Genomic DNA, 57267 nt, shown 5'->3' with positions numbered 1-57267 from the left:
ACCATAAACCGGCTGCTGAAAGCAGGACAACACATAGGAACAGCGGGATATGCGGTTCTGTATGAAGAAAAAATAAGCAGGAGATAATGACCCCTAACATGAATATAAATAAACCGACGGCTAACGGAAACGTCAGCTTTTTTTGAGAATCCAAAACAACACCCCATCATTTTCTTTAATGCTTTTGTGCTTTTGGGCACGAAAGCATTATATCAGAAAAAAACGAAAATCCGTGTTTTTTCACAATTATGAATATAAAAAAGCGAGCACGTGGCGTGCTCACTTTACGATCAGAACCGGTATATCTGATTTCGCCGAAAGCTTTTCACTTACACTTCCAAACAAAAGTTTCTTCAGTCTGTTTTGGTCTCTGCTTCCGGTTACAATCAGATCGGCTGAAACCCGGTTGGCATGCTCGATAATTGATTCAGCCGGGTCACCTTCCAATATATCGATATCTCCCTCTGTCTGCTGATCATTCAGCATCATTCTGGCTTCGGCGATGACTTCTTCCGTACGGTCTTCATAAATCATTGGCTCCGGTGGCGCAACATCTGATATCAGCGGGTCAGGAACACTTGTCATGCCTCCGCCAATATAGCTTGCCCCTGCTGCGGGCCTCGGCGGGTCGATGATGGTCTGGTTGTCTTTCATATCATGTGAATGGGCGACTGTAATGGCTGCATTTACCGTTTTCGCAAGATTAATGGCTGTCTGAAGCGCTTTCTTACTGTTTTCACTTCCGTCAAACGCAACAATAATACGGTCAGCATGAAACATCATTCTCACCCTTTCAAAAAACGTCGTACAATACAATACCCGACATCATATCTATTTAATCTTTTCTCTGTTCAAGTAATGATTGACAAAAAAAGGTTTTGTTTATATTATGAAAAAAGAGTGAAAAATCAGAATGAATGGAGGGTTTGCTATGCCAAGGAATGATATGTCTTACAGAACAGTTTCATATTGGCGCGGCAAACCCTTATTCTGTTTTTTTGATTTGGGTTAATCCGCGCGCCAAAAAGCGCTCTGTACATCATAATCGATAACAAAAGGCATGGAGCTGACGCTTCGTGCCTTTTTTATATACAAAATCTTAAGAAAGACAGGTGTATCGGATGTGAAGACAAATACAGAGGCAAGGATTGGTTATGACAACCTGAACGAAAAGAGCTGCAAGGAAAAAATAGAAGGCGGCTGACGAGATAAAGGAGATGGGGATGGATGTTTTCAGTATTGAAAAAGCTGGGCTGGTTTTTTAAAGCCTACTGGCTGCGCTATACCATTGCGATTGTGCTTTTATTATGTGTAAATGTACTTGAGATGTTTCCGCCTAAACTGTTGGGGAACGCCATCGATGATATGAAATCGGGGGAGTTTACCTCAGGCGGGCTGCTGTTTTATGTCAGCGTATTTTTAGGTTTGACGGCGGTGGTGTATATCATGTCTTATTTTTGGATGCACCAGCTGTTCGGCGGAGCGAATGTGATGGAAAAAATTCTCCGCTCAAAGCTGATGGGGCATTTGCTGAAAATGGCGCCGCCGTTTTATGAAAAATACAGAACAGGAGATTTAATGGCGCGGGGGACAAATGATCTCCAGGCTGTCAGTTTAACGACAGGTTTTGGCATTTTGACATTAGTCGATTCTACAATGTTTATGATGACGATCTTTTTGACGATGGGGTTTTTGATCAGCTGGAAGCTGACGCTTGCAGCCATAATACCTCTTCCCATTATGGCTGTTGCGATTAGCATATACGGAGGTAAAATTCATGAAAGGTTTACAGAGGCACAAAATTCTTTCGGAGCGCTGAATGACAGGGTGCTCGAATCGGTCTCGGGTGTGAGAGTGATTCGCGCTTATGTGCAGGAAACGAATGATGAACGCCGTTTTAATGAAATGACGGCCGATGTGTACCGGAAGAATATGAAGGTAGCCTTTATCGATTCTCTGTTTGAGCCGACTGTTAAGCTGCTTGTCGGCGCTAGCTATCTGATTGGGCTGGGGTATGGAGCGTTTCTTGTTTTCCGTAATGAGCTGACGCTTGGCGAGCTTGTTTCCTTTAATGTCTATTTGGGCATGATGATTTGGCCAATGTTTGCGATCGGTGAATTAATTAATGTGATGCAGCGCGGCAACGCGTCCTTAGATCGGGTAAATGAAACCCTTTCTTATGAACCGGACGTGACAGATCCGAAGCGGCCGTCTGATTTAAAAGAGCCTGGAGATATCGTTTTCAGCCATGTCAGCTTTACATATCCAAGCTCAACAAATGTGAATATACAAGATATTTCTTTTGCCGTGCGAAAAGGGCAGACTGTCGGGATTGCCGGTAAAACTGGGAGCGGAAAAACGACGATCATTAAGCAGCTTTTGCGCCAGTATCCAGCCGGTGAAGGGAGCATCACATGTTCAGGTGTGCCGATTGAGCAGATTCCTCTTGACCGGCTCCGCGGATGGATTGGATATGTGCCGCAGGATCATTTGCTGTTTTCCCGGTCTGTAAAAGAAAACATCTTGTACGGAAAGCTTGACGCAAGTGATGCTGAGGTAAAGAAGGCTGTTTCAGAAGCTCATTTTGAAAAAGACTTGCAAATGCTTCCGGCCGGTCTGGAGACAATGGTGGGTGAAAAAGGCGTCGCACTCTCTGGAGGGCAAAAACAAAGAATTTCAATCGCGAGGGCGCTGATGGCGAATCCGGAGATTTTAATCCTGGATGATTCTCTTTCCGCTGTAGATGCGAAAACGGAGGCAGCCATTATCAGCAATATCAGGAAAAACCGCCAAGAGAAAACGACATTTATTCTGACGCATCGTTTATCAGCTGTTGAGCATGCCGATCTCATCCTTGTGATGGACGGCGGCGTGATTTCTGAGAGAGGCACACATCAAGAGCTGATGGCCAATAACGGATGGTATCGGGAACAATACGAAAGGCAGCAGCTGTTCACTGCAGAAGAAGGGGGAGCAGGGGCATGAACACGGGAAAAACATTATGGAGATACGCACTCCTATATAAAAAATTGCTGATCACTGCCGTCCTGTTGCTTGCGATTGCAGTCGGGGCAGAGCTGACCGGACCGTTTATCGGCAAAAAAATGATTGACGATCACATTCTCGGCATTGAAAAAACATGGTATGAGGTCTCGAAAAAAGATAAAAATGCAGTTGAATTTGACGGCACCTCCTATGTCAGGGAGGACCGGATACAGGGAGCGGCTGCTAAAGAGAAAGAAGCGCATATTTATCAAGTGGGAATGGCGTTTTATTTCGTTGATCAGGCTGTCAGCTTTGACGGGAACAGAACGGTTTCTGACGGAAAGCTGACGATCACTAATGGGAACGAAAGCCGGACGTATCCTGCTGAAAAGCTGACAAAGCAGGAGATTTTTCAGTTCTATAAGCCGGAAATGAAGGGGATGACGTTTCTTATTTTTCTGTATGCCGGTTTGCTTGTCTTCTCGGTATTTTTCCAATATGGGCAGCATTATTTATTACAGATGAGTGCCAACCGCATTATTCAAAAGATGAGACAGGATGTGTTTTCCCGCATTCAGAAACTGCCGATCCGCTATTTTGATAATCTTCCCGCGGGCAAAGTAGTCGCAAGAATTACAAATGATACCGAGGCAATCAGAGATTTATATGTGACAGTGCTGTCAACGTTTGTGACAAGCGGCATATATATGATCGGGATATTTACGGCGTTGTTCCTGCTGGATGTAAAGCTCGCGTTTTTATGCTTGGCGATTGTGCCGATCATCTGGCTGTGGTCGATCATCTACCGGAAATACGCTTCCTATTACAATCATCAAATCCGTTCGATCAATAGTGACATTAATGCAAAAATGAATGAGTCCATTCAAGGCATGCCGATCATCCAAGCTTTTCGCCATCAAAAAGAAACAATGAGAGAGTTTGAGGAATTAAATGAATCTCATTATTACTATCAGAACAGGATGCTGAATTTAAACTCCTTAATGTCACACAACCTTGTGAATGTGATCCGTAACCTTGCGTTTGTCTGTCTGATCTGGCATTTTGGCGGCGCAAGCCTAAACGCGGCAGGAATTGTTTCCATCGGTGTGCTGTACGCGTTTGTGGATTACTTAAACCGCTTATTCCAGCCGATTACAGGTATCGTCAATCAGTTTTCTAAACTGGAACTGGCGCGGGTGTCCGCCGGGCGTGTTTTTGAACTGCTTGAAGAAAAGGAAACGGAAGAAACGGGTGAACCGGCGAAGGAGCGCGCGCTGGGGCGGGTTGAATTTAGAGACGTATCATTTGCTTATCAAGAAGGAGAAAATGTTTTGAAACACATTTCCTTTACAGCACAAAAAGGCGAAACTGTAGCGCTTGTCGGCCATACCGGATCAGGCAAGAGCTCGATTTTGAATATCCTCTTCCGCTTTTATGATGCGCAAAAAGGGGATGTGCTCATCGATGGGAGAAGCATTTACAGCATGTCAAGGCAGGAACTTAGATCCCATATGGGGATTGTGCTGCAGGACCCGTACTTATTTTCAGGAACAATCGGTTCTAACGTCAGTCTGGAGGATGAAAAAATTTCAGAAGAAGACATCATAGAAGCACTGCGGCAAGTCGGGGCTGAGTCACTTCTTGAAAAGCTTCCGAAAGGCATCAGCGAACCTGTCATTGAAAAAGGCAGCACGCTATCCTCGGGAGAGCGGCAGCTCATTTCCTTTGCGAGAGCTCTGGCGTACGATCCCGCCATTTTGATTTTGGATGAAGCAACGGCGCATATTGATACGGAGACAGAGGCTTTGATCCAGAAGGCACTGGATGTAGTGAAACAAGGGCGCACGACATTTGTCATTGCCCATCGGCTTTCAACCATCAGAAACGCGGATCAAATTTTAGTGCTTGAAAAAGGAGAAATTGTTGAGAAAGGGAATCATGAGGAACTAATGGCGTCAAAAGGGCAATATTATCAAATGTATGAGCTGCAAAAAGGACAGAAGCACTCCATTGCATAGTTTTCAAAAACCCAAGACATTCAATGTTTTGGGTTTTTTACGCATTAATAAGCCAGTCCTACCCGGCAGCCGATATAGTCTCCTGTAAGAAGCTCGTGATACAGAAAAGCCGCAGTGTCGCCGACAGTGATCTTTTTGCCTTCCGCCGGCAAGACGTTGCGCTCTGCACGGTATTCACCTGCTGCTTCTCCGTCGGGGAGATATGTGGGGCAGATCATGGTCCAATCTAAGGACGAATCTCTAAGCATGTCATATACCTTTGCATGCTCCTTGGCAGCGCGGGTCAGCTTTCGTTTTGATTCATTTGTTTCAAATCGGTATTTTCCTGGTTCACATCGTGAATTAAGAATGCCCGCGGTGCCGATCGTTATGAGCCGTTTGATATGCTGTTCCTGCATAATGGCAAGAATATGTGTCATGGCAGCTGACAACGTATCGTCGCCATCTGTACCGAGACAGCTGATGACGATCTCAGCATCCTTCATGACTTCTTTCACATCTTCCCGGCAGCGGGCATTCCCGATAACGATTCGTTCTTTCGGCAGGCCAAGTTTATCATTCGATGACCTGATCAGAGCGTAAATATCAAGTTGTTCATTGATGCCTGCCAATCTTAAAAAGGCTTGTCCGACACGGCCGGTTGCGCCAAATAAGGCAATTTTCATGAAAAAACCTCCTCGCCCCTCATTATAAAAGGAGGTACTCAGTTTGAACAGCGCGGGAAAGAATACCTGTACAAAAAGACAGAACGATGGGAAACATATTCATTAATCATGGATATACTTACGAACTGCACCAGCTCCCAATTCACAATAGCGATGAAAGGCACCTTGATTCCCTCCCTTTTCTCCTAGGATATGTGGTGCAGGAAAAAAGGGTGACAAATATAAAGAAGGCGCGGAAACCGCGCCTTCTGTCAGCCATTTATTGAATTGTTATTGTACGCGGCCGCCCATGTTCTGCTGAGCGAAAGATACTAAACGTTTTGTGATTTCTCCTCCGACAGAACCGTTAGCGCGGGAAGTCGTATCCGCTCCAAGGTTAACGCCGAATTCAGAAGCGATTTCAAGTTTCATTTGGTCGATAGCCTGAGCTGCGCCAGGTACTAGTAATTGATTTGAAGAGTTTTGGTTTGCCATGTGTAAAATCTCCTTTTTTATTTGATATGGTTGGGTTAACTGGAGTTGCACCAGTCTGTGGACCCGCCTCGGGTGTCACTGCCGTCTCGGCGTAACCCAATGCTTTGCCGGCTTGTTACTACGTATTATGTTAGATTTGACTGAAACTCATGCGGGGATTTTAGTGGTAAATCTTGAGAAGGCATAAAAAAACTTAGCCGCTCAGGCTAAGCTAATCGTAAATATGAAAAAGCATCAATTCATGTATCTCGTTTTTGAGTGCAGGCTCATCAGCACGGGCGGGAAACAAATCTCCCCATTCAATCTCGCCGCTTTTATGATAGATGCCCTCGTAATGCATGCCTTTATAGTAAAACGAAATTGTCCATCCGGGCAGTTTTTGTTTTTGAAACAAAGGTTTCCAGCTGAAATGAGAAATCATCAGGGGCCACGCTCCTTGAAATTGATATCAATTGACATGGATACGGACGAATTACATTCATTGTATCATTGTTGCAAAACATCATTGAAGGGGCTTTATGATGAACTTGTCCCAGCGTTGAATAAACTTCAAGCCCGCTTTTACATAAAGCGGGCAAATTAGGATGGCCACAGCGATTCATGGGAGGTAATGGCCATCTTCGAAAGATATGAAGCATATTCAAAGCTTCTTCGTTTTGTCAAAGAATCGACAGATTGCAGACTCGGATGAGAAAAAATACTGCGGCCCGGACGTGAATTCGCTTCAAACATCCATACCTTACCATTTTGGTCAATGCCAAAATCAAAACCGATCTCGCCGATGAACCCTTCGATATGGTCATGGAGCACTTGGCTGGCAGTCAATGCCGCCGCAGAAAGCTTTTTAATGACATGTATTCGTTCCGCCGGATCATCGTATACTTCGGCCAGCGTTTTCACTTTTCCGCCATTTGATAGGTGTGTTGTAATGCTGTTTTCTCCTGAAATTTTTACTGCGATGGCGGTCACAGTCCATTTGCCTTTACTGTTTTTATTCGTATGAACGCGGAAATCGGCTGGTTTTCCCTGAAATTCAATCAAATTTACCCCTTGCTGAACGAGAAAGACAGCGGGATCATGCTGTTTTTGAAATTCATCCAGAAATGCGGAAGCATCGGGATAGTCGATTGAAGAAAAAGATTTGGCATCATTCGTATGTTTCACAGTCAAACCGGATTCCGTTTTGGCGAGCTGATAAATCCCGGTGCCGAGTGCTCCGTCCGCCGGTTTTATATAAACCTTGCCGAATGAATCACTCAGCTCTTCAATCCGCTCAACAGTAGGATGAAGGATTGATTTCGGTAAGTAAGGAGCCGTTCTCGGGTCTTTTTCCAGCAATTGATGAACATCCCATTTGTTGAAAAATGTTTTATTGAACCATGGGATTTGATATTCATTGATCAGCCGGTTTTTTGTATTCTGCAAGACAATTGAGTTCTCGATTTTTCTGTTCGGCAAACGGTCATACACGACGTTCGGCAGCGGGACAATGTGTTTCTCCCAGCCATTTTCCCTGTATAGAAGCGCTTCAATCGTCCCTTCCTGCCAATTGATTTGGTGCGCGCCGAACACGAAGCAATAGCTTCCTGTTTGTTCATGCAAAGTGAGCAGTTTAGAAAAAAAGAGAGAACGGTCCTTAAAAGGGCGCTCAAGTGATGCGGTAAACCCCGCGGTGAAGATGCCGATTAACGGACCAATGTGCACCGAATGATCATGAATGAGAATATCAGCCCGGCTGCGATGCGGTATCAGCAGTTCGTGAAACAGATTTTCAGAGAGGAGCACTGTCTGTTCGAGATTTCGTCTGAAAGTAACATGGCATCTGACAACCTTCGTTCCGAATGAGGCAGACAAAAGGCCATCTTGCTTCATTGCGGAGGGCAGAAACAGAGTATTTTCACTGTTTTTGTCTATGCCGATCAAAAACCGTTTACGATTCACGCGGAAGGACTCCTTTCTGGTTTTGCAGCGAAAATAGATATTTGCACCGCTTAAGAGGGCAAGTATATAGATGTTCTTTTTTCTCAGGAGAAACATGAAGTATTGATTTTCTGCCTGGTTTAGAATTGATATCCAGGATCCAGATCCTCCCGTCCTTCGCAAGGCATATATCCAGACCGAGTTCAAATAATGGACCGTATTGCTCATCAAGATAATACGGAACCGATTGGGTAATTGAGAATACGTCATCCAGTAAGACTACCTGCTGTTTTTTCGGGATATTTTCAAACCATGTATCAAATGTAAGTGTATCCGATCCGCCTGATAAGTTGGCCAGCAGCCCGTTTTTGTATCCGCGTCTCACTGCCTTTCCGACGGTATGCCATTCACCGTCCTCATTTTTTTGCATAAACAGCCGGATATCACAAGGGTATTGCTCCTTATCTTGGATATTTAAATAAGGCTGCATCAAATATTGGTGCTGAAGCACTTTTTTGCACCAAGTTTTAAATGAAGCTTGGTTGGAAAAGGATTTTGTCTGTTTATCCTTTCCGATATGGTAGGTGGCGGTTATGTTTTTCTTGCCAAGCTCCAGAAGTATCACGCCTCTGCCGCCAGCACCGAACGCTGGCTTTAAAATACAGGCTTTTTCTTTCGATAAATACGAATGGATTTGTTCAAATCGGCTCACTTTCATGGTTTCCGGAATGTAAGGATTGATCACAGAATGCTCCTGCAAATCTTGAAACACAGTCCATTTATCAGGAAGACCCCGCCCGATAAATTCGGTTTTCGGATATTTTTTGAGCCATTCGACGATCGGCTTTGCTTTTTGTGATTGTGAATCCTTCCCATAAAAACAGCGGTCATAAATATAATCGGGAATCGCAAGTTCTGTTTCGTTCCAATTGCTGCTCGCTGGATGATATACCAGCGCTTTTACACGCAGGGTGTCGGGCAAAATGTCAAACGGTGTAAAACGGATCAAACGTATGCCGAATTCGGGCGCTCGTGTAGCCAATTCTGCGGAATAATCCTGCTCGTGCTGGCGGGTTAAGGACATAAAACCGAGTGTTATCATGGTGAGACTCCCCCTTTTATTAAAAAGCTGCCGGCGGGTGTCAGCAGCTTTACGCTTCAAAAAACATCAGGAACACAGCTGTCGGTAGTCTACTTTACAGATTACGATTCAGCATCTTGCCCTATTCCTGTTAAACAAGCTGATTTTATGGCCATATGTTTTGTCTCCTTGTTTGCTAAGTGATCACACCAACCTCTATAATACAAATAGGTCATTCTATTTATGAAAAAGTAAAAGCACAGATGGAGGCAGATGAGCAGGAATGGGTATTGCAGGAACCTTTATATTTATGATCGTGATCGGCGCAGTTATCGGCGCGGTGACCAATCATTTAGCAATTCAAATGCTATTTAGGCCGTATAAGGCATATTATTTGTTTGGAAAACGAGTCCCTTTTACTCCGGGATTGATTCCAAGAAGACGTGATGAGCTTGCGAAACAAATGGGGCTGATGGTGGTAAACCACTTATTAACGCCTGAGGGTATTAAAAAGCGGCTTGTTTCAGATTCAGCCAAAAAGCAGGCGCTGCAAGTCGGTGAACAGCTGATTCAAAACCTGTCGCTATCTGAAATGACAGTAAAAGAAGCGCTTGAAAAAGCCGGAGTAAAGCATCCGGGTGAAGCGGCAGACGCCTGGATCAGCCGCTGGACGGATGATAAATTGAATGAACTTTTCCGCCGATATGAGCAACAAACGTTAAAAGAAGCACTGCCATTGGAAGTGCAGGAAAAGCTTGAAGAGAAGATACCGATGATTTCAGGCTATATTTTGGCGCGAAGCATTCATTATTTTGAAACTGAAGAAGGAAAAATCCGTCTCGGCAATATGATTGATGATTTCTTAAAAGAACGCGGTATGCTTGGAAGCATGGTGCAAATGTTTCTCGGCAATTCAAGCCTTGCTGATCGCGTGCTGCCGGAGCTTCTGAAGTTTTTGCGGAATGAGGAAACGAATAAGCTGCTTTCTGATCTTCTGAAAAACGAATGGGGCAAGCTGAAGGAGTATACATTTAATGAAGCGGACGAAAAATGGAACGCAAAAGTATTAATCTTTAGCCTGAAACAAAGAGTGCTGCAAGCATTTTCAACTGCTCCGTTTTTTGAAAATACGATTGGCTCGCTTACAGCCCGCTATGAAAATGATCTGAACCATCGTATCCTGCCGGCGCTTTTAGACAAATTGCTTGAGGGGATTTCAACCAATCTTGAAAGTGTATTAAAACGAATGCGCCTTGAGGAAATTGTAAAGGAGCAGGTGGATCAGTTCCCGGTACAGCGTCTTGAAGAAATGGTGCTGTCGATTTCGAAAAAAGAATTTAAAATGATAACCTATTTGGGCGGCCTTCTCGGCGGAATCATAGGTGCAATTCAAGCGTTGTTTGTCATCCTTTTTTAAGAAGAAACGGGTTTCGATTAATGAAAGGAGCTCCATAGTCTGTTATAGTGGAGTGGTATGTCAATCGGCAATAATGAAAGGAGCTATTTACAATGGCTGTTAATTTTTACGATGTAGCGTATGATCTGGAAAATGCATTGCGCGGGAGCGAAGAGTTTACCCGTTTAAAAAACCTGTACGATGAAGTAAACGCAGACGAGTCTGCGAAACGAATGTTCGAAAACTTCCGTGATGTGCAGCTGAGACTTCAGCAAAAACAAATGGCTGGAGAAGAAATTACAGAAGACGAAGTGCAGCAGGCTCAAAAAACCGTTGCGCTTGTGCAGCAGCACGAAAAAATCTCTCAGCTGATGGAAGCGGAGCAGCGTATGAGTATGCTGATCGGCGAATTAAACAAAATCATCATGAAGCCTTTAGAAGAGCTTTACGGCAGTGTCGAAGGCTAATCATTCAAAATCCCTTCTGGATAAGAAGGGATTTTTTTATTCGTTCAGCAAACTAGAAAATCCAGCGATTTTTGGTATATGATTTTGTTTCGTTTTTTCCTATATTCGTTTCTGTTATTTTAAATACTTTTCGATGATGCTGGCCTCTGGCTTTTACGTAATCAATTGCGTACTCAATTCTTACTTTCTGATCTCTGTCTGAATGAATGTGAAAAGTAAACTTGAGGGTTTCACCAATAGAAATACGGCTGGACTCACACGTTAAATCTTGCAGTTGAATCGAATCAGCATCGTGATAGCCAAAAAGCAATAAAGCCTGTTTATCGCCTTTTTTTAGCAAGGTCCGGTAAGCGTGTTTGATGATCCAGTCTGTATGAGGGTGTGTTCCATACCATTGTACTGCGACTTCTCTCAGCAAGTGAGGATGCGTTTTTGATATATCATTAAGGCTGTTGGCCACACTTTTTCTCACATACAAAGACTCGTCCTGCATCAGCTGCTCAAGGATCGGCAGCACGGGGGAGGGGTCCGATTTCAATGCGGGTATCGATTTTCCCCATGGGAGGCGGGGCCTGCTTCCTTCACTCGCAAGTCTTCTCACGTGCTCATTTTCATGCTTAGACCATATCAGGAATTGTGCAATCATTTTTTCCTGATTTAAAAGCAAAAAAGGCCTCACAGCAAATTCTGAAGTGGAATATGCCGTAAAGTATTCTAACGCCTTCATTGAATCATCCCAATGCTCTAAGCCGTACTGCTCCACATAATCAGGAAATATGATTCCGCTGAGTCCCTTAAAATGAGGAGCTGCATCCCATAATACTGCAAGCGCTTCGCCATAATGCTTCGGCAGTGTTTCGTATAAAGCAACGGTAATGCGGCGCATGCGTTCTTTTAAAGCGAGCTCAGGCCATTCTCCCGTCATTAAGAGCTCCTCGAATTTGTCTTTGTTGAACGCTGGATAGGTTTCTTTTACAGTATCTATCAATCGAGAGATCAGTTCTTGATTATAAATTTCTTTTAATACAGTCATTGGACCACCGCTTTTTTCATTTAATGTTTATATTGTATACGAATGTACGTTCCTATTCAAGTGGTGGAATCCAATAATTAACATTACACGCTACCTTAGTTACACAGATATTGGTTACTTTTTTTAGTTAAAAAAACCCTTGTCATCTGCAGAGAAAACTGGGATAATAACATTGAAAGCGCCTACACTTACCTATTTCAAATGGATACGGTCGCATATCATGCCGTTATATAGAGGGGATAAGCAACAGAGAGTAAGTGTTCGGAGCGCATCATTGGTCAAATAAGGGGTTCCTGATACATGATTTTTCGTAAATCGAAATAACGATATTAGGGAGAATGGCTGCTTCGATCGTATCCTATTATGATTGCGTATATAAAGTCTGCTGAGTCAGGCTTTTTTTGCTGTACAGAAAAGGTTGTTCTAAACACAGAGACAGGGTCATATCCTATACACAAGTACAGTCATCAAGGAGGGGGACATCTCTGTGTCTAAACAATTGCTTGCCTTAAACATAGATGGAGCGCTGCTTCGGTCGAACGGGAAAATTCATCAGGCAACGAAAGACGCGATTGAATATGTTAAGAAAAAAGGGATTTACGTCACACTTGTCACCAACCGCCATTTTCGCTCAGCTCAGAAAATAGCAAAATCGCTGAAGCTTGATGCAAAGCTGATCACCCACAGCGGCGCCTATATCGCTGAGAAAATAGACGCGCCCTTTTTTGAAAAAAGAATTTCTGACGATCATACTTTTAATATCGTTCAAGTGCTTGAGAGCTATCAATGCAACATCAGGCTTCTTCACGAGAAATATTCGATAGGAAACAAGAAAAAGGTCAATTCAAATTTGCTTGGGAAAGCGCTGATCCACCCATCAGATCCCATCTTTTACCCGGTTCAGTTTGTTGAATCGTTAAGCGATCTTCTGATGGATGAACCGGTGAGTGCGCCCGTCATCGAAGTATATACAGAACACGATATTCAGCAAGACATTACAGAAACGATTACAAAAGCCTTCCCGGCGGTTGACGTGATTCGCGTAAACGATGAGAAGATGAACATTGTTCCAAAGGGAGTTTCGAAGGAAGCGGGCCTTGCACTTGTCGCTTCGGAACTGGGGCTGGGGATGGAGGATGTAGTCGCTATCGGCCATCAGCAAGACGATCTTCCGATGATTGAGCTTGCCGGACTTGGGGTTGCAATGGGGAACGCTGCACCGGAAATTAAGAGAAAAGCCGATTGGGTCACAAGGTCAAATGACGAGCAAGGCGTCGCATATATGATGAAGGAATATTTCCGTATGCAGCAGCGAAAAGGGTTTCTCGATAAGTTCCACATGAAACGCGTATAAAAAAAGCCGCTCGCGCCCAAGCAGGTGCGGCGGCTTTTTTGCCGGATTGATTTTAGCTGTTTATTTCTGTACACTAAAGAAAGTTTTGAATCTGATAAATTAGGTGATGAAGTTGCAAATTAAAATAGAAGGCATACACGATGACCGCCTTCATCGGCCACTGCAAAATATCGCAAATTTGTTTTATGAGGAATGCGGTCTTGTCTACGGCGGAGAGGAGCCGGCGGATCTTGTCATCTCTTTAGCGTGCACGCAAACAGATGAGCATGTGACGGTTTCAGGAGAAGTGAAAGGAACCGGAATTAAGGAACACCATACTAAATCTTTTTCTCCTGATATGAATGAAAAAGAAGCTTTCAAACAAGTAAAAAACACAATTTCTTATGTTTACTTAAATCTTCTTCAAGCGCATACGGGCATGACGCAAAAGTGGGGAATCCTCACGGGAATCCGCCCGACGAAGCTGCTTCATAAAAAGCTGCAAAGCGGGATGCCGAAGGAACAGGCGCATGCAGAATTGAAAAAAGACTATTTAATTCATGATGAGAAAATCGAATTGATGCAGCAAATTGTCGACAGACAGCTGGCGGCAGTTCCTGATTTGTATCAAGTAAAGGACGAAGTCAGTATTTATATCGGCATTCCTTTCTGCCCGACCAAATGTGCGTATTGCACATTCCCTGCATACGCCATCCAAGGACAAGCAGGCAGAGTCGGCTCATTTTTATGGGGGCTGCATTACGAAATGCAGAAAATCGGCGAATGGCTCAAGGAGCATGGCGTCAAGGTCACAACCATATATTTTGGAGGCGGGACGCCTACAAGCATTACAGCGGAAGAGATGGATCTTCTGTATGAAGAAATGGTCCGCTCCTTCCCGGATGTGAAAAACATTCGTGAAATTACTGTGGAAGCCGGCCGCCCCGACACGATTACTGAAGAAAAACTTGCCGTGTTGAACAAATATGATATTGACCGGATCAGCATTAACCCGCAATCCTATGAAAACGAAACGCTCAAAGCGATCGGCCGTCATCATACGGTGGAAGAGACCATTGAAAAATATCATCTGTCACGCCAGCACGGCATGAATAATATCAATATGGATTTAATTATCGGTTTGCCTGGCGAAGGCGTGAAGGAGTTCAGACACAGCCTTTCAGAAACCGAGAAATTGATGCCGGAATCGCTGACTGTTCACACCCTTTCCTTTAAGCGGGCGTCAGAAATGACAAGAAACAAACATAAATACAAAGTTGCCGGGAGAGAAGAGGTTTCTCAAATGATGGATGATGCGGTAGCTTGGACGCAAGAGCATGGATACGTGCCTTATTATTTATACCGCCAGAAAAATATTCTTGGAAATCTGGAAAACGTCGGGTACTCGATTCCGGGCCAGGAAAGCATCTACAACATTATGATTATGGAAGAAGTGCAGACGATTATCGGCATCGGCTGCGGTGCGGCAAGTAAATTTATTGATCCGGATACAGGGAAAATCACGCACTTTGCCAATCCGAAAGACCCGAAATCATACAATGACCGATTTGAGCACTACACGGACGAAAAGATCAAATATTTAGAGCAGATTTTTGAGAGAACGACAAAGCAGCACTGATCACAGTGCTGCTTTTTTTTATCCCCGCTGTTTTTTCACAGGCTGAACGTCCGGCTTCCATTTAAACACCTTGTTCAGCTGGCGGTAAATCCATTTTGACTCTTTTGTTAATAATGGCCCCAAAATCGCAAGAATGAGGACATATAATGCGGCGAACGGCTTTAATGTGGCTGACAGGCCGCCGGCTATGCCGAGGTTGGCAACGATAATCGAAAACTCTCCCCGTGATACGATCGTAAGACCGATATTGGATGAGGCTTTATGAGAAAGCCCTGCGCGGCGTCCAGCCACCATTCCGGCGATAAAGTTTCCGAATATGGTCAGGATCACAGCTCCCAATGCCAGCCAAACCGCTTCACCAAGTGAAAAAGGGTCTATGCTGAGGCCGAAGCTGAAAAAGAACATCGCGCCGAAAAAGTCGCGAAACGGAACGACAAGGTGCTCAATCCGATCGGAATGCTCTGTTTCCGAAAATACCAAACCGAGCAGCAGCGCGCCGATGGCTTCTGCTACATGAATTGTCTCTGAAAATCCGGCGATGAAAAAGAGCGCTGCAAAAATGACGATAATAAACACTTCGTTCGAGCGAATGTCCAACAGCTTATTCAACAGCGGCGGGAGCTTTCTGGCCGCGATAAAAAACAGCAGCATATAGCCAAATGCGATCAGAATGGACAAAAGCGCACTCCCGACTGATGTCGCGTCTCCAAGCACAAGGCCGGAAACAACAGACAAATACACAGCAAGGAAAATATCCTCAAACATAATAATGCCGAGAATCAGCTCGGTTTCCGGGTTGGCCGTTCTTTTTAAATCGACCAGCACTTTTGCGACGATCGCGCTTGAAGAAATGGTGATGACGCCTGCCAGCACGAGGACTTCCAGAAAAGAAAACCCGGTGATAAAGCCATAAAGCAGTCCGAGACTGAAGTTAATTAAAATATAAATTGATCCGCCAATTGCGATGGATTTTCCAGACTTGATCAGCTTCCCGACAGAGAATTCAAGTCCGAGATAGAAAAGGAGGAAAAGCACGCCCATCCGTCCGAAAAACTCAATGATTTCACTGCTTTCTATAAACGTGAGGTCAATGATCCCGACTTTAGGGGCATGAGGGCCAAGCAGCATCCCTAAAATAATGAGAAACGGGATAATTGAAAACTTAATTTTATTTGCGATGACACTGGCAATTGCCACAAGCACAAGCGCAGTTCCGACTTCAAAAACAAGATGATCCATCCGCTGATCACACGCCCTCTCTAGAAAGAAAATCATGAGTCAGCTTCTTCAGATGCTTTCTTTCACCTGAGAGGACAAGGGTATCATCTTCTTCAATCACTGAGTCAGCGCCTGGATTTAAAAACTTTTGCTGGTTGTGTTTAATGATGGCGATGACAGTGACATCATAGTTTTGACGGACATCAAGTTCGCCAAGGGTGCGCCCGATTGACTTCGCGCCTTTTTCCACCTTAAACCATTCAATAATGAGGTCGCTAAACGCCATCTCGATGGATTCCAGCGCCTGCGGCTTATAGACCATGCCGCCCAAAATGGCTGCAATTTGCCTTGCTTCAGAATCATCCAGTGAAATATTGGAAAGGAGCTCATCCGGATCCCGGTCATCAAACCGATAGATTTCCCTTCTTCCGTCATCATGAATGATAATCGTCATTTTTTCGCGGTTTCTTGTTTCAATTTCGAATTTTTTGCCGATTCCCGGCAGATCGTTTTCTTTTATATTCAATGAAAGATCCCTCCGAATGTAGTGTTGGCTAAAAGATAGGGTACAAACAAAACGGTATACATTCATATTCGGAGGTAATTAGACTGGTATTTGACAGGGACGGCACAAACCCTTTCCAGCCTGTTGATGTGAGGATCATCAAGCGGTTTGACAGATAACGTTCTGATAGACTGCGCCAATGGATTGTACTCTTTCATAAACTCCGCCAGATGCAGACTGCCCGGTGAAGGCGTTTTGGCTGATTGTGATTCTTTCGGATATGAGGCCATTGGCACATAGCTGTCAGTGCTTGCATCAAACTGGGAGGGCAGGGCCACGTCAGAAGGGGGAAAGCACACCATAAATAAGCTTAATAGAAAGCTGATCAGCAATTTATCCATGTTACCTTCCCCCTTTCTCATTCTATATCCCTTCCATTTCACTATATAAAACTTTATGTTCCCATTCAAATGATATGCATTTTTCAGTATCTATTGACCTTGAAAAATAAAAAAGGTTTCTTTAAGGACGGCGGGGAATGTATATGAGAAAGAAAAAAAGAAAGCGTATACATGGAGGTGTTTCATATGGATTATATTCAATATGAACTGAAGGGGCCTGTGGCAGAAATTGTGCTGAATCGTCCTGATGCTCATCACGCCTTGAATGAGCAAATGCTTTTCGAGCTGAAGGAAGCGTGTGAAAAGGTTTCTGAAAGCGAGGCGCTCATCGTCCTCCTGAGAGGTACCGGAAAAGGTTTTTCAGCAGGCGGCGATATACGGATGATGACCTCTGAGCATGATCCTGATCAATTTAGGCAGCTGATGGATACGATCCAAGCCACTACTTTAACGTTATACGAAATGAAAAAAGTGACAATTGCCGCTGTCCATGGTGCTGCCGCGGGGCTGGGCTTGAGTTTAGCACTTTGTGCTGACATTGTGCTTGCGGAGAAAAATGCCGTTCTTGCAATGAACTTTATCGGCATCGGCCTTGTTCCTGATGGCGGGGGACATTATTTGCTGAAAAAAAGGATTGGGGAAGCGAAAGCGAAAAAACTGATTTGGAGCGGGAAAAAGCTATCCGCTGAAGAAGCGGCTGGCATGGGTCTCTTGGATGGAACATTTAACGGAGATCCTATGGAAGGTGCAAGACCTTATGTTGAAACGCTTTTAGCCTCGCCCCTATTGGCAATGATTGAAACGAAAGCCATTTTTCAAAGCCTCCATATTGATGAATTGAAGAAGGTGCTGGCTCTTGAACGAAGTGCCCAGGAGAGAATGAGGAGGACTAAAGATCACCAGGAAGGAATCCGTGCATTTTTAGAGAAACGGGAGCCAAAGTTTCAAGCATAACAGATCAGCCGGGAAGCTGATCATCTCTGAAACAAAATCAGCTTTCCGGCTGCATTCACTAAACGATGGGTATGACTATGTAGCTCTTTTTCCTTTAACAGGGCTTCACCCTGCTGTTTTGCCGCATCTTCGTTTTCCGCCTCAAATCGCTCGTTTATCAGTGTTTCTCCCGAAGGATCAAAAGCCGTAAGAAAATACTCCGCCATCATATTTCGCCTCCAACTTCATGATTTATCGTTCTTTCTTCATTTATATTCTAAATAGCAAACCAAAATCCTTTATTATGTTTTAACCAAATATAGTATATAATGGGTCAGGGAAGGAGGAGATTCGGTGCTGACGATTGATCACGTAACGAAGACATTTGGAGATTATAAAGCGGTTGACGGTTTGAATTTGGAAATTCCGGAACAGCAAATGTTTGGCCTCTTAGGCGCAAACGGAGCGGGAAAAACGACGACCTTTCGCATGATTCTCGGCTTATTAAGCATTACGGAGGGTACGATCAGCTGGAAAGGCCGTCCCGTCAACTACAGTATGAGCAACAAAATCGGATATTTGCCGGAAGAGCGCGGACTATATCCGAAAATGAAGGTAAAGGACCAGCTTGTCTATCTGGCAAGATTAAAAGGCATGGAGAAACGCGAAGCCGTAAAAGAGCTCGGAACATGGCTTGAACGCTTCAATATAACAGAATACGAGAATAAAAAAGTAGAAGAGCTTTCAAAAGGAAACCAGCAGAAAATCCAGTTTATTTCGTCGGTTTTGCATAAGCCTGAGCTGCTGATTCTCGATGAGCCATTCAGCGGGCTGGACCCTGTCAATGTCGAGCTGTTGAAGGAGGCTGTTATCTCTTTGAAAAACAGCGGTGTCTCGATTTTATTTTCCAGCCATCGGATGGAGCATGTCGAGGAGCTGTGTGAACACCTTTGTATTTTGCAAAAAGGGAAGCCTGTTGTGCAAGGCAGACTGAAGGAAATTAAACGTTCATTCGGCAAAAAGAATGTGACCATTCATTCCGATGACGATCTGCATTTTTTACAGGGGCATGAAGGAATTACGCAATGGAAAGAAACGGCCGGCGGCGTAAAGCTGCAAATTGCCAATGAAGACATCTCTCAAGAGATCTTCGCCATGCTCCAAGGAAAAGGATTTATTCGAAAGTTTGAGCTTGAAGAGCCGTCACTCCATGATATTTTTATAGAAAAGGTGGGGGCCGTCTATGAATAAATTTTTGATCATGCTTTCTCATACATACAAAAATAAGATTATGGCAAAGTCTTTTATTATTTCTACTGTCATTACGGTTCTGCTTGTATTGGCTGTCACCAATTTAGAATCGATCATTTCTATGTTTCAAGGAGAAGATACAAAAGAGAAAATTGCTGTTATTGATGAAACAAACGAATTATATCCGATTTTCTCAAAGCAGCTGAAAGCAGTCGATACAGACAGCGATCTTGATGTGAAGCAGTCTAAGCAATCAGAGGAAAAGGTTATAAAGCAAGTCAGAGATGAAACGCTTGATGGGATGCTCATTATCAAAAGAGATGACAAAGGGACGATCTCAGGGACGTACAAAACGTTAACGATTTCGGATGAAAGCACGTACCAAACACTGCAGCAGGCGTTAACACAAACAAAAACCGCTGTTGGAACAGAGGAGCTCGGCGTTTCGCAGGAAACCATCAGCAGCCTCTATGCGCCTGTCACTGTCGGGCAGGAGGCGCTGAAAGAGGGTGCAAAGTCTGAGGAAGAACTGGGGCAGGCGATGGGGCTTGTTTACATTATGCTGTTTGTCATATATTTCTCCGTTATTATGTATGCCAGCATGATTGCGATGGAGGTTGCGACCGAAAAATCTTCGCGTGTCATGGAAATCCTCATCTCAAGCATGCCGCCGATCCAGCAAATGTTTGCAAAGCTGTTAGGCATCGGGCTCGTCGGAATAACACAGCTTGCTGTCATTATTTCTGCCGGATATCTATCGCTGAAGCTGAACAAAACGAGTGAAACGGCTTCATCTGTAGGCGGTTTTCTTAACCTGACCGATGTTCCTGTTTCTACCGTGATATATGCTGTTATTTTCTTTTTGCTCGGTTACTTTTTATATGCGACACTGGCCGCGTTTCTTGGCAGCGTCGTCAGCAGAATAGAGGACGTGCAGCAAACGATCACACCGATGACGCTTTTGGTGGTTGCCGGTTTTATGATTGCCATGTTCGGACTAAACGCTCCGGACGCAGGATTTATTACGGTCACATCGTTTATCCCGTTCTTTACGCCGATGATTATGTTCTTGCGCGTCGGCATGCTTGATATTCCGTTTTGGCAGGCGGCTGCCGGCATCGGGATAACACTGCTCACCATTATCATACTTGCCGTCATTGGCGCCAGAATTTATAAAGGCGGCGTCTTGATTTACGGCAACTCAAGCGCGTTTAAAGCAATCAAACAAGCGCTGCGTTTGTCAAAAAGCTGATTGGAAAACAGCCTGGGGATGCTCAGGCTGTTTTTGATTGTATTCGTTTTGACAGAACGTGCATTCGCAAGAAATCGGTGCTAAAATAAGGGTACTTCATCCTGGAAAGGAGCAGAATGTTGACTGATCTAACCTTTATTCATGCGGCAGATCTTCATCTCGACAGCCCGTTTTACGGGATATCGCATCTGCCGGAACCCATTTTTGCCCGGATCAAAGAAAGCACGTTTTCAAGCGTGAGACATATTATAGACGCTGCAATCACAGAGAACGTTGATTTCGTTTTGCTGGCGGGGGATTTGTTTGATGAGGCCAATCGAAGTTTAAAGGCGCAGCTCTTTTTGAAAAAACAGTTCGATAGACTTAGAGAGTACGGGATTTCAGTCTATGTGATTTTTGGGAACCATGATCATCTCGGCGGAGAATGGACGCCGATTGAATGGCCGGCGAATGTTCACATGTTTACATCCCCAGTCCCTGAAGAAAAATCGTTTTATAAGGATGGCAGGCGCGCAGCAAGCATTTACGGTTTCAGCTATCAGACCAGAGCCGTGACGGAAAACCAAGCCGCCCGCTACCGGAGATCAACTGACGCGCCCTTTCATATCGGGATGCTCCACGGCACGTTATCAGGATCTGAAGGACACGATCCATATTGTCCGTTTACTCAGGATGATCTTGTGAAAAGCGGGATGGATTATTGGGCGCTTGGCCATATTCACAAAAGCCAGGTTCTTTCTGCCGGGAATCCGGCCGTGATATATCCGGGAAATCCTCAAGCGCGCCATATGAAGGAAACAGGAGATAAAGGCTTTTATCTTGTCCGTGTGGAGCGCGGAGATATTTCCTATGAATTTAAGAAAGCGCATGACGTCCTGTGGGAGAAAGCAGAAGTTGATGTGTCAGCGATAGAGAATATGACCGCGCTCTTTCAAATTGTCGAGGACACGTTTTCAAAGCTGCGGAAAAAAGGGACTCCTGCTTGTGTGAAGCTCGTATTACAGGGGATCGCGCCAGAATGGTTATCGGATGCGCCGAGAGGTTCACTGGATGAGCTCCTTGAAGCCTTTCAGGAGCAAGAGGTAGACGAGGAGAATTTTATATGGCCGCTCTCATTAGAAGATGAGACGGAAAATGAAGCAGAGCTTAAGAGCCTTGATCCTTTTTTCGGCGGTTTATTGGAAGACATTGAACAGACTGATCTTGCAGGCGTGCTGGAAGGACTTGAGAGGCATCCTGTATATAGGAGACACGCAGACCGGTTTAGTCAAGAGGAGATAAAGGAAATAAAAGAGCAGGCTCAGGTTTTATTGAAAAGACAGCTTAAGGTGCTTGAGTCATGAGGCGGTGAAAGCTATGCGAATCATATCAATACATATCTACCAATACGGAAAATTTTCAAATCGAACCTTTCACTTTTCCGCCTCGCCTGTCCAATTAATCTACGGATTAAATGAGGCAGGAAAAACGACGATGATGTCATTTATCGAAAGCATGCTGTTTGGTTTTCCGAAATCGAAAAAATATGAACCGAAATCAGGCGGTGTGTATGGCGGTGTTCTTGAGGCTGAGCACCCTGAATACGGCGTGATGAAGATTGAACGGACGAAAGGAACCGCTGAGAAGGTAAGGGTGTACACAGAAACCGGAGAAGTAAAGCAGGAAGACTTTCTGAAGCAGCTGTTCCAGGGTACGGACAGGGCGCTGTACAAAGCCATTTATTCGTTTGACGTATTCGGGTTGCAGGAAATTCACGCCTTTAGTCGGGACAAGATTGGAGAATTCCTGCTGTTTTCCAGCCTGTTTGGCGCTGAAGCCGTATCAAAGCTTGATTCAAGACTGATGAAGGAAAGCGAAAGGCTCTTTAAACCAAACGGCCGAAACCCTCATTTGAATCAGGAGCTGGAAACGCTGAAGCAGCTGGCAGCAAAGCTGAAGCAGGCTGAAGCGGAGGAGGCGGGCTATCATCAGCTTCTTGAGGAGAAAAGAACGCTCGAGTCCCGTCTTGCTGCTGCTGAAACAGAGCTGAAAGAGACTGCGGAACACATTCGAAACATCGACAGAGCCATTGAACTGAAACCGGTGCTAATCGAAAAAACTGCGCTGGAACAGGAGATTGAACAATATCCGGAGCATGCGGGGCAATTCCCTGCTGACGGGTTACATCGTTTAGAAAAGTATGAATCCCATCTTCATCCGAAATCCGCACAGCTGGAGGCGCTTCGGGTAAAGCTTGCAGAGTTGGACAAACAGCTGCAAAAGCTTAACCCGAATGAGGATATATTGGCGAATGAAGCGCTTATCCTAGAGCTATCATCAGCGTATCATATGTACCAATCCTACGGGGAACAGCTTGCCGCCATCCAGGCACAGCTGCGCCAGTCCTCTTCACAGGCAGCGGCCGGGCTGGAGCAGCTGAATAAAACAGATGAAAATGAACTGCTGAATATGAACACGTCTTATGACTATGAATGGCAGCTCCAGCAGGCGGTGCGGCATTACGTGCAGGCAAGAGACAGAAAAAGACAGCTTGATGAAGCGTTTGAAGCGGCGCGGCGCGAGCTGGAAGACGCTGAAAGGGCAGTTCGTGACGTATCTTCCGCTATACTTGAAGACAGCCAAAGAAAAGATAAAGAAGCCGCTCTTAAAGCATATGATGAAGCACAGGGACAGCATCAAGAGCAGATGAAACTGAGGGAACAGCTGAAGTTCTTCGAAAGGCAGCAGGCGAAACAAAAGAAGATCGTGATTGCAGCAGGCATTCTCTTCATGGTTCTCTTTCTGCTGCTGGGGCAATGGATTCCAGCCATATGCGTCGGCGCTGCACTCATGCTGTATGTCTTTACAACTGGCAGAAAGCCGCTGTCTTCTGAAGAAGTAAGGGAGAGGGAAGAGCCAGAAATGGATATTTCTTCGCGAGAAGCCGAAGCGATTAGAGAAGCGTTATGGGAGGATGACCGCAATAAACAGCACCTCACATCGTTGCGGGCAGAGCTCCAGCAGAAAGAGGCAGCTTACGAAAGGATCATCCAGCAATTCGAACAGTGGGAGGCCGATATGGCTCCCTCCTTCAGCCAAGCTGAGCAATTCATGAATGAACTCGGATTTAAGGAAGATCCATCCTTCTTACTGGATGCTTACCATGTAATGAAGGATGTAAAAAAAGAAGTGAAGAAAAAACATGAGCTGACGATCGAAGCCGGGAGACTTCAAAAGCATCGGCGGACATTTGAGGAACGCGTCAGAATGCTGCATCCTGACAAAAACGATTCTCAAACCCCCGTGGCTGATGTCCTTCACGCACTGCGGAAAAATGCGGAACGCGAAAAAGAGGTCGAGAAGCAAAAAAGAGAAATTGAAACAGATATCCAATTTCAAGAAGAGCAGGTGCTGGAGCTGGAGCAAGAAATACGGTATTTCCAAGCGCAGATCGAACAATTATTCACTGAGGCGGGTGCAAAAAACAGAAATGAGTTTTTCGCCATAGCCGACATCAGCAAGAAATTGAAGGATACTGAAATAAGGCTGTATAACATTAATGCACAGCTTCAAGGTGTCAGCTCAGCAGAACTTCATCTGGCGGACTCCGGCACTCTTTCTGAATTGGAACAAAAACGACTGCAGGAACATGAAAAAAAAGAACGGCTCGATGAGGAGCTGAAACAGCTGCGCGCTCAAATCGCATTGCTTTTGGTCAAACAGGAACAGTTAGAGGCTTCGGGATTGGTCTCAGATCTCAAATTGCAAACTGAAATGCAAAAAGAGCGTGTGAAAGAAGCTGCAAAAAAATGGGCATCGATTCAAATGGTCAGACATGTGATCAGAAACAAAATGGAGCGGCATAAAAAAGTCGGCCTGCCGCGTCTTTTGGAGACGGCTGGAGAATTCTTCCGCCCGCTGACTGACGGCAGCTATCAATCGATTTATTTTTCCGAAACAGATGATTCCATCATGGTTATGAACAGCGCTGGAACGGTATTTCAGGCGGAAGAGCTGTCTCAGGGCACGTGTGAACAGCTGTATACAGCAATTCGTTTCGCTCTGGCCGTTACTCGTCAGGATGGGGCAATGCTGCCATTCCAGCTCGACGACAGCTTTGTACATTTCGATCAGAAACGTCTGAACCGCGTGCTGGAAATGCTTGCTGTTTTATCAGGAGGAGAACGGCAGATTTTCTATTTTACATGCCATGAACATGTAAAAAATGCGTTTCAAAGTGATCAAATCATCCATTTAGTATCATAAATGAGGTTATATAGTTGAAAATCGGTATGTGATATACTGATATTATGTAAGATATGGAGGGAGCTTTAATAGTATGGCTAAAGGGATTATGCTACATGAGGTTGGCGAACAGGTTGACCAATATCTATTGATCAAATCCTTAACAAAAGGGATTGCAAGCAATGGAAAACCGTTTTTAACGCTGATGCTTCAAGACCAGTCAGGTGATATTGAAGCCAAGCTGTGGGATGCCAAGCAAAGTGATGAAGTAACCTATGCGCCGCAGACGATCGTTAAGGTTGTGGGGGATGTCCACCATTACCGCGGGCGCACCCAGCTGAAGCTGAGAAATATCAGACCGGTAAGCGAGAGCGAAAACGTCAATATTGATGATTTTTTGGAAACTGCGCCGATTCCGAAAAATGAAATGCTGGATACCATCACTCAATATATATTTGAAATGAAAAATCCAAATATCCAGCGGATAACAAGATATTTGGTCAAAAAGCACGAAGCAGAATTTATGGATTACCCGGCAGCTACGAAAAATCATCACGAGTTTGTCTCGGGTTTAGCGTATCACGTCGTCTCTATGTTGAATCTGGCAAAAGCCATTGCTGATTTATATCCGTCTCTTGACCGTGATCTTCTGTATGCAGGAGTTATCCTCCACGATCTCGGAAAAGTGAAAGAGCTGTCCGGGCCCGTTTCCACTTCCTATACAGTAGAAGGCAATCTGCTCGGCCATATTTCCATTATGGTCACAGAACTGTCCAAAGCGGCTGAGGAGCTTCAAATCGATTCTGAAGAGGTGTTGATTCTTCAGCACTTGATCCTGAGCCATCACGGCAAAGCAGAGTGGGGCAGCCCAAAACCGCCGATGGTAAAAGAAGCGGAAATTTTGCACTATATTGATAATCTGGATGCGAAAATGAATATGATGGACAGAGCGCTTGAGCGCGTGAAGCCGGGTGAGTACACTGAACGTGTATTTGCACTTGAAAACCGTTCCTTTTATAAACCGACTTTTCATCAATAATCAAAAAGGACTGATGCTGACATGTTCAGCTCAGTCCTTTTTGATATGCTTTTCCCGCTCATAACCTGTCTCATTCCTGCATAAGGTTAAAAATAAAGAATCTATGCAAAAGGGGGAGAAGCCCGTGTTGTTTTTTCCATGGTGGGTATATCTTTGTATTGTGGGTATCATTTTCAGTGCATATAAGCTGGTGTCAGCAGCCAAAGAGGAAGATAAGTTAGACCAGTCTTTTATTGAAAAAGAAGGTCAGATTTATATTGAAAGGATGGAAAAAGAAAAAGAACGCCGCACGTCCCAGCAGCGTGAGGAAGAAAACCAAAATCATTCCATCGCATAAAAAAAGCTGCGCAGCTCCGGTGAGCCTGCACAGCTTTTTTTTATTATTTAGAACTGTTTGAAGAACTGCCAGTAGAAGCAGAAGTGTTAAATGTATCCTTCAAATCTTTATCCTTTACATCGATGTCAGCTTTTTTCATTACTTTTTGAACGGCTGCCTGCACAGCTGTGTTGTCATTAAGTTTTTGCTCGAGAACATCAGATTTCAGATCTTTTTTCATATCTTCATATTTTCCGCGTTCTTCAGTCTTTTTGATGATATGGTAGCCAAATTGTGTTTTCACAGGGTCGCTGACTTCGTTTGTTTTCAACTTGAATGCAGCTTTTCTGAATGTGGAATCCAGTTGTTCGTTATCTTTTGAAATCCAGCCAAGTTCGCCACCGTTTGTAGCTGAGCCTGTGTCTGTAGAGTATTCCTTCGCAAGGGCATCAAATTTCTCGCCTTTTTTCAGCTTTTTCTCTACTTCCTCAGCTGTCTTTTTGTCAGCGACAAGGATGTGGCTTGCGCGAATTTGGCCTTTTAAGTTTTCCCAGTATTCTTTAATTTCGTCATCTGTAACTTTGATGTTATCTTTAGCTGCTTTTTGTGTAAGCAATTCATATTTAACTTGTTCTTTAAGGTAATCTTTTCCATATTGATCTTCTAACGCAGTATATTGATCACCGAGCTGTGTTTTGTATTCTTTCATCTTGTTGTCAATTTCTTTATCTGATACTTTGTATTTCTTGTCCAAAACTTTTTCTTGCACCAGCTGAGTCAGGACGCTCGCTCCAGCTTGTTTTTTCATGTTTGTGTAAAGTTCGCCTTTTGTTACATCGCCTGCGTCTGTTTTTGCGATGACTTCTTTGTCGCCGCTGCTGCAAGCACTGAGAGCGAGGATGCTTGTAGCAGTGATAGCTGCTATTGCGATTTTCTTCATTGTTTTCAAACACTCCTAATCATTCCAAATTGAATTGCCTATGCGTATCATAACATATTGTGGCTTTCTGTAAAAAGATTTTAAATAAAGGGCATTCGTCTAGTCAAACTTTCCCTGATGACATACAAATATATTGATCAAGAAAAGGAGGTATGTAACATGAGCGGAGGATATTCAAACGGTTTCGCTTTGCTTGTTGTACTGTTCATTTTGCTTATCATTGTAGGTGCAGCTTACATCTACTAAGCAGCAAAAGGGATCGCTTGTTGTATAAGCGATCCTTTACTTTCACAAGCGCCTAATCGTTTCATCAATTAACTGCATAAGATGTAATTGGAAAATAAAGCTTTTTACAGGAGGTGCTTTTTAAGATGGGTGAAGTATTTGCAGGCGGTTTCGCTTTATTGGTCGTCTTATTTATCTTGTTGATTATCATCGGCGCTTCTTGGCTTTACTAATCAATGCAAAAAAGCATAGCTGCCGGTTCTAGCGAGACCGGCAACTATGCTTTCTTTACTTCCTTCATATTTAAACAGTAAAGGATATCTCCACAAATGAAGAGATCAGTAAAATTAATATACATACATTGATAAATCGAAATACCTTATCCTGGCGCTCTTCAGGAATCTCTCTGACAAGGCATAATGTATTGGTGAGCCTGTTTATAAAGTAAACAATAAACAAGGCAGTCACGATAAAATAGAATAAAATGATGGGAGATTCCCCCTCTCTCTGAACTGCTCCCATATTACATTACCAAATATTTATCAAAAAAGATAGAATGTAAACTGAAAAATCGGCACAGCGCCAAGCGTCAGCTACTTTTCGACCAAAATATCCAAGCCGTCTGCTTCCTGATCGATAAAGCATGCTTTCGGTGCTTGCATCAGCTTCAGAGCCAGCAAAAAGTCCGGCAGACAGTAGCCTGCATGAATGCCTGAAATCATGCAGAAGTAATGGGCGTGATTCGGAAACGCCAGCGCGGCGTAAAATAATACAGGTGTTATCAGCATAAAAGGGCTTAACAGTGAAATCAGCATCGTCGTTTTCGGTATTCGTTTCCACGTTCGCATACGCCATATATAAATCTTTTTTTCTATTTTTCTTTTTTTGCAGATGATCGGCAGGACATGGATGACTTTATGTACAAATAAAATAACGACGAGCAAAACGCCGAACAGCGGTACATATTCATCGCTCAAGCTTGTTTTAGGCCGCAACAGCTCAAATGCTAAGAAGTTAGATATAAAAACCATAATCATGAAACACACAGCAATCAATATTATGCGAACGGCACCATAATCTTTCATCAGATTTATGGTTTTCCAGCAATTCATCAAAGTCATCCTTCCGTACATCTTGAATAGAATCTCAAAATAATTTACTCCTCCCAAGAAAAAAAATCAATGCTTTTTTAAGAAAAAATATCTTTCAATAGGTATTTTTTTGAAAGGAGCAAACAATCTATGAAATATGGGGTTAGAACTTTCTTCTCAGTGAATTATCAGCTAAAATAAGATTAAAGATAGAAAGAAGTGGTGTGGATGGATTCGATGGATCATCGCATTGAGCGATTGGAATATTACATACAATTATTAGTGAAAACAGTGGATATGGACAGGTACCCTTTCTATGCGCTGCTGATTGATAAAGGGCTGAGCAGAGAAGAAGGGGAAGAGGTTGTGCGCATATGCGGTGAATTGTCGGAGGAGCTGGCAGCACAAAAAGCGCAAGGATTTGTAACCTTTGATAAGCTCCTTGCGCTTTTTGCCGGACAGCTGAACGAAAAATTAGATGTTCATGAAACGATTTTTGCCCTGTATGAGCAGGGGCTTTATAAAGAACTGATGGAAGTTTTTATAGACATTATCAGACACTTTGATTAACTGTTTACAGGTTCAAGTTCTTCAGCTGATTCATCCGCAGCAGTGTCCGTTGCTTTTTTCTTCAGTTTTCCGTTTACGCTTTCAAAGTCGCTGTCGATATTTGTGAGGGATGTTTCAAAGATTTCCATAAAATCATCGCCGTATATATGGCGGATCATACACATCATTTCTGCCACTTCAGGGAACTTTCCGAATAAATGATACAGAGGCTGTGACCCTTTAAAAACCGCGTTGCGCGTCGGATCAAATTCTTCAAGCAAGCTCCAGAATACCTCAGTTCCTTCCTCAGTCAGCTGAACATATGTGTTTCGTTTATCGTTCAGCCGTTTTGAAAACCTTAAATACCCGCGTTCTTCAAGCTTTTTTGAAAAGTTAAATGCCGTTGAAACGTGCATGACTCCGAACTTTGCAATTTCAGAAATGGAAGCTCCATTCAGCTGATAAGCAATCCATAAAATATGGTGCTCATTAATATTCAGGTCATACGGTTTGAGCCATTGCTGCCAATCCTTCTCAATCGATTTCCAAAGAGCTTTGCTAAGCTGAGCCATTTTCTGGGTGAAGACCAGAGCCTCTTTCACATCATAAGGCGGTTCCACTTGATTCATTACGTCACCTGCTTCTCTTTATCTTTTTCTCTATTATGCCAATAAAATAAAGATTAATAAAGATGAAAATGTAAGAATTTTTTAATAAATTCTTGAGCCGTTGCTAGGAAAGGCTTTTGCGAATAAAAAAAGTGCAGGTCATGTTATGACCCGCACTTTTTTCCTTTGAATAGGATATTAGTTTTGTAAGGTTTTCTCCAGCTGTTTGATTTTTTCTTCAATATCGGCGATTTCTTTTTGAAGATCCTGCTGATGAGGTTTGATCTCTTCCTGCCATTTTTTAATTGAGGTTTGCAGTTCACCGCTCACGTCTTTAATGACATCTGCACTTTCTTTTGCCGCTTTCACTAGCTGGTCCTTTAAAGTTAAGCCGTCTGATTTTAAGCGCTTGATCGTTTCTTCAAAAGAATCGCAATTGGTTTTGATTTTTTCACGCAGCTGTTTACCTGAAGAAGGTGCTGATAGAAGAACTGCAGCACCTCCGATGATGCCGCCCACGAATAGTCCTGTTAATAGAGAACGTCCGTCCGCCATTAAAATCACCCCGTTTTTTTCTTGAAATATGATACATGCAGCTTTTTCAATTTTGTTCGAAGAATGAACTTCTATACATAGCTTGCTTTATTTTAGCATATTTTTTAAGTGAAAAGGAGGGAGAAGGTTGTCTGTCTTTATGATTGTGTTATCCTGCATCACCCTTGCCTTTGCAACAGGCGCCATTTACTATATCAGACTTCTCAGCCAGGCTGCTTCTTATCCGCCGAAGAAAGTCATCCGGCAGAAAGCGCTTGTTTGTTCAACCGGAACCGCCTTTACACTATGTCTTATCTTTTTCACAAAACTCCTCGCTTAAAACATGCTGACATGCTGCGGGCTCTTTTTTTAAAAAAACCTCTCCCGGAAGCGGAAGAGGTTTTGTGTCACATTTATTTTGCAGCTTCCATAAAACTTGAGCGTCTTAAAATGGTTTGCACAATCGGATACATCATGATCATGGCAATTGTATTCAATACAGCTGCCGGCAGAACGACTGCAGCGAATAATGCGGCGAAACCGCCAGGCAAACCGACGATAAATAAAGCTGACGTTAAAAATACAGTTCCTGATAAGATGGTGCCGATGACTGTCAGCACTGCGGCTGCAGCTGTTTTCTGGCTCTTTCTGACCAGAAGGAACAGGAAGAAAAACAGAAACGCTGATACAGGTTTGTCAATGATATTCGGAATCTGTCCGGCCGGAAATGCGGTTGTAAGAGCTGAAATGATTCCGGTCACAATCCCGATAACGAGTACATTTTGCACCCGCGGGAACAGAAGGATGCCCATAAACATCATGATCAGCATCATATCTGGTTTCATCCCGCCTAAAAAGGGCGGAATAATGGAATGGAGCGCTGCGCCGATTGCGGCAAACAGAGCCATAATGACTAACTCTTTTGTTTTCATAACTATGCTCTCCTCTGCTAAGCTTTTTGCCCTCCAATAATATGCTCATCATTTATTGCGAAGGCTTAAGAATTTGTTATGCAAACAGTATACCAAACGAATGGTTTGCACAGCCAGACTTTTTACTCATTTTCCTGCTGGAATTTCTTCATGAACGCAGCTAATTTTTCACAGTCTTCCAGTGACACCGCATTATAAATGGAAGCACGGCAGCCTCCTACTGAACGGTGTCCGCCAAGGCCTACCATTTTTGTTTCCTTTGCCTCCTGAACGAACTTTTTCGTTAATCCGTCATCACGGAGCGTAAAGGTAACGTTCATGCGTGAACGGCTGTCCTTTCTGGCATGGCCTTTATAGAAGCCATTGCTTTCGTCAATGCAGCTGTAAAGAACCTGTGCTTTTTGTTCGTTGCGCTGTTCAGCGGCTTCAACTCCGCCGTTTTTCTTCAGCCACTCAAGGACGAGGCTCAGCATATAAATGGCAAATGTAGGCGGAGTGTTGTAAAGTGAATCCGCTTTGACATGTGTTGAATATTTAAGGATTTTCGGAACGTTGTCATTTTCATTTTGCAGCCATGATTTTTTCATTACGACAACGGTAACACCTGAAGGGCCAAGGTTTTTTTGGGCACCGCCGTAAATGACGTCAAATTTGGATACATCGATTTTTCGGCTTAAAATATCGCTGGACATGTCAGCGACGAGCGGAATTGGAGAATTCGGGAATTCCTGCCACTGTGTGCCGAAAATCGTATTGTTAGATGTAATATGTAAATATGCGCCGTCTTTTACATCTGTAAGGTCAACCTTGGGAATGTAGCTGTAATTGTCTGATTCGCTTGTCGCCGTCACAGATGTGTTTCCGAACAGTTTCGCTTCAGCGAGCGCTTTTTCAGACCAAGCGCCTGTCATCATAAAATGAGCGGTTTTTTCAGGTGTTAAAAAGTTCATCGGAAGCATTGAGAATTGAAGGCTTGCCCCGCCTTGAAGAAACAGAATGTCATAGTCTTCCGGGATGCCCATCAGTTCAATCAGCAAGCTTTTCGCTTTTTGATGCACCGCTTCATATTCTTTGCTGCGGTGGGAAAGCTCCATAACGGACATGCCGGATTCATTAAAATCAATAAACTCTTTCTGTGCTGTTTGCAGAACTTCTAATGGCAGCGCTGCAGGACCTGCGTTAAAATTCGTTGTACGTTCCATCATGATCTCTCCCTGTTTTCCACGTTAATGTAATAAATAATACAATTATCCTATCACAAAAATTCAGTTTTTTTGATAAAAAATTAGAATTATCAAAAGAAAATGACGAATATTTGCGAATTGTTCACAAATAAAAAAACCTCATCTTTATGATGAGGCCAGGCGTTTGGCAATGGATGAAGAAATGTCTTGGAGATCTTCCGGTTTGTAATCATCTGCATGTGTTTTCCACACTGCTCCGAAACCGTCTCCTTTTCCGTAGCGCGGGATAATATGCATATGGTAATGGAAAACAGATTGTCCTGCTTTTTCGCCGTTGTTGTTTAACGTATTTAAGCCGATCGGTTCAAATTCATCCCTGATGGCGCGGGCAATTTTCGGAACGGCGTGAAAATATTGTTTCGCTAATTCGTCTGTAAATTCGTAAACATTTTCAATATGGGTTTTCGGGATAACGAGGGTGTGGCCTTTCGTCACTTGGCTGATATCGAGAAATGCCAGCACATGTTCATCTTCATAAACCTTTGCTGACGGGATTTCGCCGGCGATAATTTTACAAAAGATACAATTCTCTGCACTATGCATGAGGGTTCCTCCTTATGAAATTGTTTTTTTATGTATAAACTCATCGTACCACAGAAATGAAGAAAATAGAAAACAGGATGAACGGCGGAGCGTTCACCCTGAATGCAGAGGAATCAGCTTTATGAAGAAAATGTGATATGCCTTTGGTAAGCACCTCATTTGTCAATAAAATGAAGACTTGTTTAATGCCTAACGATTCCTGCGATAAACACCTCATTTGATAGTCAGCTTCAGAAATGAAGATTCATCAATTCAGTGAATGCAAAAAGGTTTGAGCATAGGACATGTTATTTTCTATCCAACTGTGCCTAAGACGTCTTTGACAAACACCTCATTTTTCAGTTGATATGCTTTTTCCTCTACAACGATTATATTGTCCAGAAACCTGTCTCTTTATTACAGCAAATTCATCATTTGTTAAAAGGGAATTGTTTCAAATCAGGCTTTGTTTTTGGTACTATGAAGAAAAACAATATAAGGGGAGAAACTATGTCTCTGCTATCGGTAAAAGACTTAACCGGCGGTTATACGAGAAATCCGGTTTTGAAAAACGTGTCATTCACCCTTGAGCCGAACCAAATTGTCGGTTTAATCGGTTTAAATGGTGCAGGTAAAAGTACAACAATCAGACATATCATCGGGCTGATGGACCCGCATAAAGGATCTATTGAGTTAAACGGAAAAACCTTTGCTGAGGATCGGGAAGGCTATCGGTCCCAATTCACTTATATTCCTGAGACACCCGTTTTATATGAAGAACTGACGCTGATGGAACACCTTGAATTGACGGCGATGGCATACGGCCTTTCAAAAGAAACCATGGAAAAAAGATTGCCGCCGCTGTTAAAGGAATTCCGAATGGAAAAAAGGCTGAAATGGTTCCCGGCGCATTTTTCTAAAGGGATGAAGCAGAAGGTTATGATCATGTGTGCGTTTTTGGCAGAGCCTGCGCTCTACATCATTGATGAGCCGTTTCTGGGACTTGATCCGCTGGCAATCAATGCTCTGCTTGAGCGGATGAATGAAGCGAAGAAAAGCGGGGCGAGCGTGCTGATGTCAACGCACATCCTGGCAACGGCGGAGCGCTATTGTGATTCGTTTATCATTTTACATAACGGCGAAGTGCGGGCGCGCGGCACGCTGTCCGAGCTCAGAGAGCAGTTTGGAATGAAGGACGCGGCGCTGGATGATTTGTATCTAGAGCTCACAAAGGAAGACGCTGGCCATGAATAACATGCTGGATATTTGGCAGTCACGGCTGCAGGAGCATATAAAAGAAACAAGAATGTACATGAAATATATGCTCAACGATCACCTCGTTATCGTTTTGATCTTTTTTATCGCAGGTGCGGCGAGCTGGTACAGCAAATGGATACGGGACATTCCCGCTCACTTTCCGTCCTTTTGGGTGATGGCCGTTCTGTTTTCACTCGTTCTGACAGGATCTTATGTGCGGACGCTTTTAAAGGAGGCTGACCTTGTCTTCTTATTGCCGCTTGAGGCTAAGATGGAGCCATATTTGAGACAGGCGTTTGTTTACAGCTATGTGTCCCAGTTGTTTCCGCTGATTGCACTGAGCCTTGTAGCGATGCCGCTTTATTTCGCTGTCATGCCGGGGGCATCGCTCGTGTCGTACGCGGCGGTATTTGTACAGCTTCTGCTGCTGAAAGCGTGGAATCAGGCCTTGGAATGGCGTATGACGTTTCAAAATGACCGAAGCATGAAACAGATGGATCTTGTCATTCGTTTTGCCGCTAATACACTCGTTCTGTATTTTGTTTTTCAGTCGGTTTATGTGTATGCGCTTGTGATCTATATCATTATGGCGGCTCTTTATCTTTATGTGTCTTCCGCTGCAAAAGGAAAAACATTTAAATGGGAAAGCCATATCGAATACGAATTGAGACGCAAGCAGCGTTTTTACCGGATTGCCAACCTGTTTACGGATGTGCCGCATTTAAAGAAACAAGCGAAACGGAGAGCGTATCTCGACTTTTTGCTGCGATTTGTCCCGTTTGAACAGCGTAAAACGTTTGCCTATATGTTTGCCCGCGCGTTTTTGCGTTCAAGTGATTATCTGGGCATTCAAGTCAGATTAACCGTTATTTTCGCGCTGATTATTATGTATGCGTCTGCAAGCCCGATGATCGCAGGGATTTTGACTGTGTTTACCGTCTTTATCACAGGCATTCAGCTTTTGCCGCTGTTTGGCCACTTTGACCATCTGGCGCTTCAAGAGCTATATCCTGTCAAAAAGGAAGCGAAGCTGAAAAGCTATTTCTCTCTATTAAAAACTGCGCTTAGCGTGCAGGCTCTGCTCATGGCAGCGGCCTCTGCATATGCTGCGGGCGCTGCAGGTTTTCTGTACGCGCTGATCGGCTCTGCCGTCTTGATCTTTGGCGTTCTGCCGTCTTACATGACCGCCAGATTAAAAAAACACGGAAAGCTGTGAGCTGAAAAAAGGGGTAGGTCAAATGAGCGAGAATCTGCTGATGCAGGAAGCTCTTCAATGGAAAATGCATTTTTTGCGAAAGGATTCCATGTTTGAACGCTTCTCAAAGCGTGTGCAAACAAAGGTGAATGAACGAATACCTGAAAAAATTCATGCAGCAGTAACTGAAAGCGTGAAAAAAATGGTGGAAGCAACGATGGCAGGATCTAATATCACCACTTATAAGAAGGATACAAGCACGCTTTCACTCAGTGAAAAAAACGAGTTTGCGAAAAAAACGATTGCTTCTTATCAGAAAGTGGCGGCTGCTGAAGGAGTCGGCACCGGGGCGGGCGGCATCTTTTTAGGTATTGCCGATTTCCCGCTGCTGCTTTCCATTAAGATGAAATGTTTATTCACTTTGTCCTCGATATACGGCTTTGATGTGAAGAATGCAGAAGAAAGGATGTTTTTGCTTCTTGTATTTCAGCTTGCTTTTTCAAGTGATGACTGCCGCAAATCGCTTTTTTCTGTCATTGAAAACTGGGAGACGGAGAAAAAGGATATTGCCTGGAGAGTGTTTCAGCAGGAATACCGCGATTATATAGATGTCGTCAAGCTTTTTCAGCTTTTACCAGGGGTAGGGGCCGCAGTCGGCGGAATTGCCAATTATAAACTGCTTGCTCAGCTTGGAGATACAGCAAGACATGTTTTTCATCTGAGAATATTAAAGGAAACAGCCGGAGAGTAAAACTCCGGCTGTTTTTTTATGATAAATGGTAAGTGATTGCAGCGCCCGCAAGCACTTTGGCAGCAGTCAGCATCGCTTTTTCATTGATATCAAATTTCGGATGGTGGTGGGAAAAGATACGCTCAGGCTGTTCAGGAGCGGCGCCGGTAAAGAAAAAGGTTCCTTTGACATGCTGTAAGTAATAAGAAAAATCTTCGCCGCCCATTTGCGTTTCACCTTGAAGAACCTGTTGAACGCCGTCTGTGGTTTTTGCGACGTTTACCAGATGGTCGGTCTCCGCAGGGTGATTGACTACCGCCGGGTAGCCGCGTTCATAGTTGTAGTCATAGGAAGCGCCGTGCATGCTGCACACTCCTTTTACAACAGCTTCGATTTCTTTTTCCAGAATGTCGCGGACATTTTCATTAAACGAACGAGCTGTGCCAATGAGAGTTGCATGGTCTGCAATCACATTAAACGGGTTATCAGCCATGAAAGAGCCTGTCGATATGACAGCGGAGTGAATCGGATTGACTTTGCGGCTGACAATATGCTGCAGCGAGGAAACGATTTGCGAGCCGATCAGGACGGCGTCTTTTGTATCATGGGGGTGAGCGCCATGGCCGCCCTTTCCGTGAATGCTGATTGTAAATCTGTCAGCTGCGGCCATTACGGCGCCGGAGCGGCAGAGAATGGTACCGATCGGCTCAGTCGCCCAAAGATGGGTGCCGAATATGACGTCTGCGTTTTCAAGACAGCCGTCTTCAATCATCGGTTTTGCGCCCCCCGGCGCGTACTCCTCAGCGTGCTGGTGGATCATAATAAATGTTCCTTTCAGATCATGCCTGTTCTGATAAAGCACCTTTCCGACGGCAAGCAGAGCCGCTGTATGGCCGTCATGGCCGCATGCATGCATGACACCGGGCACTTTGGAGGCGTAAGGAACATCTTTTTCATCCTGGATGGGAAGGGCGTCAAAATCGGCCCGCAATGCGACAGCAGGACCGGGTTCGCTGCCTTCAATATAAGCCAGAACCCCATTGCCGCCGACTTTGGTGCGGATCGGGACTCCTAACGATTCGTAATAGGAAGCAATAAAAGCGGCAGTTTTTTCTTCCTGGTTGGAAAGTTCAGGATACATATGGAAATGGCGCCTGATTTCCACCATTTCATCGAAACAGCTGTCGAGCTGTTTGTTTATCTCTTTTTGCAGCGTCTTTATGGACAAAGCCGCTTCCCCCTTTTCTAAGCTTTTCCATGATTGTATAGAAAAAGTCTGAATATTTCAACTGGTCGGGTTTCAAAGCATGATCATCGCTGCAATGGTTGTCACCGAAAGTCCGATCACAACGGGGAGGAAGTTCTTTCTGGCAAGCTCAAATGGATCGACCTTGCAAATGGCTGCGGCGGGAATGAGCGCCCATGGAATAAGCGTACCGCCGCCCACCCAGATAGCTGATATTTGCCCGAGTGCGGTCAGGACGGCTGGATCAGCATGGAGAGCGGATGAAAAGAGCTTGGCGATGGAGCCGGCGAGGGAAATGCCTGAAAAACCTGAACCGTCGAGTCCGGTTACGGCTCCAGCGGCAGTCAAGGCTGCGGCGGCAAGCTCCTTAGACATAGGCATGGCGTGGGATAAGGCGATGCCGAGATCATTGACAATGCCGTGTGAATGTTTAGGGAGTTCAGTACCCAAGATGCTCTCATAGCCGGAATCACCAAGATAAAAGAAAGCGGCAATTGGAATGACGGGACCGAAAACCTTAAAGCCGAATTGAAACCCCTCGATAAAATATCCAGTGATTTTTTCAAGCCCTTTCTGTTTATACACAAGGAAATGAACGATCAGCAGGATGCAAATGGCCGATCCGCCAATTAACGCGGTTGCATCATTTCCTTGAAGGTTGAATATGACCATGCACGCGATATCGGCGCCAAATACAAGAGGAATCAAAAGAGCCAGCAATGACCGAAGACGTTTCGGCAAATACATTGAAGTGTCAAGTTCTTCTGACATCATCGGGGAAAAAGAAGCGGGCCGCAATTGTTTTTTGCGTTCACGCTGAATCATAAAGAAAGCGGCAGTTGTTGTGGTCACGCCCATAATCAGAACGAGCGGAATGCTTGCTGAGATGACATCACCGACAGGGATGCCTGCTGCATCAGCTGTCAGTTTTGGCGCTGCCTGAATGACAAAGTCTCCTGAAAGGGCAAAGCCGTGCCCGAATAAATTCATTGCCATGGCGGCAGCGATAGGCGGCAGGCCGGCACGGGAGGCTGCCGGAAGCAGAACGGCGCCGATTAAAGCGACACCCGGCGAAGGCCAGAAGAATAGAGAAATGGCAAACATCAGTCCGCCAATCAGCCAGTATGCAATTACAGGACCTTTAACAAGACGGACAAAGGGAGAAATCATCGCTTCATTTATCCCTGTTTTCGTTAACACATCACTCATAGACACGATAAAACAGATGATGAAAATCGTAGGAAGCAGCTCAGATGCCGCATAGATGAAGCTGTGGAATAAACTGCTGACCGAAGCTGAAAGCGAATGGCTGGCCCATAACGAAATGATGAAAATCCCAAATAACGAAATAAAGGTTGTATCTTTTCGCAGCAGCATAAAAAGAATGATCGCTCCAATAAAAAACACATAAAGAACATGAACAGACATAATCCCGATTTCCATCATTGATCACTCCTTCCGCTTCCTACAGATTATTCATAGGCGGGCGGAAGGTGCCGGGACAGATAGCATCTGACCTCAGATATTACTTCAGATAGACATGAATATGTTTTAGCTGCTCGATCAACTCGTGCTTCAATACTTTTTTAGCCTGCTGCTGATGCTGCGGGTACAGCAAGCCAGTTTTTTCGGTAGGCGATTATGCTTTCCAAAGGCTCTGAATATGAACCGTCCTCACGCGTCATTTCAAAATCGTCAAATCCGAATTGGAAGCTGCAGCACGAACAGATTTCATAGGAGTGATTCCCTTGGTCATCATATGCCGGTGTGTCAGCCCGTTAAACCCGCAGACTGGGCAAATATACTTCATCTAGCTTCCCTCCCTTTCGCCATAAAAAAAGCTGCCGGACATTCCGGCAGCTATTCGACAGCAACATATGTGGTGACATACGAAGGCCGGGAGAAAATGGACGTTGTGTCAACTCCGGCAGACGTGCCGCGTTTTTTGTGGGCTTCTTTGTATGAGCCTGACTGCTGCCAGTCTTGGAAGGATCTTTCTGTTTCCCACAAGGTGAGAATGACGTACGTGTCGCTGTCAAGCGGACGCAGGACACGAATGGCTTCAAAACCGGGCTCGTTTTCGACTTTTCCCGCTCTGTTTTTAAATCTGTTTTCAAACAGCGGCCGTCCTTCCTGTGTGACGGCTATATTGTTCAATACTGCGAAACCGGGATGCTTCATGTCCCCGACTTGGTCAATGACTTCATAGGAATGGGGGGCCTGAAAAACCGTTTCTCCGTTTGTTTCGTGAATTAAAATCGCATTTTCCTGTCCCTGCATCAAAAGCATATTTTCCGAGGAATGTTTTTGCACGATGTTTTTCAAAAAATCGGCTGTCCCATATGTAATATAAACCTTCATATCAGCCACCTCCTGCTTGCTAGTATATCAAAACAATGGTATAAGTTTCTATTGGCGACTGCTTCAAACATAAATCCAAACAATTTTTCCCATACTACATTTAGAAAGGCGAGGTGAGTTCATGTTTAAGATAAAGAAAAAGAAACTTTTCATTCCCATCATTATTTTAGTGTTAACTGCTTTTCTCGCTTTAATAGGATATATTTCAATCATTTTTCTCGGTCATTATGTCATAGATGAAAAGAAGTTGATCCTTCACGCATCTTCAAAAATTGTTGACCAAAACGGGGATGAGGTCGCAAGTCTGTATACAGAAAATCGTGAACCGGTCTCTATCAATGAAATTCCGAAAGAGGTCAGAGAAGCGTTTATCTCAGTGGAAGATAAGAGATTTTATGAACACCACGGTATCGATGTGAAATCTGTCGGAAGAGCGGTGTACCGCGATATATTAGCAGGAGGAAAAGTAGAAGGTGCGAGCACGATCACACAGCAGCTTGCCAAAAATATTTTTCTGACACATGACAAAACGTTTTTAAGAAAAACGAAAGAAGTGATCATAGCGATCAACCTTGAACGGGATTACAGCAAGGACAAGCTGCTGGAAATGTATCTGAACCAGCTATACTTCGGACACGGGGTTTATGGAATTCAAGCTGCATCCCATTATTATTTTAATAAGGAAGTTAAAGATTTAACCGTGTCAGAAGGCGCGGTCTTGGCTGCTATTCCGAAGGCGCCTTCTACGTATTCTCCTGTTTTGCATCCTGATAAAAGCAAGGAGCGGCGTGATACGATTCTCGGCATGATGAATGACCAAGGCTATATCAGTGCGAAAGAGGCTGTCAGCGCGCAGGGGAGGACGCTCGGGCTGAACGTGAAAAAACAGTCGGAAACACCTTGGTTTGACAGCTATATTGACCTTGTGATCCAAGAAGCGGAGGACAAGTATTCCATTTCCGGAGAGCAGCTGCTTCAAGGCGGGTACACGATTAAGGTGCCGCTTGATTCAAAACTGCAAAAAACGGCATATCAAGTCATGAAGGAAGGCAGCTATTATCCCGGAACAGATCAAGATGCTGAAGGAAGCGCAGTCTTTATCAACAATAAAACAGGCGGTGTGGAAGCAGCGATCGGCGGAAGAGATTACACGGCAAAAGGATATAATCGTGTGACAGCTGTGCGCCAGCCGGGGTCAACGTTTAAGCCGCTGGCCGTATACGGACCGGCGATGCAGGAAAAGAAATTTAAGCCGTACTCTCTGTTAAAGGATGAATTACAATCCTATGGAGATTACACACCGAAAAACTATGACGGCCGTTATGAAGGGGAAGTCACGATGTCTGATGCCATCACTTACAGCAAAAACGCGCCGGCAGTGTGGACGCTGAATGAAATCGGTGTGGAAACGGGGAAATCTTATTTGAAGGCAAACGGCATTGATATACCGGATGAAGGGCTTGCTCTGGCTCTCGGCGGTTTGGAAAAAGGCGTATCACCCCTCCAGCTTGCCGGCGCTTTTCATACGTTTGCCGCGAATGGAACATACACCGAGCCGTACTTTATTTCAAACATAACAGATGAAGACGGGGAAACAATAGCTGAACATAAAGAAGAAGGAAAACGAGTATTCAGCAAACAGACGTCTTGGAACATGACGAGAATGCTTCAGCAGGTGGTTAAGAAGGGAACAGCAACGTCCGGCGCCTATCACGGCGATCTTGCCGGGAAAACCGGTTCTACTTCATATAGAGGCGTTTCCGGCGCAACAAAGGATGCCTGGTTTGCAGGCTATACGCCGAACATAACGGGAGCTGTCTGGATGGGCTATGACAAAACAGATCAAAACCATTACTTAAAAGGCGGAAGCGCATATCCGACCAGAATGTTTAAGGATATTTTGACACAGGCTGGCGAAACGGGTTCTGCGTTTGCGAAGCCTAAAAAAGTAAAAGAACTTGAAAGCCCAATTGAGCTTGAGCCTGTCAAAACGCTGACGGCTGACTATACATTTAGGGCAGCGGGGCTGTTTACGATTGAATTAAAATGGGATGCGCAAGAGGATGATCGGGCAGTGTACAGAATTTATGTAAATAAGGACGGCAAGGAAACGCTTCTTGATTCTGTTGAAGGAAAGGGAAGCTATGAGATCCCATATGCCAATTTGTTTTCGGGCGCTTCCTATAAAGTGGTGCCTTATAATACACAGACAAAAAAAGAAGGAGAAGGAACCGATTACGTTCAGCCGAAACTGTTTTCCTCTTAATGGAATTCGGCGATTTTTTGAACTTTGAGCCGCATTTCTATACCATTTGCCCAAAACGAGGTATAGTGTAATGGTCAAGGAACACGAACGTATGGTTGCAGTATGAAAGGTGGAAATCAGATGAGGAAACGAGAAACGTTTAACGAGACGTTTTTAAAAGCTGCGCGGGGAGAAAAAGCGGATCACACGCCTGTTTGGTACATGAGACAAGCCGGGCGCTCACAGCCGGAGTACCGTAAGCTGAAGGAAAAATACGGATTGTTCGAAATTACACATCAGCCCGAATTGTGTGCGTACGTCACAAGACTTCCGGTCGAGCAATACGGAGTCGATGCTGCAATCCTTTACAAAGATATTATGACGCCGCTTCCGTCGATCGGTGTGGATGTTGAAATTAAAAATGGAATCGGGCCGGTGATTGATCAGCCGATTCGTTCACTGCAGGACATTGAAACGCTCGGCAAGCTTGAGCCGGAACAGGACGTGCCGTACGTGCTCGAAACGATCAAACTGCTTGTCAATGAACAGCTTGACGTCCCGCTAATCGGTTTCTCTGGTGCGCCTTTTACGCTTGCCAGCTATATGATCGAAGGCGGGCCTTCGAAAAACTACAATAAAACAAAAGCCTTTATGTACAGCATGCCGGATGCCTGGAACCTGCTGATGACAAAGCTTGCCGACATGATTATCGTGTACGCGAAAGCGCAAATTAAGGCGGGCGCAAAAGCCATTCAAATCTTTGATTCATGGGTTGGCGCGCTGAATCAAGCGGATTACAGAACGTACATCAAACCGGTAATGAATCGGATTTTTTCTGAGCTGGCTTCGGAAAATGTGCCGCTTATCATGTTTGGTGTAGGTGCCAGCCATTTAGCAACGGATTGGCATGACCTGCCTCTCGATGTTGTCGGGCTCGATTGGAGGCTTAGCATTGATGAAGCCAGATCAAAAGGCATCACCAAAACGGTGCAAGGCAACCTAGACCCGTCCATTTTGCTTGCTCCGTGGGAAGTGATCAAGAAGAGAACAAAAGAGATTCTTGATCAAGGCTTACAATCGGACAGCTTCATTTTTAACCTCGGGCACGGCGTATTTCCTGATGTCAGTCCGGAAGTGCTGAAAAAGCTGACTGCATTTGTACATGAATATTCTCAATCAAAGAAAATAGGCCAATACTCCTGAGCATATTTTTTGGTATCAGGATAAAAGCCTGTCAAAATTGTTTTGTGATAGATCATCTAAAGAGGGTGTAAACAGTGGGTAAAAAGAAAATGGGGCTTCTCATTATGGCGTACGGCACGCCTTACAAAGAAGAAGATATAGAGCGTTATTATACACATATCAGAAGAGGCAGAAAGCCTGAGCCTGAAATGCTTCAGGATCTGAAAGACAGATATGAAGCAATCGGTGGCATTTCGCCGCTTGCCAAAATCACAGAGGAACAGGCTTATAAGCTTGAACAGCACTTAAACGAGATTCAGGATGAAATTACGTTTAAAGCGTATATCGGGCTGAAGCATATCGAGCCGTTTATTGAAGACGCTGTGGCAGAGATGCATAAGGACGGCATTACAGAGGCGGTCAGCCTTGTATTGGCACCGCACTTCTCCACATTCAGCGTGCAGTCTTACAACAAACGTGCGAAGGAAGAGGCTGAAAAACTCGGCGGCTTAACAATTACGTCTGTCGAAAGCTGGTACGATGAACCGAAGTTTGTGAAATATTGGGTTGACCAAGTGAAGGACACGTACGCGTCAATGCCGAAGGAAGAAAGAGAAAACGCGATGCTCATCGTTTCCGCGCACAGCCTTCCGGAAAAAATTAAAGAGTACGGAGATCCGTACCCGGATCAGCTTCATGAATCCGCGAAGCTGATCGCTGAAGGCGCAGGCGTATCTGAATACGCTGTCGGCTGGCAAAGTGAAGGCAATACGCCTGATCCGTGGCTCGGACCTGACGTGCAAGATCTGACACGTGATTTATTTGAACAAAAAGGCTATCAAGCATTTGTATATGTGCCTGTCGGATTTGTCGCGGACCATCTAGAAGTGCTTTATGACAATGACTATGAATGCAAAGTGGTGACTGACGATATCGGCGCCAGCTATTACCGGCCGGACATGCCAAACGCTAAGCCGGCATTTATTGATGCTTTAGCAACAGTCGTTTTGAAAAAATTAGGACGTTAAAGAAGGCGATGAACATGAGTGACGGCAAAAAACATGTAGTCATCATCGGCGGCGGCATTACCGGTTTAGCCGCCGCCTTCTACATGGAAAAAGAAATCAGAGACAAAGATTTGCCGCTTGAGCTGACGCTTATTGAGGCAAGTCCGAGAGTAGGCGGAAAAATCCAGACAGTCAAGAAGGACGGCTATATCATCGAAAGAGGGCCTGATTCATTCCTGGAACGGAAAAAAAGCGCTCCGCAGCTTGTCAAAGACTTAGGTCTTGACCATCTGCTTGTGAACAATGCGACCGGACAATCTTACGTGCTTGTCAACCGCACTTTGCATCCGATGCCGAAGGGGGCTGTAATGGGAATACCGACAAAAATTGCGCCGTTCGTGTCAACGGGGCTGTTTTCTCTGTCAGGGAAGGCGCGAGCTGCAATGGATTTCATCCTGCCCGCAAGTAAATCAAAAGAGGATCAGTCACTGGGAGAATTTTTCCGCAGACGTGTCGGGGATGAAGTTGTCGAGAATTTAATCGAGCCGCTTTTATCAGGCATCTATGCAGGTGATATCGACAAACTCAGCCTGATGTCAACATTCCCGCAATTCTATCAGACGGAACAAAAGCACAGAAGCCTGATCCTGGGGATGAAAAAAACAAGACCTCAAGGCTCCGGCCAGCAGCTGACAGCCAAAAAACAAGGGCAGTTTCAGACGCTGACAACAGGCCTGCAGACGCTTGTCGAAGAGATCGAAAATCAACTAAAGCTGACAAAGGTATACAAAGGCACAAAGGTTACCAAGATTAGCCGAGAGGGCACGGGCTACTCGCTTGATCTTGATAACGGCGTATCACTTGATGCCGAATCAGTGATTGTAACAGCACCGCATAAAGCTGCCGCGGGAATGCTTTCAGATTTGCCGGCTGTTGCAAATCTGAAAAACATGCATTCCACATCTGTGGCGAATGTCGCCTTGGGTTTCCCGGAAGGCGCCGTCCAAATGGAACATGAGGGCACGGGCTTTGTCATCTCAAGAAACAGTGATTTCGCGATCACAGCTTGTACGTGGACGAACAAAAAATGGCCGCACGCAGCGCCGGAAGGCAAAACACTGCTTCGGGCATATGTCGGAAAAGCCGGAGACGAATCCATCGTCGACCTCTCAGATAACGACATTATCAACATTGTGCTGGAAGACCTAAAGAAAGTAATGAAAATCAACGGTGAGCCGGAAATGACATGTGTTACGCGCTGGCATGAAAGCATGCCTCAGTACCATGTCGGCCATAAACGCCGTATCAATGAGCTCCGTGAAGCGCTGGCTTCCTCATATCCTGGTGTGTACATGACTGGCGCATCCTTCGAGGGTGTTGGAATCCCGGACTGTATCGATCAAGGAAAAGCAGCTGTGTCAGACGCGCTGAAATATTTATTCGACTAAAACCTCCGTACCCGGTACGGAGGTTTTTTGTGTCTAGATGATGGCAATATTGTGTAAAAAATGTTTGAATTGTTCAGCATGGTATGATACATTTGCATATGTACTTATTGACTAAAATGTTCAAATGGTCAGTTTTGAGGTGATATACAATGTCAATAGATCGAAAAAAGCTCATTTTGGAGGCTGCCACAAAGTCTTTCACACAGTTTGGCTATAAAGCGACGACTATGGATTTGGTGGCGAAGCTTGCGAACGTGGGAAAAGGAACCATCTATACGTTTTTCAAAAATAAAGAAGAGCTGTTTGACGATATTTTCTCTACGTTATTAAAAGAAATGAAGCAAAAAGCCGATGAAGCGATGGAGCCTGATCTCCCGTTCCATGAAAATGTTCACAGGGCGCTGTTTGCCATTCTTGAATTCAGGAAAACACATCAGCTGACGATTAAAATTTTTCAAGAAAATGCTGAGATTGGTACAATGGCAGTTCAGGACGTGATTCAGAAAATGGAGCGTTCCATTCTTTCTTATATTAAAAATAAGATAGAAGAGGGTGTCGAAAACGGAGATATCAGGCCATGTGATCCTGAGCTGACGGCTTTTGTCATGTTGAAGCTTTATATCGCGCTCATTTTTGATTGGGAAAAACAGCATCCCCCGCTTGATAAAGAAACGATTGCGGAACTGCTTGAGTTGTATGTTGTCAAAGGATTGTCAGCCGACTAGATAATCCTTTCTCTTTACAAGAAAATGACCATTTTTCATGATGAGTCAGTTTTAGAATGGAGGCATCAGGATGAACACAATACGAAGTCAATGGAAAGACATCGTAACGAGTAAAAAATTATTGATTCCCATCATCGCCATTTTGTTTGTCCCGCTTATTTACAGCGGTGTTTTCTTAAAGGCCTATTGGGACCCGTACGGCACAGTTGACCAGCTGCCTGTCGTTGTCGTCAACCAGGATAAAGGAACGACATATGAGGGAGAAAAGCTTCAAATCGGTGATGATCTGGTAAAAGAATTAAAGGATAATAAAAACTTTGACTGGCATTTTTCCAATGATCTCGACCAATCGTTAAAGGACTTATTAAATCAAAAATACTATTTAGTAGTCGAGATTCCAGAAGACTTTTCTAAAAACGCCAGCACTGTAATGGATAAAAATCCAAAAAAACTGGATTTGAAATACCATACAAATGCAGGTTCCAACTATGTAGGGGCAACGATCGGCGAAAAAGCGATTGATAAACTGAAAGCCTCTGTTTCTAAAGAAGTGACCAAGCAATATACGAAAGTGATTTTTGATAACTTTAAAGATATTGCCAAAGGTCTCAGCGACGCGAGCAGCGGAGCGAAAAAAATTGATGACGGCACTAAGGATGCAAAAAACGGAAGCGCCCAGCTGAAAGAGAATCTGGCGAAGCTGAAGGAAAGCACCGCTACCATCAGTGACAAAACAGCGCAGCTTGCAGATGGAGCGGCTCAGGTGACGAGCGGCATCCAATCGCTTGACAGCTCGCTCGGTAAATTCCAGGACAGCAGCAACCAGATTTATGATAAATCTGGTCAGCTTGCAGCAGGATCAGGCAAGATAACGGGCAAGCTAAATGAACTGAATGCCGGCCTTCAAAAGGTACAGCAGGGCTTGCCTAATCTGACAAACGGGCTGGATCAGCTCAACAGTAAAGCGCAAGAAGAGTCGGAAAAAGCAGCAAAAGCGGAAAAACTCATTAATGCGCTCGATTTAACACAGCTTGAAACAGCTGTGAACAACCTGGAAAAGTCAGAAACTGCGATGAAGGAATTTAAAAAACAGCTGTCTGACTTTGAAACCAGCTTAAAAAACCGTGATCAGGCATTCAAAAATCTCATCAACTCGAGTGATTTCTTAACAGCGGAGCAAAAAAAACAGTTGATCAATTCTGTTGAAAAGCAGCTTCCGAAAGTTGATGCGCCTGATTTTGATGAAATTTTAAGTGGGCTTCCTGCAGCTGATCAGCTGCCTGACATCGCAACGATAAAAAGCTCATTGGAAGATGTGAAAGCGGAGGTTGCCCAGGTGAAGGCATTGCCGGAAGCTACCTCTAAGCTTTATAACGGCGCAAAAGCCACTCAAGACGCGATTGACAAATTAACTGCTGGATCTGAGAAAATATACAATGCGTCACAGCAGGTGACAGATGGCCAAACTAAACTGACAGCCGGCATCGGTGAATATAATAAGCAGTTCGCAAAAGCAAAAGCGGGCTCAGAGCAATTGGTGACAGGAAGCAGCCAAGTATCCGGCGGATTGTTTAAGCTGTTAGACGGGTCTAAACAGGTCCAAAGCGGATCATCAAAACTCGCTGAGGGATCTGAATCGCTTGATACAGGCTTAGGCAAGCTGTTGGACGGCACAGGACAGCTGTCTAATAAGCTGAATGATGCGGCTGATCAAACAGGAGATATCAGTGCTGATGATGAAACATACGGTATGTTTGCGGATCCGGTCAAAACTAATGACGACGCGATTCATTCCGTCCCTAACTACGGAACAGGGCTGACGCCTTATATCTTATCAATGGGCTTATATGTCGGCGGCATTATGCTGACGGTCGTATTCCCGCTGAAAGAAGCATCAGGCCGTCCGAGAAACGGATTTGAGTGGTTCTTCAGTAAATTTAATGTCATGATGCTGGTGGGAATCATTCAATCGCTTATTGTGGCGACAGTTCTTCTTCTGGGAATCGGGCTTGAGGTGGAAAGCACATGGAGATTTTACGTGTTTACGATCATTACGAGTCTCGCTTTCCTTGCAATGATTCAATTTTTGGCCACGACGATGGGCAATCCGGGCCGGTTTATTGCAGTCATTATTTTAGTGCTGCAGCTCGGGGCCAGCGGAGGAACCTTCCCATTAGAATTGCTTCCGAATTTCTATCAGGTGATCCATGGCGCGCTGCCGATGACCTACAGCATAAACGGGTTCAGAGCGGTGATTTCAAACGGAGATTTCGGCTACATGTGGCAGATGGCCGGTGTCTTAATCGGCATTGCTCTGGTCATGATCGCGCTGAGCATTACCTACTTTACGATTTTAAGCCGGAAGGAAGACACTTCAGAAGAACAGCCGGCTTCCTAATGAAAAAGACCTTGTTTCTCAGGAAACAAGGTCTTTTTTGATTTAACATCCCCATTTGATCAGAAGTCCGGTATACGTTAATCCTCCGCCGAAGCCGAAAAGCATCAGGGTTTGGTCTTTTTTCAGCTTCCCGGCTTTCACTGCCAGATCAAGGGCCAAAACAATAGAGACTGAAGATGTATTTCCGTAGTATTCAACACTGGTGAGTGTTTGTTCAATCGGAAACGGTGTTTTTTCACAAATCGATTCGATCATGCGCAAGTTGGCGCTGTGGGGAACAAACCAATCAAGATCATCGCGGCTGAGCTCTGCTTTGTGTAACAGACGTTCAAATTCCCGGGGAATGGTTCTTGCGGCCCACTTATACACTTCGCGTCCGTTTTGGACCATTTTCCCGGAATCCGCAAGCGGCATGCCGTTGAGTTCGCTCCGCAGTCCTGCCCGGTACAAAATATCTGCGCCTTTTCCATATGTTCCTTGGACGGAGGCGAGGAATCCCGGTGCCTCTTCAGTTCGTTCAACCAATAGTGCGCCCGCAGCATCGCCGAACAGAACGCATGTCGTTCGATCTGTATAATCAGTCACTTTTGACAATGTTTCTCCGGCGATGACGAGAATTTTTTGATGAAGCCCGGATGTAATCAATCCGTTTGCCAAATGGAGACCGTATGTCAGTCCCGCGCATGTCGCATTGATATCTAACGCGCCGGTGTTCTCCCAGCCGAAATATTCCTGCACCCGGCAAGCCGTACTCGGAAAGGCATAATCTGCTGTTGTTGTGGCGACGAGAATCATATCCACATCTTCAAGTGTTCCTTCGTAACGGCTCTCGAGATCTTTGACTGCTTCAATGCATAAGTCTGAAGTGAACTGCTGCTCATCGGCAATCCGCCGTTCTCTCATTCCTGTGCGCTGAACAATCCATTCATCAGATGTATCTACGATTTTTTCCAGGTCAGCATTGGTTAAACGCCGGCTCGGCGCATAGGTGCCGATTGCTGTAATGTTTGCTTTTGACATAATAACACAACTCCTTTTATTATCAGATTATAACACTAGATATTAGTATCTGGTACTAAAAAGAGGATTTTTGATAAAAAAAGAGAAACTGTCAGTAGAAAACCAGAAAAGGAGGAAAAAAATGGTCAGTCAAGGAGCGATAGCCTCTATGATTATTTCCGGGGTTATTGCGTTTTTATTGCCGATCGTACTGATGATATGGTTTAGGCGAAAGTATCATGCTCCGATTAAGGTGTTTTTTATTGGCGCTCTTACGTTTTTTGTCTTTGCTCAGCTGTTGGAGGGCGGCGTTCATGTTTATGTGCTGCAAATGAATGAAACGACGAAAGAAGTGATGAAGCATCCAGTCTGGTATGCCATTTACGGATGCTTGATGGCCGGGATTTTTGAGGAGTGCGGAAGGTATATCATGATGCGTTTCTTTATGAAGCGCCGTCTTTCTTGGGCGGACGGTCTGGCCTTCGGAGCGGGCCACGGCGGTCTGGAGGCGATATTAATAACCGGCTTGTCCAGCATTACGCTTATCGTGTACGCTTTTGCGATCAATAGCGGCACTTTTGAACAGCTTTTGATTAATCAAGATGTGAAGCAGGCACTTATGCCGATTCAGGCGCAGCTGCTGAATACACCTTCGTATGAATGGCTGCTCGGCGGAATTGAAAGAATCAGCGCCATCTCTGTTCAAATCGGTCTGTCACTATTTGTACTGTATGCGGTTAAAAGCCGCCGGCCGCTGTTTTTGCTGTATTCGATTCTCTTACACGGGCTGTTTAATGTACCGGCGGTTTTATACCAAAAAGGAGTGATAGAACATGCGGCGGCTGTTGAACTCATCGTTGCTGGGATAGCCGCGGCATCAGTGGTTTGGATTGTAAAGGCAAAAAGGCTGTTTCAATAAAAAATCCAAGCAGCAGTAACAGCCCGCTTGGAAAAATGAAATATTCGTTTAGGCATGGGGTATCAGAATATTTCTGACTCATTCCTTAGCAATGACAGCAAGAGTGGCAGCGCTTTTTGCAAGAGCAATGTCTTTTCTTTTTCTTCTTTTTCTCGCAAGGGTCATGGCATTCTTTTTCTTTCTTGCAATGGTCGTGGAAATCCTTATCGAACCACTCGTCAAAGAACCAAAAATCATCAAACCAAAAATTACAATGATGTTTCCGTTCATGTGAATGACGACAGCACATAGATATCCCTCCTCTTCCCATGCTCTCTACAGCATATGCTAGATTGATAGGAAAAGATTGGACGGGTTTAGCGGGAAAAGAGTATATTTTAAATAGAAAATAAAAGGAGGAATGTCCTATGACGTCCGTTCGTAAAACAATGGAGCTGATTAAAGAACTCGTTTCTATTCCAAGTCCGACAGGGAATACATATGAGGTGATCAAATACGTTGAAAACCTTTTAAGAGAATGGAAGGTCGAAACGGTTCTGAACCATAAGGGTGGTTTGATCGCCACGCTTCCGGGCCGCGATACATCCCGTCACCGAATGCTGACGGCGCACGTTGACACCTTGGGCGCGATGGTGAAAGAAATTAAAGCAGACGGCCGGCTGAAAATCGATTTGATCGGCGGTTTCCGCTATAACTCGATCGAAGGGGAGTATTGCCAAATTGAAACGGCTTCAGGGAAAACGTATACGGGCACCATTTTAATGCATCAAACGTCTGTGCACGTGTACAAAGACGCGGGAAAAGCGGAGCGCAATCAAGAGAATATGGAAATCCGCCTGGATGAGCCTGTGCACTGCCGTAAGGATACGGAAGAGCTTGGCATTGGCGTCGGAGATTTTGTTTCGTTTGATCCCCGTGTTGAGATCACATCAAGCGGATTTATTAAATCACGCCATTTAGATGACAAAGCAAGTGTGGCCTTGTTGCTTCGCTTAATCCATCAAATTCAAACAGAAGAAATTGAACTGCCGTATACGACTCATTTTCTGATTTCTAATAATGAAGAAATCGGATACGGCGGGAACTCTAATATTCCTGCTGAAACTATTGAATACTTGGCGGTGGATATGGGGGCTATCGGCGACGGCCAGGCGACAGACGAATATTCGGTTTCGATTTGTGTGAAGGATTCGAGCGGTCCGTATCATTATCAGCTGAGAAAGCATTTGGTCGATTTAGCTGAAAAGCACCATATTGACTATAAGCTCGATATTTACCCGTATTACGGGTCGGACGCCTCAGCAGCGATCAGATCCGGGCATGATATTGTGCACGGCCTGATCGGGCCGGGAATTGACGCTTCGCACGCTTTTGAACGCACGCATAAGTCTTCTCTCCGCCATACAGCGAAGCTCCTGTATTATTATGTGCAATCACCGATGGTATAAGAGGGAGAAAATAAATGAAAATCTATGAACTGAAAAGCACTTTCGGCTGGGAAGGCGATGAAGGTCTTGGAGAACAGCTGATCCAGCAAATCCTTGCTGGAGAAAAAACGGCCACCTGCGCGCCGAAATCATTATATTCAAAAGATGAACTGAGTGATGTATATCAAACAGCGGGACAGCTTGTAACCGTTTATGATAAACATGATCATCCGAGATGCAATATAAAAGTGACAGATGTGTTTGAAACGACCTTTGGAGCGCCTGATATGAGGTTAGTCAAAGGAGAGGGCAACGGAGACCGAATTGATGAATTTCAAGAGGACCATCGGAGAGCATGGGCCGAGCTGATCAAAAATGGCGAAATGGAACTGAATGAAGACACTGTTTTGATTACAGAGCTGTTTGAGCTTGTTCAAGATTAAAAAAAGCCTGCGGGGCGTTGAGAACCCAGCAGGCTTTTTGATTAACCGGAAATGGTTGCGTTTTGATCTGCTTTAGATTGGGTCATGACAGCTTCTGCTTTTGCAGGATTAAACATGCCTTCCCATTTAGACATGACAACGGCAGCAAGTGCGTTACCAGTCAGGTTTACAACTGTACGTGCCATGTCCATAATGCGGTCTACACCGGCAATGAAGGCAAGTCCTTCTGCCGGAACACCAATCGTGCCCAGTGTTGCAAGCAAGACGACAAAAGAAGTTCCCGGAACGGCAGCCATTCCTTTAGATGTCACCATCAAAACTAATACAAGCGTAATTTGGTGCCAAATTGTTAAATCAATGCCGTATACTTGTGCAAGAAACAGCGCTGCAATAGATTGATAGAGAACGGAGCCGTCTAAGTTAAACGTATATCCAATCGGGATAACGAAAGACACAATACCTTTCGGACAGCCGATTTTCTCCATTTTTTCCATGATGCGCGGAAGAACGGTTTCAGAGCTGGACGTACTGAACGCCAATAAAATTTCGTCCTTCATGTAAGCCAGGAATTTGAAGATGCTGATACCGGCAATTTTTGCGACAATCCCAAAAATGACGATTAAGAAGAAAGCAAGTGCGACATATACCAATCCGACAAGCTTTCCGAGAGATAGAAGAGAACCGAGTCCGAATTTAGAGACAGTAACTCCGATTAGAGCAAAAACCCCGAATGGCGCTACTTTCATCACAAGGTTTACCACATGGAACATCGAATGGGAAACGCCTTCAAAAAAGGCTAATACTGGCTTGCCTCTTTCACCGATCGCGGAAATTCCCAATGCAAATAGTACGGTAAAGAAGATGATGGCAAGAAGATCCCCTTCGACCAAGGATTGGAAGAAGTTTGTCGGCACAATGTGCAGGAATGTCTCTGCCACTGATTTATTGCTTTGTTCTTTTTCTGTTTCAACATATTGACTGATGTCTGTTTTTTGAGCTTCGTGTATATTAACTCCTGTACCCGGGTGGAAGATGTTTGCAAGGGCTAGTCCGAGAATGATGGCAAAGGTCGTAATAATCTCAAAGTACAGAATTGTTCTGAAGCCTAATTTACCAACTTGCTTTCCATTTCCGGCTCCGGCTACACCGATGATTAAACTGGAGACAACAATAGGAATCACTATCATTTTGATTAAGCGTAAAAAGAGATCCCCGATTGGCTGCAGATAAGTAGGCAGTGCTGGGTTGCCGTACCAAATAACGCCAGCAATAACACCTAGAATAAGTCCAACGAATATTTGCGTGGCTAATCCAAACCTAATTCTTTTCATAGATTACCTCCCAAAAAACAAAGTATCAACATATATCATGAATAGACATATATTTAATCTCACTATTAGATCAAATTATAATAGATAAGAAATAGGTTCGTCTATAGTAAATTATATTTTGAAAATAAAGAATATTCAAAAATAGAGAGTGAATCACCAGAATTATCTAAAAACAGGTGAGCTTTGACCCAACCTGACTATTATTTCAATATAAAGAGAAGTTAGAAGAATGAAGAAAATCTCACACTGTATGCGTGAGATTTTCGCCCCTTTACATATCGCTTACTTTTATACAGTCGTTGCAAATATTACCATAACACTCATGCTGCTCATCAATCTTTTTTCCGCATTCCGCGCACTTTTTCGAAGGCAGGTTTCTAAAAAATTCAGTAATTTTCCCTAGCATAACCAATCCCTCTTTCCCCTTTGTAATGTCTTCATTGTAATATAACAGAAAGTAAAATTCAACATCTGTTTTGATACAATGTTTAAAACATGCTTTTTTTTAGAAAAATGGGTATATTGAAGGAGGATCAATTTTCTTTGAAAAGAAGGAGGACATTATGAAAGTTACAGTTATCGGATGCTACGGCGGTTTTCCGGCCGCAAATGAAGCGACGTCGGGTTACTTGTTTCAATCGGGGGATTTTTCATTGTTAGTGGACTGCGGAAGTGCCGTGTTATCTAAGCTGTTTGGATATGTCCCGGCGGAAAAGCTGGACGCGGTGATTCTGTCTCATTATCACCATGACCATATTGCCGACATCGGGCCGCTGCAATTTGCGAAGCAAGTCGGATCATTCCTCGGCAAAGGAGAGCACTCGCTTCCGATTTACGGACATGATGCTGATATAGAACAGTTTCAAAAGCTTACATATAAAACGCATACGAAAGGGATTGCCTATCAGCCTGATCAGCAGCTGACTGTCGGTCCGTTTACGATCACCTTTTTAAAGACGGTTCACCCGGTGACTTGTTATGCGATGCGGATTACTGACGGCAGCCATACTGTTGTGTATACTGCTGATTCCAGCTATCAGGATTCATTTATTCCGTTTTCGGAAAACGCTGATTTATTGATCTCAGAATGTAATTTTTATGCTGATCAAGACGGGACAAGCGCAGGCCATATGAACAGCTTGGAAGCAGGGCGAATTGCAGAAGAAGCGGGAGCGGGCGGGCTGCTGCTGACCCATCTGCCTCATTTCGGCGTGCATGAGAATCTTCGCAAAGAAGCCAAGACCGTTTTTAACGGGAAAGTGAACATTGCGAAATCTGGTTTTGTGTGGGAAGGATAAAGGAGGAGCACCATGTTATTTATTGACAATCAAAATATCAATGATCCGCGGATCAATCTTGCTATCGAGGAGTATTGCCTTAAATATTTAGACCCTGAACAGCCGTATTTGCTTTTTTACGTGAATCAGCCGTCTATCATCATCGGAAAAAACCAAAATACAATAGAAGAAATCAATACAAAGTATGTAGAGGAAAACGGAATTATCGTCGTCCGCCGTTTATCTGGCGGCGGAGCTGTGTATCATGATTTAGGGAATTTAAATTTCAGCTTTATCACGAAGGATGACGGTGACAGCTTTCATAACTTCAAAAAATTCACTGAGCCGGTGATTCAAGCGCTACATCAGCTCGGAGTTGAAGCGGAATTAAGCGGCCGGAATGATATTGTGGTAAATGGCCGCAAAATATCTGGTAACGCCCAATTTGCCACAAGAGGCCGCATCTTCAGCCATGGCACCCTCATGTTTGATTCAGCCATTGATCATGTCGTGTCCGCTTTAAAAGTCAAAAAGGATAAAATTGAATCAAAGGGCATCAAATCAATCAGAAGCCGTGTGGCAAACATCAGTGAGTTTCTTGATGATAAAATGACGACCGAAGATTTCCGCAGTCATTTGCTCAAACATATTTTCAATACAAATCACATTCAAGATGTGCCGGAGTATAAACTGACTGAAAAAGATTGGGAAGTCATTCGCAAAATCTCGGAAGAACGCTATCAAAATTGGGACTGGAACTACGGCCGCTCACCTAAATTTAATCTGAACCATTCAAAGCGTTATCCGGTCGGGTCCATTGATTTGCGTTTGGAAGTAAAAAAAGGGAAAATTGAAGACTGCAAAATTTTCGGCGATTTCTTCGGTGTGGGCGATGTGTCGGAAATCGAAAACCTGCTGATTGGAAAGCAATATGAGCGCAGTGTGATCGCTGATGCGCTGGCTGATGTGAATCTGAAGCATTATTTTGGGAACATTACGAAAGAAGATTTTCTTGATCTGATTTATTAATGTGAAACACATTGTTTGAAAGGAAATTTGTGTTTTGAAATAATGGAGGCAGGAGGGATTCACATGAAAGTGTTTTTAATCGGAGCGAACGGACAAATCGGACAAAGACTTGTTTCTTTATTCAAAGAGAATGCTGATCATTCCGTCAGGGCGATGGTCAGAAAAGAAGAACAGAAAGCATCTTTGGAAGCGGCCGGCGCGGAGGCTGTGTTAGCAAATCTAGAAGGAAGCCCGGAAGAAATCGCAGCTGCGGCAAAAGGCTGTGACGCGATTATTTTTACAGCGGGCTCCGGGGGCAGCACAGGCTATGATAAAACGCTGCTGGTGGATCTTGACGGAGCGGCAAAAGCAATAGAGGCTGCGGAAATCGCGGGGATCAAACGTTTTATTATGGTCAGCGCCCTGCAGGCCCACCGCCGTGAAAATTGGAATGAGGCACTTAAACCTTATTACGTGGCCAAGCATTATGCTGATAAAATTCTGGAATCCAGCGGCTTAGCCTATACGATTATACGTCCGGGAGGCCTTCGCAATGAACCGGGAACAGGAACGGTTTCCGCAGCCCCAGATCTAGAGCGGGGTGATATATCACGTGATGACGTTGCGGCAGCAGTCATTGCCTCTTTAGATGAAACCAACACGGAAAATCGGGCTTTTGATCTCACTGAAGGAGATACACCGATTGCCGAAGCTTTGAAGAATCTATAACACTACTGACACTCGGGGCTTTTTGCTCTTGAGTGTTTTTTTGTGTTTCTCTATAATGAAAAGGAAAGCTTATCTTCAATAATGAATGACTACTCATTCACTTTAAGGGGTGGGAGAATGAATCTGGTTTCAAAATTAGAGAAGACAGCATCTGAGAAGCCGGACAGCATCGCATGCAGGTTTAGGGATCAAGTGATTACTTACAAGGATCTGAATGACAATATTCAGCGTTTTGCGGACGGCCTTCAGGAAGCGGGTATGGAAAAAGGGGATCATCTTGCTTTGCTCCTTGGCAATTCGCCTGATTTTGTCATCGCATTTTTCGGCGCATTAAAGGCCGGTATTGTGGTGGTGCCGATCAATCCGACGTACACGCCGACAGAAATCGGCTATATGCTGACAAACGGCGATGTCAAAGCAATCGTAGGAGTAGATCAGCTTTTGCCGATTTATGAAAGCATGCACGAATTTTTGCCAAAGGTCGAACTCGTCATTTTATGCCGGACGGGAGAAACTGAGCCGGAAGCTTCAGATCCCGAGATCAG

Annotated in this window: 60 protein-coding genes and 2 pseudogenes (2 of these 62 running past the window's edge); 33 read left to right on the top strand and 29 right to left on the bottom strand. The window is 44.4% G+C overall.

Features of this window, described 5'->3' with window-relative positions; translation table 11 throughout:
• Nucleotides 1-154, bottom strand: partial view of a Na+/H+ antiporter NhaC gene (gene nhaC, locus WA325_RS16610; RefSeq protein ID WP_105990505.1) — the 5' end (the start) only. The gene continues 1208 nt to the left of window position 1, outside the view; the window shows 154 of its 1362 coding nt (coding positions 1-154); it begins with the start codon at nt 152-154; its stop codon lies beyond the left edge, outside the window.
• A 125-nt stretch (nt 155-279) separates the two neighbouring features.
• A complete protein-coding gene (locus WA325_RS16605) occupies nt 280-780 on the bottom strand; it encodes a universal stress protein (protein WP_105990506.1) in 501 nt (166 codons plus the stop codon).
• Between the two features lie 447 nt (nt 781-1227).
• Between WA325_RS16605 and WA325_RS16600 the strand changes: the two genes are divergently transcribed.
• Together WA325_RS16600 and WA325_RS16595 are read left to right on the top strand one after the other, a co-directional pair.
• Nucleotides 1228-2985 (top strand): ABC transporter ATP-binding protein, encoded by a 1758-nt coding sequence (locus WA325_RS16600; protein ID WP_105955298.1) that lies wholly within the window; start codon nt 1228-1230, stop codon nt 2983-2985.
• Nucleotides 2982-5003 carry an ABC transporter ATP-binding protein gene (locus WA325_RS16595; RefSeq protein ID WP_105955299.1) on the top strand — a complete coding sequence of 674 codons (2022 nt, stop codon included), beginning with the start codon at nt 2982-2984 and terminating at the stop codon, nt 5001-5003. The genes WA325_RS16600 and WA325_RS16595 overlap by 4 nt, the downstream gene beginning before the upstream one ends.
• Nucleotides 5004-5047: 44 nt before the next feature.
• Here WA325_RS16595 and WA325_RS16590 read toward each other — a convergent pair whose 3' ends face one another.
• The 6 genes from WA325_RS16590 to WA325_RS16565 all read right to left on the bottom strand — a co-directional run bounded on the left by WA325_RS16590 (nt 5048) and on the right by WA325_RS16565 (nt 9164).
• Nucleotides 5048-5668, bottom strand: a complete 621-nt coding sequence (locus WA325_RS16590) for an NAD(P)-dependent oxidoreductase (protein WP_105955300.1) — start codon at nt 5666-5668, stop codon at nt 5048-5050.
• Nucleotides 5669-5706: 38 nt separating this feature from the next.
• Nucleotides 5707-5832: a hypothetical protein gene (locus tag WA325_RS16585; protein ID WP_081638264.1), complete on the bottom strand. Its 126-nt coding sequence runs from the start codon at nt 5830-5832 to the stop codon at nt 5707-5709.
• A gap of 106 nt (nt 5833-5938) precedes the next feature.
• Nucleotides 5939-6142 carry a beta type acid-soluble spore protein SspB gene (gene sspB, locus WA325_RS16580; RefSeq protein WP_010333571.1) on the bottom strand — a complete coding sequence of 68 codons (204 nt, stop codon included), beginning with the start codon at nt 6140-6142 and terminating at the stop codon, nt 5939-5941.
• Nucleotides 6143-6353: 211 nt separating this feature from the next.
• Entirely contained in the window at nt 6354-6563 is a 210-nt protein-coding gene (locus WA325_RS16575; RefSeq protein ID WP_024120758.1) for a YheE family protein, read from the bottom strand.
• A 158-nt stretch (nt 6564-6721) separates the two neighbouring features.
• Complete coding sequence (locus tag WA325_RS16570) at nt 6722-8083, bottom strand: YheC/YheD family endospore coat-associated protein (RefSeq protein WP_069486318.1); 1362 nt, start codon at nt 8081-8083, stop codon at nt 6722-6724.
• Nucleotides 8073-9164 carry a YheC/YheD family endospore coat-associated protein gene (locus WA325_RS16565; protein ID WP_105955301.1) on the bottom strand — a complete coding sequence of 364 codons (1092 nt, stop codon included), beginning with the start codon at nt 9162-9164 and terminating at the stop codon, nt 8073-8075. Before WA325_RS16565 ends, WA325_RS16570 begins: the two co-directional genes overlap by 11 nt.
• A gap of 262 nt (nt 9165-9426) precedes the next feature.
• On the opposite strand from WA325_RS16565, the gene WA325_RS16560 reads away from it, so the two are divergent.
• Both WA325_RS16560 and WA325_RS16555 read left to right on the top strand, forming a co-directional pair.
• Complete coding sequence (locus WA325_RS16560; protein WP_336183960.1) at nt 9427-10560, top strand: DUF445 domain-containing protein; 1134 nt, start codon at nt 9427-9429, stop codon at nt 10558-10560.
• A gap of 92 nt (nt 10561-10652) precedes the next feature.
• A complete protein-coding gene (locus tag WA325_RS16555) occupies nt 10653-11006 on the top strand; it encodes a YlbF family regulator (protein ID WP_010333576.1) in 354 nt (117 codons plus the stop codon).
• A 70-nt stretch (nt 11007-11076) separates the two neighbouring features.
• On the opposite strand, the pseudogene WA325_RS16550 reads toward WA325_RS16555, so the two are convergent.
• Nucleotides 11077-12039 (bottom strand): annotated as a pseudogene (locus WA325_RS16550) (DNA alkylation repair protein); the annotation flags it as partial.
• A 487-nt stretch (nt 12040-12526) separates the two neighbouring features.
• Between WA325_RS16550 and WA325_RS16545 the strand changes: the two are divergent.
• Together WA325_RS16545 and WA325_RS16540 are read left to right on the top strand one after the other, a co-directional pair.
• The gene (locus WA325_RS16545) at nt 12527-13393 is read left to right on the top strand and encodes a Cof-type HAD-IIB family hydrolase (RefSeq protein ID WP_059336402.1); all 867 of its coding nucleotides are present in this window, start codon (nt 12527-12529) and stop codon (nt 13391-13393) included.
• A gap of 112 nt (nt 13394-13505) precedes the next feature.
• A complete protein-coding gene (locus tag WA325_RS16540) occupies nt 13506-15011 on the top strand; it encodes a coproporphyrinogen III oxidase (protein WP_105990513.1) in 1506 nt (501 codons plus the stop codon).
• Between the two features lie 18 nt (nt 15012-15029).
• Here WA325_RS16540 and khtU read toward each other — a convergent pair whose 3' ends face one another.
• The 3 genes from khtU to WA325_RS16525 all read right to left on the bottom strand — a co-directional run bounded on the left by khtU (nt 15030) and on the right by WA325_RS16525 (nt 17156).
• Nucleotides 15030-16250, bottom strand: a complete 1221-nt coding sequence (gene khtU, locus WA325_RS16535) for a K(+)/H(+) antiporter subunit KhtU (RefSeq protein ID WP_010333580.1) — start codon at nt 16248-16250, stop codon at nt 15030-15032.
• Nucleotides 16251-16257: 7 nt separating this feature from the next.
• Nucleotides 16258-16755: a K(+)/H(+) antiporter subunit KhtT gene (gene khtT / locus WA325_RS16530; protein ID WP_010333581.1), complete on the bottom strand. Its 498-nt coding sequence runs from the start codon at nt 16753-16755 to the stop codon at nt 16258-16260.
• A 62-nt stretch (nt 16756-16817) separates the two neighbouring features.
• On the bottom strand, nt 16818-17156 hold the full coding sequence (locus tag WA325_RS16525) for a hypothetical protein (protein ID WP_105955305.1): 339 nt from the start codon (nt 17154-17156) through the stop codon (nt 16818-16820).
• A gap of 165 nt (nt 17157-17321) precedes the next feature.
• Here WA325_RS16525 and WA325_RS16520 point away from each other — a divergent pair, with 165 nt between their 5' ends.
• On the top strand, nt 17322-18089 hold the full coding sequence (locus WA325_RS16520; RefSeq protein ID WP_202852702.1) for an enoyl-CoA hydratase: 768 nt from the start codon (nt 17322-17324) through the stop codon (nt 18087-18089).
• A 20-nt stretch (nt 18090-18109) separates the two neighbouring features.
• Here the strand turns inward: WA325_RS16520 and WA325_RS16515 are convergent, their stop codons facing one another.
• The gene (locus WA325_RS16515) at nt 18110-18295 is read right to left on the bottom strand and encodes a YhzD family protein (protein ID WP_059336506.1); all 186 of its coding nucleotides are present in this window, start codon (nt 18293-18295) and stop codon (nt 18110-18112) included.
• Between the two features lie 127 nt (nt 18296-18422).
• Between WA325_RS16515 and WA325_RS16510 the strand changes: the two genes are divergently transcribed.
• From WA325_RS16510 to WA325_RS16485, 6 genes are all read left to right on the top strand, one after another.
• A complete protein-coding gene (locus WA325_RS16510) occupies nt 18423-19319 on the top strand; it encodes an ABC transporter ATP-binding protein (RefSeq protein ID WP_044156564.1) in 897 nt (298 codons plus the stop codon).
• On the top strand, nt 19312-20571 hold the full coding sequence (locus tag WA325_RS16505) for an ABC transporter permease (RefSeq protein WP_336183959.1): 1260 nt from the start codon (nt 19312-19314) through the stop codon (nt 20569-20571). Before WA325_RS16510 ends, WA325_RS16505 begins: the two co-directional genes overlap by 8 nt.
• Nucleotides 20572-20687: 116 nt before the next feature.
• Nucleotides 20688-21914 (top strand): metallophosphoesterase family protein, encoded by a 1227-nt coding sequence (locus WA325_RS16500; protein ID WP_336183958.1) that lies wholly within the window; start codon nt 20688-20690, stop codon nt 21912-21914.
• A gap of 4 nt (nt 21915-21918) precedes the next feature.
• Complete coding sequence (locus WA325_RS16495) at nt 21919-24816, top strand: ATP-binding protein (protein ID WP_336183957.1); 2898 nt, start codon at nt 21919-21921, stop codon at nt 24814-24816.
• Between the two features lie 73 nt (nt 24817-24889).
• A complete protein-coding gene (gene yhaM, locus WA325_RS16490) occupies nt 24890-25834 on the top strand; it encodes a 3'-5' exoribonuclease YhaM (protein WP_105955308.1) in 945 nt (314 codons plus the stop codon).
• Nucleotides 25835-25958: 124 nt separating this feature from the next.
• Nucleotides 25959-26171, top strand: a complete 213-nt coding sequence (locus WA325_RS16485) for a sporulation YhaL family protein (RefSeq protein ID WP_010333590.1) — start codon at nt 25959-25961, stop codon at nt 26169-26171.
• Nucleotides 26172-26214: 43 nt separating this feature from the next.
• On the opposite strand, the gene WA325_RS16480 is transcribed toward WA325_RS16485, so the two are convergent.
• Nucleotides 26215-27090 (bottom strand): peptidylprolyl isomerase, encoded by an 876-nt coding sequence (locus tag WA325_RS16480; protein WP_105955309.1) that lies wholly within the window; start codon nt 27088-27090, stop codon nt 26215-26217.
• 159 nt (nt 27091-27249) lie between these two features.
• On the opposite strand from WA325_RS16480, the gene yhzE1 reads away from it, so the two are divergent.
• On the top strand, nt 27250-27336 hold the full coding sequence (yhzE1, locus tag WA325_RS16475; RefSeq protein WP_003327753.1) for a sporulation protein YhzE1: 87 nt from the start codon (nt 27250-27252) through the stop codon (nt 27334-27336).
• 125 nt (nt 27337-27461) lie between these two features.
• A complete protein-coding gene (yhzE2, locus tag WA325_RS16470; RefSeq protein WP_003155248.1) occupies nt 27462-27548 on the top strand; it encodes a sporulation protein YhzE2 in 87 nt (28 codons plus the stop codon).
• A gap of 70 nt (nt 27549-27618) precedes the next feature.
• On the opposite strand, the gene WA325_RS16465 is transcribed toward yhzE2, so the two are convergent.
• Nucleotides 27619-27837 (bottom strand): hypothetical protein, encoded by a 219-nt coding sequence (locus WA325_RS16465; RefSeq protein WP_081638266.1) that lies wholly within the window; start codon nt 27835-27837, stop codon nt 27619-27621.
• A 71-nt stretch (nt 27838-27908) separates the two neighbouring features.
• Nucleotides 27909-28427: a DUF3267 domain-containing protein gene (locus WA325_RS16460; protein ID WP_024120775.1), complete on the bottom strand. Its 519-nt coding sequence runs from the start codon at nt 28425-28427 to the stop codon at nt 27909-27911.
• Between the two features lie 207 nt (nt 28428-28634).
• Between WA325_RS16460 and WA325_RS16455 the strand changes: the two genes are divergently transcribed.
• On the top strand, nt 28635-28976 hold the full coding sequence (locus tag WA325_RS16455) for a YhaI family protein (RefSeq protein ID WP_024120776.1): 342 nt from the start codon (nt 28635-28637) through the stop codon (nt 28974-28976).
• On the opposite strand, the gene WA325_RS16450 is transcribed toward WA325_RS16455, so the two are convergent.
• Both WA325_RS16450 and WA325_RS16445 read right to left on the bottom strand, forming a co-directional pair.
• Nucleotides 28973-29584, bottom strand: coding sequence for an HTH-type transcriptional regulator Hpr (locus WA325_RS16450; protein ID WP_010333593.1), 612 nt, complete (start codon nt 29582-29584; stop codon nt 28973-28975). The genes WA325_RS16455 and WA325_RS16450 overlap by 4 nt on opposite strands.
• 177 nt (nt 29585-29761) lie before the next feature.
• A complete protein-coding gene (locus WA325_RS16445) occupies nt 29762-30118 on the bottom strand; it encodes a YtxH domain-containing protein (RefSeq protein WP_024120778.1) in 357 nt (118 codons plus the stop codon).
• A gap of 127 nt (nt 30119-30245) precedes the next feature.
• Between WA325_RS16445 and WA325_RS16440 the strand changes: the two genes are divergently transcribed.
• On the top strand, nt 30246-30437 hold the full coding sequence (locus WA325_RS16440) for a hypothetical protein (RefSeq protein WP_024120779.1): 192 nt from the start codon (nt 30246-30248) through the stop codon (nt 30435-30437).
• A 73-nt stretch (nt 30438-30510) separates the two neighbouring features.
• On the opposite strand, the gene trpP is transcribed toward WA325_RS16440, so the two are convergent.
• The 3 genes from trpP to WA325_RS16425 form a co-directional block, all read right to left on the bottom strand.
• The gene (gene trpP, locus WA325_RS16435) at nt 30511-31029 is read right to left on the bottom strand and encodes a tryptophan transporter TrpP (RefSeq protein ID WP_105955310.1); all 519 of its coding nucleotides are present in this window, start codon (nt 31027-31029) and stop codon (nt 30511-30513) included.
• A gap of 122 nt (nt 31030-31151) precedes the next feature.
• Nucleotides 31152-32231 (bottom strand): 3-phosphoserine/phosphohydroxythreonine transaminase, encoded by a 1080-nt coding sequence (gene serC, locus WA325_RS16430; RefSeq protein WP_336183956.1) that lies wholly within the window; start codon nt 32229-32231, stop codon nt 31152-31154.
• Nucleotides 32232-32378: 147 nt separating this feature from the next.
• Complete coding sequence (locus WA325_RS16425) at nt 32379-32816, bottom strand: HIT family protein (RefSeq protein WP_003327743.1); 438 nt, start codon at nt 32814-32816, stop codon at nt 32379-32381.
• A 489-nt stretch (nt 32817-33305) separates the two neighbouring features.
• On the opposite strand from WA325_RS16425, the gene ecsA reads away from it, so the two are divergent.
• The 3 genes from ecsA to WA325_RS16410 are packed head-to-tail and all read left to right on the top strand — an operon-like array spanning nt 33306 to nt 35998.
• Nucleotides 33306-34049 (top strand): ABC transporter ATP-binding protein EcsA, encoded by a 744-nt coding sequence (gene ecsA, locus WA325_RS16420; RefSeq protein ID WP_024120782.1) that lies wholly within the window; start codon nt 33306-33308, stop codon nt 34047-34049.
• Entirely contained in the window at nt 34042-35268 is a 1227-nt protein-coding gene (locus WA325_RS16415) for an ABC transporter permease (protein WP_105990521.1), read from the top strand. Before ecsA ends, WA325_RS16415 begins: the two co-directional genes overlap by 8 nt.
• Before the next feature lie 22 nt (nt 35269-35290).
• The gene (locus WA325_RS16410) at nt 35291-35998 is read left to right on the top strand and encodes an EcsC family protein (RefSeq protein ID WP_336183955.1); all 708 of its coding nucleotides are present in this window, start codon (nt 35291-35293) and stop codon (nt 35996-35998) included.
• A gap of 16 nt (nt 35999-36014) precedes the next feature.
• On the opposite strand, the gene WA325_RS16405 is transcribed toward WA325_RS16410, so the two are convergent.
• The 4 genes and pseudogenes from WA325_RS16405 to hmoB all read right to left on the bottom strand — a co-directional run bounded on the left by WA325_RS16405 (nt 36015) and on the right by hmoB (nt 39584).
• Nucleotides 36015-37205, bottom strand: a complete 1191-nt coding sequence (locus WA325_RS16405) for a M20 family metallopeptidase (protein WP_227598317.1) — start codon at nt 37203-37205, stop codon at nt 36015-36017.
• A gap of 72 nt (nt 37206-37277) precedes the next feature.
• The gene (locus tag WA325_RS16400; RefSeq protein WP_227598316.1) at nt 37278-38669 is read right to left on the bottom strand and encodes a hypothetical protein; all 1392 of its coding nucleotides are present in this window, start codon (nt 38667-38669) and stop codon (nt 37278-37280) included.
• Nucleotides 38670-38748: 79 nt separating this feature from the next.
• Nucleotides 38749-39033, bottom strand: a pseudogene (locus WA325_RS16395) (hypothetical protein).
• Nucleotides 39034-39083: 50 nt separating this feature from the next.
• Nucleotides 39084-39584: a heme-degrading oxygenase HmoB gene (gene hmoB / locus WA325_RS16390; protein ID WP_024120788.1), complete on the bottom strand. Its 501-nt coding sequence runs from the start codon at nt 39582-39584 to the stop codon at nt 39084-39086.
• 121 nt (nt 39585-39705) lie between these two features.
• Here hmoB and WA325_RS16385 point away from each other — a divergent pair, with 121 nt between their 5' ends.
• The 6 genes from WA325_RS16385 to WA325_RS16360 all read left to right on the top strand — a co-directional run bounded on the left by WA325_RS16385 (nt 39706) and on the right by WA325_RS16360 (nt 48589).
• The gene (locus tag WA325_RS16385; protein WP_336183954.1) at nt 39706-41850 is read left to right on the top strand and encodes a transglycosylase domain-containing protein; all 2145 of its coding nucleotides are present in this window, start codon (nt 39706-39708) and stop codon (nt 41848-41850) included.
• A 120-nt stretch (nt 41851-41970) separates the two neighbouring features.
• Nucleotides 41971-43032 carry a uroporphyrinogen decarboxylase gene (hemE, locus tag WA325_RS16380; protein ID WP_105955317.1) on the top strand — a complete coding sequence of 354 codons (1062 nt, stop codon included), beginning with the start codon at nt 41971-41973 and terminating at the stop codon, nt 43030-43032.
• A 74-nt stretch (nt 43033-43106) separates the two neighbouring features.
• Nucleotides 43107-44039: a ferrochelatase gene (gene hemH, locus WA325_RS16375; protein WP_326325351.1), complete on the top strand. Its 933-nt coding sequence runs from the start codon at nt 43107-43109 to the stop codon at nt 44037-44039.
• 14 nt (nt 44040-44053) lie between these two features.
• Complete coding sequence (gene hemY / locus WA325_RS16370; RefSeq protein WP_101863793.1) at nt 44054-45466, top strand: protoporphyrinogen oxidase; 1413 nt, start codon at nt 44054-44056, stop codon at nt 45464-45466.
• Nucleotides 45467-45615: 149 nt separating this feature from the next.
• Entirely contained in the window at nt 45616-46191 is a 576-nt protein-coding gene (locus tag WA325_RS16365) for a TetR/AcrR family transcriptional regulator (RefSeq protein ID WP_202852693.1), read from the top strand.
• 70 nt (nt 46192-46261) lie between these two features.
• Nucleotides 46262-48589 (top strand): YhgE/Pip domain-containing protein, encoded by a 2328-nt coding sequence (locus tag WA325_RS16360; protein ID WP_202852692.1) that lies wholly within the window; start codon nt 46262-46264, stop codon nt 48587-48589.
• A 42-nt stretch (nt 48590-48631) separates the two neighbouring features.
• Here the strand turns inward: WA325_RS16360 and fabHB are convergent, their stop codons facing one another.
• The gene (gene fabHB / locus WA325_RS16355) at nt 48632-49609 is read right to left on the bottom strand and encodes a beta-ketoacyl-ACP synthase III FabHB (protein ID WP_105955322.1); all 978 of its coding nucleotides are present in this window, start codon (nt 49607-49609) and stop codon (nt 48632-48634) included.
• A gap of 121 nt (nt 49610-49730) precedes the next feature.
• Between fabHB and WA325_RS16350 the strand changes: the two genes are divergently transcribed.
• Nucleotides 49731-50507 carry a YhfC family intramembrane metalloprotease gene (locus WA325_RS16350; RefSeq protein WP_105990529.1) on the top strand — a complete coding sequence of 259 codons (777 nt, stop codon included), beginning with the start codon at nt 49731-49733 and terminating at the stop codon, nt 50505-50507.
• 78 nt (nt 50508-50585) lie between these two features.
• Here WA325_RS16350 and WA325_RS21485 read toward each other — a convergent pair whose 3' ends face one another.
• Complete coding sequence (locus tag WA325_RS21485; RefSeq protein ID WP_442895286.1) at nt 50586-50777, bottom strand: hypothetical protein; 192 nt, start codon at nt 50775-50777, stop codon at nt 50586-50588.
• Nucleotides 50778-50914: 137 nt separating this feature from the next.
• Between WA325_RS21485 and WA325_RS16340 the strand changes: the two genes are divergently transcribed.
• Together WA325_RS16340 and WA325_RS16335 are read left to right on the top strand one after the other, a co-directional pair.
• Complete coding sequence (locus WA325_RS16340) at nt 50915-51955, top strand: M42 family metallopeptidase (protein WP_336183953.1); 1041 nt, start codon at nt 50915-50917, stop codon at nt 51953-51955.
• A 14-nt stretch (nt 51956-51969) separates the two neighbouring features.
• Entirely contained in the window at nt 51970-52377 is a 408-nt protein-coding gene (locus WA325_RS16335) for an ASCH domain-containing protein (RefSeq protein WP_101863797.1), read from the top strand.
• A gap of 41 nt (nt 52378-52418) precedes the next feature.
• Here the strand turns inward: WA325_RS16335 and gltT are convergent, their stop codons facing one another.
• Entirely contained in the window at nt 52419-53708 is a 1290-nt protein-coding gene (gene gltT / locus WA325_RS16330) for a glutamate/proton symporter GltT (protein ID WP_105955326.1), read from the bottom strand.
• 271 nt (nt 53709-53979) lie between these two features.
• Nucleotides 53980-54114 (bottom strand): protein YhfH, encoded by a 135-nt coding sequence (gene yhfH / locus WA325_RS16325; RefSeq protein ID WP_024120799.1) that lies wholly within the window; start codon nt 54112-54114, stop codon nt 53980-53982.
• 157 nt (nt 54115-54271) lie between these two features.
• Here yhfH and WA325_RS16320 point away from each other — a divergent pair, with 157 nt between their 5' ends.
• The 4 genes from WA325_RS16320 to WA325_RS16305 form a co-directional block, all read left to right on the top strand.
• Nucleotides 54272-55006: an MBL fold metallo-hydrolase gene (locus WA325_RS16320; RefSeq protein WP_336183952.1), complete on the top strand. Its 735-nt coding sequence runs from the start codon at nt 54272-54274 to the stop codon at nt 55004-55006.
• A gap of 12 nt (nt 55007-55018) precedes the next feature.
• Nucleotides 55019-56014: a lipoate--protein ligase LplJ gene (gene lplJ / locus WA325_RS16315; protein ID WP_044156530.1), complete on the top strand. Its 996-nt coding sequence runs from the start codon at nt 55019-55021 to the stop codon at nt 56012-56014.
• Between the two features lie 63 nt (nt 56015-56077).
• The gene (locus WA325_RS16310; RefSeq protein WP_101860868.1) at nt 56078-56722 is read left to right on the top strand and encodes an SDR family oxidoreductase; all 645 of its coding nucleotides are present in this window, start codon (nt 56078-56080) and stop codon (nt 56720-56722) included.
• A gap of 117 nt (nt 56723-56839) precedes the next feature.
• A protein-coding gene (locus WA325_RS16305) for a fatty acid--CoA ligase family protein (RefSeq protein WP_202852688.1) crosses the window boundary here: on the top strand, nt 56840-57267 show its 5' end (the start). The gene runs 1114 nt beyond the window's last position; only the first 428 of its 1542 coding nucleotides appear in the window; its start codon is at nt 56840-56842; its stop codon lies beyond the right edge, outside the window.

Source organism: Bacillus sp. 205(2023) (assembly GCF_037027485.1).
GTDB lineage: Bacteria > Bacillota > Bacilli > Bacillales > Bacillaceae > Bacillus > Bacillus halotolerans.
Note: the sequence above shows the minus strand (reverse complement) of the source record. Positions and strands in the feature narration are given on the sequence as shown.

Excerpts from the sequence above, each read along its gene's own strand:
- yhaM (WP_105955308.1), top strand. The coding sequence starts at position 24,890 with ATGGCTAAAGGGATTATGCTACATGAGGTTGGCGAACAGGTTGACCAA.
- WA325_RS16450 (WP_010333593.1), bottom strand. The coding sequence starts at position 29,584 with ATGAATCAAGTGGAACCGCCTTATGATGTGAAAGAGGCTCTGGTCTTC.
- WA325_RS16445 (WP_024120778.1), bottom strand. The coding sequence starts at position 30,118 with ATGGCGGACGGACGTTCTCTATTAACAGGACTATTCGTGGGCGGCATC.
- WA325_RS16400 (WP_227598316.1), bottom strand. The coding sequence starts at position 38,669 with ATGATGGAAATCGGGATTATGTCTGTTCATGTTCTTTATGTGTTTTTT.
- WA325_RS16480 (WP_105955309.1), bottom strand. The coding sequence starts at position 27,090 with ATGAAGAAAATCGCAATAGCAGCTATCACTGCTACAAGCATCCTCGCT.
- gltT (WP_105955326.1), bottom strand. The coding sequence starts at position 53,708 with ATGAAAAGAATTAGGTTTGGATTAGCCACGCAAATATTCGTTGGACTT.
- WA325_RS16555 (WP_010333576.1), top strand. The coding sequence starts at position 10,653 with ATGGCTGTTAATTTTTACGATGTAGCGTATGATCTGGAAAATGCATTG.
- fabHB (WP_105955322.1), bottom strand. The coding sequence starts at position 49,609 with ATGTCAAAAGCAAACATTACAGCAATCGGCACCTATGCGCCGAGCCGG.
- yhzE1 (WP_003327753.1), top strand. The coding sequence starts at position 27,250 with ATGAGCGGAGGATATTCAAACGGTTTCGCTTTGCTTGTTGTACTGTTC.
- WA325_RS16410 (WP_336183955.1), top strand. The coding sequence starts at position 35,291 with ATGAGCGAGAATCTGCTGATGCAGGAAGCTCTTCAATGGAAAATGCAT.
- WA325_RS16525 (WP_105955305.1), bottom strand. The coding sequence starts at position 17,156 with ATGAGAAAGGGGGAAGGTAACATGGATAAATTGCTGATCAGCTTTCTA.
- yhzE2 (WP_003155248.1), top strand. The coding sequence starts at position 27,462 with ATGGGTGAAGTATTTGCAGGCGGTTTCGCTTTATTGGTCGTCTTATTT.
- WA325_RS16460 (WP_024120775.1), bottom strand. The coding sequence starts at position 28,427 with ATGAATTGCTGGAAAACCATAAATCTGATGAAAGATTATGGTGCCGTT.
- WA325_RS16385 (WP_336183954.1), top strand. The coding sequence starts at position 39,706 with ATGTTTAAGATAAAGAAAAAGAAACTTTTCATTCCCATCATTATTTTA.
- WA325_RS16465 (WP_081638266.1), bottom strand. The coding sequence starts at position 27,837 with ATGGGAGCAGTTCAGAGAGAGGGGGAATCTCCCATCATTTTATTCTAT.
- WA325_RS16455 (WP_024120776.1), top strand. The coding sequence starts at position 28,635 with ATGGATTCGATGGATCATCGCATTGAGCGATTGGAATATTACATACAA.
- ecsA (WP_024120782.1), top strand. The coding sequence starts at position 33,306 with ATGTCTCTGCTATCGGTAAAAGACTTAACCGGCGGTTATACGAGAAAT.
- hemE (WP_105955317.1), top strand. The coding sequence starts at position 41,971 with ATGAGGAAACGAGAAACGTTTAACGAGACGTTTTTAAAAGCTGCGCGG.
- WA325_RS16425 (WP_003327743.1), bottom strand. The coding sequence starts at position 32,816 with ATGCATAGTGCAGAGAATTGTATCTTTTGTAAAATTATCGCCGGCGAA.
- WA325_RS16575 (WP_024120758.1), bottom strand. The coding sequence starts at position 6,563 with ATGATTTCTCATTTCAGCTGGAAACCTTTGTTTCAAAAACAAAAACTG.
- WA325_RS16600 (WP_105955298.1), top strand. The coding sequence starts at position 1,228 with ATGTTTTCAGTATTGAAAAAGCTGGGCTGGTTTTTTAAAGCCTACTGG.
- WA325_RS16520 (WP_202852702.1), top strand. The coding sequence starts at position 17,322 with ATGGATTATATTCAATATGAACTGAAGGGGCCTGTGGCAGAAATTGTG.
- WA325_RS16350 (WP_105990529.1), top strand. The coding sequence starts at position 49,731 with ATGGTCAGTCAAGGAGCGATAGCCTCTATGATTATTTCCGGGGTTATT.
- WA325_RS16560 (WP_336183960.1), top strand. The coding sequence starts at position 9,427 with ATGGGTATTGCAGGAACCTTTATATTTATGATCGTGATCGGCGCAGTT.
- WA325_RS16605 (WP_105990506.1), bottom strand. The coding sequence starts at position 780 with ATGTTTCATGCTGACCGTATTATTGTTGCGTTTGACGGAAGTGAAAAC.
- WA325_RS16415 (WP_105990521.1), top strand. The coding sequence starts at position 34,042 with ATGAATAACATGCTGGATATTTGGCAGTCACGGCTGCAGGAGCATATA.
- WA325_RS16320 (WP_336183952.1), top strand. The coding sequence starts at position 54,272 with ATGAAAGTTACAGTTATCGGATGCTACGGCGGTTTTCCGGCCGCAAAT.
- sspB (WP_010333571.1), bottom strand. The coding sequence starts at position 6,142 with ATGGCAAACCAAAACTCTTCAAATCAATTACTAGTACCTGGCGCAGCT.
- hmoB (WP_024120788.1), bottom strand. The coding sequence starts at position 39,584 with ATGAAGGTTTATATTACATATGGGACAGCCGATTTTTTGAAAAACATC.
- WA325_RS16565 (WP_105955301.1), bottom strand. The coding sequence starts at position 9,164 with ATGATAACACTCGGTTTTATGTCCTTAACCCGCCAGCACGAGCAGGAT.
- khtU (WP_010333580.1), bottom strand. The coding sequence starts at position 16,250 with ATGGATCATCTTGTTTTTGAAGTCGGAACTGCGCTTGTGCTTGTGGCA.
- WA325_RS16590 (WP_105955300.1), bottom strand. The coding sequence starts at position 5,668 with ATGAAAATTGCCTTATTTGGCGCAACCGGCCGTGTCGGACAAGCCTTT.
- trpP (WP_105955310.1), bottom strand. The coding sequence starts at position 31,029 with ATGAAAACAAAAGAGTTAGTCATTATGGCTCTGTTTGCCGCAATCGGC.
- WA325_RS16500 (WP_336183958.1), top strand. The coding sequence starts at position 20,688 with ATGTTGACTGATCTAACCTTTATTCATGCGGCAGATCTTCATCTCGAC.
- WA325_RS16365 (WP_202852693.1), top strand. The coding sequence starts at position 45,616 with ATGTCAATAGATCGAAAAAAGCTCATTTTGGAGGCTGCCACAAAGTCT.
- WA325_RS16515 (WP_059336506.1), bottom strand. The coding sequence starts at position 18,295 with ATGGCGGAGTATTTTCTTACGGCTTTTGATCCTTCGGGAGAAACACTG.
- WA325_RS16360 (WP_202852692.1), top strand. The coding sequence starts at position 46,262 with ATGAACACAATACGAAGTCAATGGAAAGACATCGTAACGAGTAAAAAA.
- lplJ (WP_044156530.1), top strand. The coding sequence starts at position 55,019 with ATGTTATTTATTGACAATCAAAATATCAATGATCCGCGGATCAATCTT.
- WA325_RS16595 (WP_105955299.1), top strand. The coding sequence starts at position 2,982 with ATGAACACGGGAAAAACATTATGGAGATACGCACTCCTATATAAAAAA.
- WA325_RS16340 (WP_336183953.1), top strand. The coding sequence starts at position 50,915 with ATGACGTCCGTTCGTAAAACAATGGAGCTGATTAAAGAACTCGTTTCT.
- serC (WP_336183956.1), bottom strand. The coding sequence starts at position 32,231 with ATGGAACGTACAACGAATTTTAACGCAGGTCCTGCAGCGCTGCCATTA.
- yhfH (WP_024120799.1), bottom strand. The coding sequence starts at position 54,114 with ATGCTAGGGAAAATTACTGAATTTTTTAGAAACCTGCCTTCGAAAAAG.
- WA325_RS16310 (WP_101860868.1), top strand. The coding sequence starts at position 56,078 with ATGAAAGTGTTTTTAATCGGAGCGAACGGACAAATCGGACAAAGACTT.
- WA325_RS16335 (WP_101863797.1), top strand. The coding sequence starts at position 51,970 with ATGAAAATCTATGAACTGAAAAGCACTTTCGGCTGGGAAGGCGATGAA.
- WA325_RS16505 (WP_336183959.1), top strand. The coding sequence starts at position 19,312 with ATGAATAAATTTTTGATCATGCTTTCTCATACATACAAAAATAAGATT.
- hemY (WP_101863793.1), top strand. The coding sequence starts at position 44,054 with ATGAGTGACGGCAAAAAACATGTAGTCATCATCGGCGGCGGCATTACC.
- WA325_RS21485 (WP_442895286.1), bottom strand. The coding sequence starts at position 50,777 with ATGAACGGAAACATCATTGTAATTTTTGGTTTGATGATTTTTGGTTCT.